Source organism: Streptomyces sp. NPDC059371 (assembly GCF_042751995.1).
In the GTDB taxonomy this organism is placed as follows: Bacteria; Actinomycetota; Actinomycetes; order Streptomycetales; family Streptomycetaceae; genus Streptomyces.
Genome location: NZ_JBHYXD010000001.1, coordinates 64,678 through 106,173, shown reverse-complemented (window position 1 = coordinate 106,173; position 41,496 = coordinate 64,678). Strand labels below are relative to the sequence as shown.

The following is a 41,496-nucleotide window of genomic DNA, read 5'->3' as shown; positions in this document are numbered from 1 at the left end:
CGCCACCCCGTGCCCGTCTCGGCCCACCACACCGCGCCAACAAACCAAACCCGCGCCGCGGGGGGCCGCACGCCCCCCCAGGGACCGGAGGAGAAGAAGACGTGCTGCCGCGTCAGGCGCCGACGACGAGTCGCGAGCGGGAAACAGGACCGCGCAGCGGTGTCGCCATGTCGACGAGCGCCCGCTCCAGGCCGTGCAGGTGCACAAGCGCCTGCTCGGCACCGGGGTGATGGCCCGGGACGCTGTGATGGGGCGCCGGAGCGCCTCCCGGGACGGCGCCGACCAGGGACTCCATCGCGGTCTCGACCCGTCGGCAGGCCGCGGTGAGGCGGGCGTCGTGCGAGGCGTCCGGGTCGGCGGCGACAGCGGCGAGACCTCGTACCTCGCGGGCGCAGTCGTCCAGCAGGGCGAGGATCGCGCGGGCCCGCTCCTTGCGCCGCCGCATCGGGTTGAGCGGATGCACCAGGGGCGCCAGAGCCATCCGTACGCGCCCCAGAAGCGCTTCGAGCTCCCCCGCGAGCGGTGCCGGGTCGGCCCGCTCGTCACCCGCGAGCCGCCGGGCCGCCGCCGAGGTGCAGCCGTGCACGGCGTGCAGGGCGCGCTCGATCCAGCGGTCGGTGACCGTGTGTGTGGTGATCGGCAGGACGACCGCCACCGCGAGCGCGGCACCGAGCGCGCCGACGCCGGTCTCGGCGAGCCGGAGGCCCAGCAGCCCCGGATGCAGGACACCGAGCAGCCCGTAGAGCAGGCCCGCCATGACGGTGACGAAGAACATCATCCAGCTGTACGAGGGAGCTGCCGTGTAGAAGATCCCGAAGACGCTGACCGCGACGAGGACGGCGGTGGGGGCGGGCGCACCGTGCAGCGGCACGGCGACCAGGAGCCCGGCCATGATGCCGATGAACGTGCCGATCACGCGCCGGAAGCCGCGGACCAGCGTCTCACCACGCGAGGCCGTGTTGACGAAGATCCACCACGCGGTGCCGACGGCCCAGTACCAGCGGTCGTGCGAGAGCAACTGGCCCGCGGTGAGCGCGAAGGCGCAGGCCGCGGTCGCCTGGAAGGCCTGACGGGTGGCGGGGCGGGCCAGCCCGCGTCCTTCCAGCGGCAGCGGTGCCGCGGGCAGGGGGCTGCGCCGCTCGATGCACCAGGCGCCGAACCGGACCGCCGAGGAGGCCGTCAGCGACAGGGCGACGGCCGCGTAGAGCTGCGGGAGCTGGCCGGGCACGGCGTGCAGGAACTGCGTCGTGAAGAACATCATGAACGCGAAGATGCCGAGCGCGTGTCCGCGCGGGCCGAAGCGGCGGGCGTACACCCCGGCGAAGACCACGGCGAGCCAGGTCGCGTCCCGCAGCATCGGCGCCCCGTGCAGGGTGGTCGCCGCCGCGAGGACCGGGAAGCCGGCCACGGGAAGCAGCGCGGTGGTGCCGGCCTGGCCGCGCACGGTCGGGTCGCCGACCGTGAACAGCGCGAGGAGCGCCGCGAGCCCGCCCGCGATCGAGGCGGGGAGCGAGAGTCCGGTCAGTCGGCACAGAGCGACCGCGAGGCCGATGCCGAGAACCGCCCGGAGCGAGACCCGCAGCCGGAACAGTCCCGGATCCGGCACCATGAACATCTTCTTCACCTTCGGCGGCCCGCCCCCACTTCGCAGTTCAACAGTGATCCGGCATGCGCTGCGCACATGCGAAAGGCGCCGCGGGTCCGGTACGGCTTCCTTGCCGTCCGGCGCTGCGCAGCGCCATCGATACGGACAAGGTACGCGGCAGCCCGGAACTGGCTCAACCGGCATGATTTCGGCTGGGCCATTGGTACAGTCAAAGGAGAATATTGTCGGCCGCGAGGAGGCCAACGGACCATGCCCGTGGACGAGCTCGACACCCGCATCCTGCGGTTGCTTCTGGAGCAGCCGCGCAGCAGCGTCCGTGAATACGCCCGTGTCCTCGGTGTCGCCCGGGGCACGCTCCAGGCCCGCCTCGACCGGCTTGAGCGGGACGGGGTGATCACCGGGACGGGCCCGTCGCTGTCCCCCGCCGCTCTCGGTCATCCCGTGCTCGCGTTCGTGCACATCGAGGTCACGCAGGGGCACCTGGACGACGTGGGCGACGCGCTCGCCGCCGTGCCGGAGATCATCGAGGCGTTCTCGATCACCGGCGGCGGCGATCTGATCACCCGGGTCGCGGCACGCGACAACGCCCACCTGGAGGATGTGATCCAGGCCCTGATCAGCCTGCCCGGAGTGGTCCGCACCCGGACCGAGGTGGCCCTGCGCGAACGGGTCCCGCACCGCCTGCTGCCCCTGGTGGAGTCGATCGGGCGGGCGACGCGGGGCTGAGCGCGACGCCGGGTCACCGGGCCCACGCGGCCTGAGCGGGGCCGGGTCACCGGACCGCTACCCGTCCGTGGGCCATTTCGGAAGTCCCGGCCGGAGCTCCGCCGGGTGCGCCAGAATGCCGGTCGGCGAGAGGTTCCGGTCGCCGAGGGCGGCCCGGACGTCGGCACCACCGGGAGGGTCCGGCGGTCGTTCCGGAAGGAGTACGCGTGCACCCCGACAAGGACGCACCCGCGGGCTCGGGGGCGCCGCCAGGTCCGTACGACACAGCCACGGGCCCGGGAGCGCCGGCGGGTCCGTACGACACAGCCACGGGCCCCGGAGCGCCGACCGGTCCGGACGGGCCGCTGCGCTCGGACGCGCGGCGCAATCGCGAGCGCATCCTGGCCGTGGCCCTCGCGGAACTGATCCGCTCCGCCGACACACCGCTGAGCGCGATAGCCAAGAAGGCGGGGGTCGGTCAGGGGACCTTCTACCGCAACTTCCACCACCGCGAGGCCCTCATCCTGGAGATCCACCGCCACGAGGTGCGGCAGGTGACCGACGCGGCGGCGCATCTGCTCGCCACCCGCCCGCCGGACCGGGCGTTGCGGGAGTGGACCGACCGTCTCGCACGGTTCGCGATGGCCAAGGCGGGTCTGACCGAGGCGCTGCGCACGACCACCACCACACCCCGGGGAGTTCTCACGAGGCTCGACCACGGGCCCCTGAGCTCGGCCGTCGCGCTCCTGCTGAGGACCAACGAGGAAGCGGGCACCATCCGGCCGGGGGTGACCCCCGACGACTTCCTGCTCGCCGTCGCCGGGCTCTGGCACCTCGACCGGCACGGAGACTGGCAGGCGCACGCCCGCCGCCTGCTGGACCTGGTGGCGGACGGCCTGCGTGTCGGCGCGCCGGGGCCTGACACGTCCGCGCGGGAGGACTGAGCCCGTGGCCGGCTCGTGCGCCGGGAGCGTCGCCGGCCACGAGCCGCCGGGCCGGCCTCGCGAAGGCGGTCGGGTCAGCGGCGGACCAGCCGGACGTGCGTCGCGGCCGGCGATCCGACCGTCTCGGCCACCCGGTAGCCGTCGATCGCGTCCCCCAGATTGTCGAGCAGGCGCTCTCCGCCGCCCAGGAGCCTCGGGACGACGGCCATGTGCAGTTCGTCGAGGAGTCCGGCGCGCAGGTACTGCCGCACGGTGGCCGCTCCGCCGCCGAGCCGGACGTCCTTGCCCGCCGCCGCCTCGAAAGCGCGGGCGAGGACCGTCTCGACGGGTTCGTCGGTGAAGTGGAACGTCGTTCCGCCCTCCATGACGACGGAGGGCCGCAGGTGGTGCGTGTGCACGAACACATCGTTGTGGTACGGGGGGTTGGGGCCCCACCAGCCCGTCCACGACTCGTCCTCCCACGGTCCGCGCTGAGGCCCGAACATGTTGCGGCCCATGATGGTGGCGCCGATGTTCTCCTCGCCGCGCCTCACGTACTCGACGTCGATTCCGTCCTTGCCGTCGGCCAGGTCGCGCATGGCGGCGAACATCCACTCGTGCATGGTCTCGAAGCCCTCGCCGAGCGGATGCCCGAGATTCTGGCGGGGACCGGCGGCGTAGCCGTCCACCGAGACGGTGATGTTGTGTACACGCAGCTTGGGCATGGCCGTGCTCCCTGGGTCGGTGGTGTCCCGCTCTCACCCGTACGTCGAACGGGACGCGCGCGGATCGACGGCTTCCCGGGAATTTGCCGGCCGCCCGGGACGCGGCCCCGCCGTCACCGGGCCGCCGATGGCGGCGGCAGGCGCAGTTCCGCGAGGTCCGGGGGGATGGGGGTGTCGGGGCGGAAGAACGGGGCGGCTTCGGCGTCGGCCGCTGTGGCCGGCGCGTCGGTGAGGCGGAAGCGGTCGCGCAGCCGTCCGTAGAAGTCGGTGGGGTGCAGGCGGATGAGACGCACCCGCCGTGGAGACCGGAAGACCCCGATCCAGTCGCCGGGGTCGAGCACTCCGCGCAACTGACCGTCGATGCTGACGGCGGCCTGGCCCGAGTGGGGCAGCACCCGCAGGGCGACGGGCTCGTCCGGCGCGGCGACGACGCTGCGGTTGAAGGTCATGTGCGGCGCGATCGGGGTGAAGACGACCGCGTCCATGTGCGGGGAGAGCACGGGACCGCCGGCGGCGAAGCTGTAGGCGGTCGATCCGGTGGGGGTGGCGACGGCGAAGGCGTCCGCCGAGTAGGAGGCCAGGCGCCGGCCGGCGAGGTAGACGCCGACGCTGACCTGGCGGTCCCGGGCCAGCTTCTCCACCACGACGTCGTTCAGGGCCGTGACGTCCAGCGCCACCCCCCAGCCGTCGCCCTCCGTCGTCTCGGCTCTGACCTGCGGCGGAGGCAGTGCCGGACCCCGCCCGTAGCAGAGCACGGCCTCCATTTCCCCAGGGATCTCAAGGACCCGCGAGGCACGCAGGGTCAGCGTCATCCGTTCCTCGACGGTGGCCTTGCCCTCGTGGACCGCCTGCAGTGCCCGGGTGACGTCGGCCGCGGGCACCTCGGTGAGGAAGCCGACCTTGCCGAGGTCGACGCCCAGCACGTTCGCACCGCTCTTGACGGCGATCCGGGCGCCGCGCAGGAAGGTGCCGTCGCCGCCGAGCGTGACGACGAGATCCGGATTGCCGGCCGCTTCGGCTTCCGCGCGTCCGCCGCGTCGCCGCTGGTCCTTGGCCCAGACATCGATCTCGGTGCACCGAAGGCCTCGCGCGTCGCACCAGTCGTGCACGGCGCGGGCCACATCGCGGGCCGCCGTCCGCCCCTGGTGGACGACCAGGCCGACGCGGTGCACGGACACGGCAACCTCCAGGTCCATATCCAGGTCCACATGGGGTACGACTCGATCCTTCCATGAATGGGACATTTCGGTACGGGGAGACGGGCCGTCCGGCCGCATCGGAGACCCTGTGGCGTCGCCGGACCGGAGAACCGGTGGCGCCGCCGGACCGGGAGATCCGGTTGGGGCGGACACCGCGACCGGCGTGCGGCGAGCGGGGTGCGGCGTATGGCGACCGGGGCGCGGCAACCGGGGTGCGGCGACCGGATGCCGGTCCCGCCACCGGCCTCTCCGGCCGCATGCACCACCGGCACCTCCGTCCATGTCACCGCTCGTGGCACCGCCCGCGCGATCCAGCGCAGAGGGCCGGGGCCGCCACCTCGTCGTTGCCTCAACTCCCCACACGAGGAGTCGACTTCGGCATGTCCCCTGCCACTAGCGCGACTTGCCGTCACGAGGGCCGCTCCGGCCCCCGAATCCCCCGGACGGATTCCAGCCGTGTCGGTGTCACCCGGGTACTGCAACTCGCTTCCGCTCAGCACGAGTTCGGATGCCGTCAGCGGCAGGGCAGCCCGCACGGAAGCCGTTCCGCGGGCCGAACAGTTTCGGACACTTGGGCATCCCGCGGAACGCTGAACGACTATCGTCTCGAATTGACGTCTCCTGAGCGACCGACAAGGCTCGGAGTTCCCGTCATGGCCGCTTTCATCCACATGACGAACCACTTCGACCGCCCCCATGAAAGGTTCCTTTCGTGATCAACAGCAATCACGGGACTGATTACGAGAGCCTTCTGCTCGACCGCAAAGGCCAGGCCGAAGCCTTCGACGCCATCGGCGACCGCTACGACGAGGCCTTCCCGCACAAGGAAGGCCAGGTCGCGGCGGGCGAGTGGCTGGTCGGATCACTGGCCGAGGGGGCGCGGGTCCTGGATCTCGGCTGCGGCACGGGGGTGCCGACCGCGCGCCAGATGGCGGACGCGGGGTTCGAGGTCGTTGGCGTCGACCTCTCCGGCGGCATGCTGAAGCTCGCGAGCGGTTACGTCCCCGACGCGACGTTCCATCAACTGGACCTCGCCGATCTGCGCCCGGGCGGTCCCCGCGACCTCGGCCGCTTCGACGGCGTCGCCGCCTTCTTCTCGCTGCTGATGCTGCCCCGCGCCGAGATTCCCCTCGCCCTGCGGACCGTCCGTCATCTGCTGGTGCCCGGCGGCCTGTTCGTCCTGTCGATGGTCGAGGCCGACGTGGACGACTTCGCGATCCCGTTCCTCGGGAACACGATCCGGGTCTCCGGCTATCTGCGGGAGGACCTGCACAAGATCATCGAGGAGGCGGGCTTCGAGGTCGTCAAGGAGACCTCGTACACGTACGCCCCCTCGGTGACCGATGTCCCGCCCGAGGAGCAGGTCTTCCTGTGCTGCCGGCGGTGTGACTGAGGAGGCGGAGTCCGAGCCGCGGACCGCGCCACCCACCCGACGGGACAGAAGCGTGACCGAACACCGCACCCCTCACGAGGGCACCACCCCGCCACAGGTCCTCCTGCCACCTGCGGCGGTGACGGACGGCCGCGTGCCGCAGACCGACCGCCTCCGGTATCTCGATGTGGCGACGCGGCGGATCGCCCGCGGGATGGATCTGGACGAGACGCTCCGGGAACTGCGGGAGGCGGCCGTACCGGCGTTCGCGGACGCGGTCTTCATCCACCTCGTCGATCCGCTGCCGGTGGGCACGGAGCGGTCGACGGGACCTGTCGTGCTCCGCCTGCACAGCTCCGAACGGACGTGGCCGGGAGCGCTTCACGCCGACACAGCCGCGTACCCCGACACAGCCCCGCACGACAACACCGCCGGGTACCCCGACACCGCCGCGTACCCCGACACAGCCCCGCTCGGCGACGGAGCCGCGTACAGCGACGCGGCCGAGTACGGCGGCATGGCCCCGGACGCCGGTACAGCCCCCTACGCCGGCCAAGCCCCGTACGCCGGGACACCGCCACCACCGCTCCCCGACATCGCCGAGCGTGTGGAACCGGTCGGCAGCGGCCGGCTCGCGGAGCTGCTGCGGGACGGGCGTCCCGCGTTCGGTGACGCGCCCGGCAACGCGCCCGCCGTCGCCGAACTGCTCGCGGCGGGAACCCTCCCGCCGGGCACGCTGCCGCCGGGCCACCGTCTGATCATCGCGCCGCTGCACGGCAGCCATCACGTGATGGGCACGGTCGTCCTGTTCCGCTGCGCCGACCGCCCGGTCTTCACCAGCGACGATCTGCTCGTCGCCTCGCAGCTCGCCACGCACACCGCGCTCGGGGTCCAGAAGGCGGTGATGTACGGCCACGAGGCCGCCGTGGCGGACACCCTCCAGCACACCATGCTCCCGTCGTCGCTGCCGGAACCCACCGGCATCCGGCTGGCCAGCCGCTATCTGCCGGCCTCCAAGACCGCCCAGGTCGGCGGCGACTGGTACGACGCGATCCCGCTGCCCGGCAACCGGATCGCACTGGTCGTCGGCGACGTCATGGGCCACTCGATGACCTCCGCCGCGATCATGGGCCAGCTCCGAACCATCGTGCAGACCCTCGCCGGTCTCGACCTGCCGCCGAACGAGGTCCTGCACCATCTCGACGAGCAGGCCCAGCGGCTGGGCAGCGACCACATCGCCACCTGCCTCTACGCGATCTACGACCCGATCTCGCACCGCCTGCTGATGGCGAACGCCGGCCACCCGCCCGCGGTACTGCTCCACGAGGACGGCCGGGCCGAGGTGCTCGGGGTCCCGCCCGGCGCTCCGATCGGCGTCGGCGGTGTCGTCTTCGAGTCGGTGGAGATGGCCGCGCCCCCCGGGGCGACCCTGGTGCTGTACACCGACGGACTCGTCGAGTCCCGCGACACCGACATCGGCAGCGGCGTCGAGGCACTGCGCGGCACCCTCCAGAACACCGCCCAGGGACTCGTCTCGCTGGAGGTGCTCTGCGACCACGTGCTCGGAACCCTGGGCCCGGGAACCCGGGACGACGACATCGCCTTGCTCACCGCCCGCTTCGACGGCTTCCCGCCGGACAGCGTCGGTTACTGGTTCCTGGCCCCGCACCCGATGACCGCGGGCCAGGCGCGCCGGCTGACCCGCAGGGCCCTGCGCCGCTGGGGTCTGGAGTCCCTGGTCGACCCGACGGAACTCATGGTCAGCGAGGTCGTCACGAACGCCGTGCGGTTCGCCTCCCGTCCCCTCTCGCTGCGACTGCTGCGCACCGACGTGCTGCGCTGCGAGGTGACCGACGACTCGCCCCAGGTGCCGAGGATGCGGCAGGCCGGTTCCGGGGACGAGAGCGGTCGGGGCCTCTTCCTGGTGAATCAACTAGCGCTGCGCTGGGGCGCGACACGCGTGAGCAGCGGCAAGGTCGTCTGGTTCGAGCAGAAGATCCCGGAGAAGTAGCGGTCACGAGGACGGCGCCGGCCGGCACCGGCTCCGTCGGCACCGCCGCGGCCCGCATTCGGATGATTCCTGGACGATCTCGAACGACGGTCCCGGCAGTTCCGGGGTACACATACCCGTCCGGGGTACGGTGGCGGTCCTAGCTCGCAGGAAGTGCTGACGCCCCTGATGACGGTACGCATGTTGCCCTGGGCCCGGCCCGCCGTTCCTCTCCTCACCGCGCACATAGGCCATGTCCCCACGGCCCTCCGCGTCCTCCGACGCCGCACGGCCGTGCGTGGACCGTCCCGAAACGCCTGACGCGCATCGAGAAGAGGACTCCCCGTGAACAGCATCAACCGTCGCACCGTCCTCGCCGGACTGGGAGCGGCAGGTACCGGCCTGCTCGCCGCCTGCGGCAAGGACGCCCCCACCACTCCCTCCCTCCTCAGCCCCAACGGAGCCCAGGTCGCGCGCATCGAGAAGAAGCGCGGCGCCACGGGCAGGGTGCGAAGCCTCAACGTGACCGCCGCGCCCGCCACCGTCGACCTGGGCGGCGGGGTGACGGCCAAGTCCTGGGCCTTCGGCGGACAGATCCCCGGCAAGGAGATCCGCATCTCCGCCGGCGACACGCTCGAAGCCGAGCTGTCCAACCAGTTGCCCGACCCCACCACGACGTCCATCCACTGGCACGGCATCTCGCTCCGTGGCGACATGGACGGCGTACCGCCGGTCACACAGAACCCGGTCCGGGCCGGATCCAACTTCACGTACCGTTTCGTCGCCGACAAACCCGGCACGTACTTCTTCCACCCGCACGTGGGCGTCCAGGTCGACCGCGCCCTGTACGCGCCGCTGATCGTCGAGGACCCCAGGGAGCCGCTGTCGTACGACGACGAGTGGGTCATCGTCCTCGACGACTGGCTGGACGGCGTGACCGGCACGCCCGACGACGTCTTCGCCGAGCTCAGCCATGGCATGTCCGGCATGAACATGAAGGGCAGCGGATCGAGGCGGCCGATGTCCTCACGGCACCCGTCGATGCCGCCGTCCCCGGCCGCCGGCGACGGCGCCTCGACGCGGTTCAGGCTCGGCAGCTCCGCCAGCCCTCTGCTCGGCCGTGACGCCGGAGACGTCAACTATCCGTACCACCTGATCAACGGACGCGTGGCGACCGACCCGGCCGTCTACAACGGCACCCCCGGCAGGCGGGTCCGCCTCAGGATCATCAACGCCGGCGCCGACACCGCGTACCGGGTGGCGCTCGGCGGCCACAAACTGACGATCACCCACACCGACGGCTTCCCCGTCGAGCACGAGGAGGTCGACGCCCTGCTGGTCGCCATGGGCGAGCGGTACGACGTGCTGGTCACCCTCGACGACGGCGTCTTCCCGCTCGTCGCGCTGGCCGAGGGCAAGGACGTCTCCGGCATGGCTCTCGTGCGGACCGGATCGGGAGGCCTGCCGGATCCGGCCGTGCGTCCGAGTCAACTGGACGGCCGCATGGTGACCGCCGGACAGTTGCGCGCGAGCGACGGCGCACGGCTGGAGGCGAAGGATCCCGACCAGGTCCTCCGCATCAAACTCACCGGCAGCATGGGCGCGTACGACTGGGCGATCAACGGCCACCGGTTCGACATGGCCGACCCGACCGCGAACCCGCTGCTGGTGCAGCAGGGCCAGCGGGTCCAACTCGACTTCGTCAACGCCACGGGCATGTGGCACCCGATGCACCTGCACGGCCACACCTACCAACTCGGCGTCGAAGGCGCGCGCAAGGACACGACCATCGTGCTGCCCAGGTCGAAGGTGTCCGTCGCCTTCGACGCCGACAACCCCGGGCAGTGGATGCTGCATTGCCACAACGCGTACCACAGTGAGGCCGGGATGATGGCACTCGTGGCCTACGGGGCCTGAGTCCACTGAGCGTCAGGGCCGGCCGCTCAGCCGAGGAAACTCAGTCGCACCTGGCGGCTCGGGTTGTCCCGGTTCGTGTCCACGAGGCACACCGACTGCCAAGTCCCCAGCTCCAGTGACCCGTCCACCACCGGCAGGGTCGCGTGCGGCGGGACGATGGCGGGAAGGACGTGGTCGCGGCCATGTCCGGGGCTGCCGTGACGGTGCTGCCAGCGGTCGTCCGCGGGAAGCAGGGAGTGCAGCGCGGTCAGGAGGTCGTCGTCACTGCCGGCGCCGGTCTCGATGATGGCGATCCCGGCGGTGGCGTGCGGGACGAAGACGTTCAGGAGGCCGTCGCGGCCCGCCGCGACCTCACGGAGGAACGCCTCGCAGTCGCGGGTGAGGTCGACGACCGTCTCCGAGGAGCCGGAGGAGATGTTCAGGACCTGCGTGGTGAAGGCATCGGACATGCCTCGATCCTCCCCCATCCGCGGGCTCCCGGCCTGTGGCGACGGCATCCGTCCGGCGGCTGTGGCGACGCCGTCCGGCGTCCGATCGTGGACGGCCGGCCGCCGGCGGCTTCCGGCACGGTGCGTTCGTCGGGTGGCTCACAGTGAGGCACCCGACGTGCCGGACGGGAAGATCCCGGACCCCGGTCCGGTTCGTAGAAGCGTGAACAACACCGGGGTGCATGCGCGCGAGGTCGATGTGGTCGTCGTCGGAGCCGGTCAGGCAGGTCTGGCCGCCGCCTACCACCTGCGGCGCACCGGCTTCGAGCCGGAGCGCGACTTCGTCGTGCTCGACCACGCGCCGCACCCGGGCGGGGCCTGGCAGTTCCGCTGGCCGTCACTGACGTACGGCAAGGTGCACGGGATGCACTCCCTGCCCGGCATGGACCTCAAGGACGCCGACCCGGACCGTCCGTCCTCCGAGGTGATCTCCGAGTACTTCGCCGCGTACGAGAGCACCTTCGGCCTGCCGGTGCACAGGCCGGTCGACGTCAGGTCGGTCCGGGAGGGGACCGGCGGGCGACTGCTCGTGGAAGCCCGCGACCGTACGTGGTCGGCGCGGGCGCTGATCAACGCGACGGGCACCTGGGACCGCCCGTTCTGGCCCCGCTATCCGGGCCAGGAGACCTTCCGTGGACGGCAGTTGCACACGGCTCAGTACCCGGGCCCCGAGTCGTTCGCCGGGCGGCGCGTGGTCGTCGTGGGCGGTGGCGCCTCCGGTACCCAGCATCTGATGGAGATCGCCTCACACGCGGCCGCGACCACCTGGGTCACCCGGCGTCCCCCGGTCTTCCGCGAGGGACCGTTCACCGAGGAGTTCGGGCGGGCTGCCGTCGCTCTCGTCGAGGAGCGGGTCCGGCAGGGGCTGCCGCCGAAGAGCGTGGTCTCGGTCACCGGGCTGCCGCTGAACGACGCGATCCGTCAGGCACTGGCCGACGGCGTGCTGGACCGGCGCCCGATGTTCGACCGGATCACCCCGGACGGCGTGGAGTGGGCGGACGGGGCGCGCGTGGACGCGGACGTCATCCTGTGGGCGACGGGGTTCCGGGCCGCCATCGACCATCTGGCACCGCTGCGACTGCGTGAACCGGGCGGCGGCATCCGGGTCGAGGGAACGCGCGCGGTCGCCGATCCGCGGATCCACCTGGTCGGTTACGGGCCCTCCGCGAGCACCATCGGCGCCAACCGGGCGGGCCGGGCGGCCGTACGGGACATCCGGCAGTTGCTGGCGGACGCGCCGGTGGCCGTGTGATGCCACGTACGCCTGTCAGTTCGTGGGAATGACCGTGGGAATGACCGTGGGACTGGCTGTGGAAGTGACCGTGGAACCGGCCGTGGACACGACCCTGGGACTGGCCGTGGGGGTCGCGGCGGATGCGACCGCGGGTGACTCGTCCGGCGTGATCGCCGGTGTGACCGCGGGAGAGGCCACGGGCGGGACCGCGGGAGACGCCGGGGACGCGACCGCGGGAGAGTCCGTCCGAGGGAGCGTGGACGAGGCCGTGGGGGACGCGCTCTTGTGGTGCAGCCGGTTGAACTCGGCCACGTTGCGCTGGTGTTCCTTGTAGTCGGCCGTGAAGCGCGTGTCGCCCGGCTTGACCGTGACGAAGTACAGCCAATCGCCCGCGGGCGGGTTGACCGCGGCGCGCATCGCCTCCTCGCCGGGGTTGGCGATGGGCGTGGGCGGCAGGCCCATGCGCCGGTACGAGTTGTACGGACTGTCGAGCCTGGTGTCCGCCTCGCTGGTGCTCAGGGTGGAGCGGTTCAGCGCGTAGTTGATGGTGGAGTCCATCTGCAGCGGCATGCCGCGTGCCAGGCGGTTGTAGACGACCCGGGCCACCTTGCCCATGTCCGCCTCGGTCGCCGCCTCCGCCTGCACGATGCTCGCGACGGTGACCGCCTGATAGACGTTCATCGCGTTGCGCTGCGCGCCCGCCGCGATCGGCGCCCCGTTGAACCGCTTGTTCGCGGTGTCGACCATGAACGTGAGCAGGGACTCGGGGGTCGCCTTCTCGCCGATCGGATAGGTCGCCGGGAAGAGATAGCCCTCGGGGTTGCCCCTGGCGTCGTTCGGAAGCTTGAGGCGGGCCTTCCCCAGGGACTTCTTTGTGGTTCCCACGGGGACCCGGAGAGCCTTGTCGACGGCCGCGTAGATCTGTCCGGAGCGCCAGCCCTCCGGAACGACGAGAGACGTCGGGCCGGCGTCGTCCCCCATGCTCAGCAGCGGCACCGCCACGGCGGTTGCCGCCACGACGGCGCCGGTCGCGATCAGGGCGACCCGGCCCCGGCGCGTCAGTCGGATCGTGCTCCGTGGCGGAGTGTTCGTCTGCATAACGGGCACGGTAACGCGCTAGTGCCCACAAACCCGGCATATCGTCATCTTGTCGGCTCCAGTTGGGCATCCCGGTGGACGAGAGCCGCGTAGCGCCCCTCTTCCGCCAGCAGTTCCTCGTGCGTGCCGCGCTCGACCGCGTGGCCCGACTCGAGGACGACGATCTGGTCGGCGCTCCGGATCGTGGACAGCCGGTGCGCGATCGTGAGCGTGGTGCGGTTGGCCGACAGGGCGTCGATGGCCTCCTGGACGGCATGCTCCGTACGGGTGTCCAGGGCGCTGGTCGCCTCGTCCAGGATGAGCACGGGAGGGTCGCGCAGGATCGTCCGGGCGATGGCGAGGCGTTGCTTCTCGCCGCCCGAGAACCGGTGGCCGCGTTCACCGACGACCGTGTCGTACCCGTCGGGCAGCGACGCTATGTGGTCGTGGATCTGGGCTGCCCGCGCCGCCGCGTGCAGTTCCTCTTCGGTGGCGTCCGGCTTGGCGAAGCGCAGGTTCTCGGCGACCGAGGCGTGGAAGAGGTACGTCTCCTGGGAGACGACGCCGACCGCGCGCGCGAGGGTGTCGAAGTCCAGGTCCCGGACGTCGACCCCGTCGAGGGTCACCCGTCCGCCCGTGACGTCGTACAGCCGGGGCACCAGATAGCTGAGCGTCGACTTGCCGGAGCCGGTCGGACCGACGACGGCGAGGCTGCCACCTGCCGGGACGGTGATGTCGATGCCGTCGAGGATCGGGGTGCCCTTGTCGTCGTAACGGAACTCGACGTCCTCCAAACGGATCTCGCCCTTGACCTGGTCGAGGTGGACCGGGTTCTCGGGCTCGGTGATGTCGATCGGCAGGTCCAGGTACTCGAAGATGCGCTGGAACAGCGCCAGCGACGTCTGGATCTGCACACCGGTGGACAGCAGGCTGACCGTCGGCCGGAACAGGCCCTGCTGGAGCGAGACGAAGGCGACGAGCGTGCCGATCGATATGGAGGGTCCGCCGAGCTGAAGGGCCACGCCCGCGGTCCAGTAGATGAAGGCGGGCATGCCGGCCATGACGATGCCGATGACGGACATCCGCCAGCGCCCCGCCATGTTCGACCTCACCTCGAGGTCGACGAGGCCTTCGGACTCCTCCGCGAAGGACTTCGTCAGCGAGTCGGCCCGGCCCATGGTGCGCCCGAGCAGGATGCCGCTGACGGACAGCGATTCGGTGACGGTGGCGGCCATCGCCGCCATCTGCTTCTGGCGCTGGGTGGTGATCCTCTTGCGTTCGTCGCCGACCCGGCGGCTGATCCACACGAAGGCCGGCAGCAGAAGCAGGGAGACGACGGTCAGGCGCCAGTCGAGGGCCACCATCGCGACGATCGTGGCGATCACGCTCGTGAGGTTGGAGACCAGCGAGGTGGCGGTGGACGTGACGGTCGCCTGCATGCCGCCGATGTCGTTGGCGATGCGGGACTGGACCTCGCCCGTGCGCGTCCTGGTGAAGAAGGCGAGCGACATGCGCTGGAGACGGCCGTAGACCGCCGTACGCAGGTCGTGCATCACACGCTGGCCGACGGTCGTGGAGATCAGTGTCTGCAGGACACCGAAGACACCGCTGAGGACGGCGCTCGCGATCATGCCGAGCGCGAGCAGGGTCAGCAGGCCCGTACGCCCTTGAGGGATCGCGGTGTCGAGGATCGCCTTCAGCAGGAAGGGCGTGGCGACGCCCACGAGGGAGGCGGCGCCGACCAGCAGGCCGACGATCGCGAGGCGGCCGCGGTAGGGCCGGAAGAGGCTCAGGATGCGGCGCACCTGCCGTGGCTCTTGCCTGTCGACAGGTGGCGGGCTCCAGGTGGACTGTTCGGGACGCAATGGACTCCTAGGGAGACGGGAGGACAGAGGTGCCGATGACGACAAGGACATCGACAAGGACCCGACGACTGACGGACCCCAGCTCATTGTTACCTATACTCACAATGAACGGCATCCTGATATTGTTCCCGCATGAGCACCCCCGATGCCGACGGCCTGCTCGCCGAGCAGTTGCTGCGTCTGACGCGACGCGTGCACCGCATCCAGAAACGCCATCTGGAGCAGCGCGAGCTGGGCATCACCCCTGCCCAGTCCCGGCTCCTGCGGACCCTCGCGCACTACGCCTCACCACCCCGTATGGCCGATCTCGCGGAGCGCCTCGAAGTGGTGCCGCGTGCCGTGACCACGCTGGTCGACGGCCTGGAGGCGAGCGGCAAGGTGCGCCGGGTGCCCGATCCCACCAACCGCCGGGTGATCCGTATCGAGGTCACGGACGAGGGGCGCAAGGCGCTGCGCGAGCTGCGCGCCGCGCGCCGCGGCGCCGCGGAGGAGATCCTGGCTCCATTGACGGACGAGCAGCGCGAGGTGCTCGGCGGGCTGCTGGACACCTTGGTGGACGGCATGCCGAGGATGGACCACCGGTGCTGAACGGGCTCGGGACGGTGCGTCGCCGCTGAGGCGACTCAGGGCGGAGCGGACGCTACCGGGCCGGACGCGCCCGACGCCGGGCGGCCGGGTACGAGGCCGGGTGGGCCGGGTACGAGGCCGGGCGGCCGGGTACGAGGCCAGGCGGGCTGGGTACGACAGGCACATCGCGCCGCCGTCGGTCAGCCGAGCATCTGAGGAGTGATCCGCCGTGCCTCTGCTGGAGCCCGACCCCGACACACTGCGTCCCGGCGCGCGCCCCGACGCCCCGGCGGCCGACCGGGTCCCGGAGGACCGGGCCGACGGCACTCCCGAGCCCCTGCGCGGCGACCTGATCGCCCTGCTCGGCGCCGACAAGGTGCTGACCGGGATCTCCGACCTCGTGCGCTACGCCTCCGACGCGAGCCCCTACCGCTTCGTGCCGCGGGTCGTCGTGGTCCCCGAGGACCTCGACGACGTCTCGGCGGTGCTCTCGTACGCCCACGGCAAGGGCCGCGAGGTGGTGTTCCGCGCGGCCGGGACCTCGCTCAACGGCCAGGCGCAGGGTGAGGACATCCTCGTCGACGTGCGCCGGCACTGGACGGGCGTCGAGGTCCTCGACGGCGGAGCGCGGGTCCGGATCGCGCCGGGCACGACCGTCGCCCGCGTGAACGCCGCGCTCGCCCGGCACGGGCGCGTGCTCGGCCCCGATCCGGCGAGCGCGGTCGCCTGCACGATCGGCGGCGTGGTCGCGAACAACGCCTCCGGTATGACGGCGGGCACCACCCGCAACGCGTACGTCACTCTGGCCTCGCTCATGTTCGTGCTGCCGTCCGGCACGGTCGTCGACACCGCGGAACCCGACGCCGACGAACGGCTGGCCCTGGCGGAACCGGACCTGTGCGCAGGACTCATGGAGCTCAAGACCGAGATCGAGGCGGACGCCGGGCTGGTCGACCGCATCCGCGCCAAGTACGCGATCAAGAACACCAACGGGTACCGCCTGGACGCGTTCCTCGACGGCTCGACGCCGGTCGGGATCCTGCGCGGTCTGATGGTCGGCTCGCAGGGCACCTTCGGCTTCATCTCGGAGGTCGTCTTCGACACCCTGCCGCTGGACCGCCGGGTCTCCGCGGCGCTGCTCTTCTTCGGCTCGCTGCCGGCCGCGGCCGCCGCCGTGCCCCTGTTCACCGCCGCCGGCGCCGCGGCCGTCGAGCTGATGGACGGCAACACCCTGCGTGCCTCGGTGGCCGTCGACGGCGTACCCGGGGACTGGGCCGGTCTGCCGGGTCCGACGACCGCGCTGCTCGTCGAGTTCCGAGCCCCGGACGAGGCGACACAGGAGACGTACGAGGAGCGGGCCCGCGCGGTCCTTGAGGGGCTTTCCCTGGTGTCGCCCGTGCCCTCGGTCACGAACTCCCTCACCCGTCACCAGCGGACCGTCGCCGGCTACTGGAAGGCGCGCAAGGCGTTCGTGACGGCGGTCGGCGGCGCGCGTCCGTCCGGTACGACGCTGATCACGGAGGACTTCGCGGTACCGCCCGAGCGGCTCGCCGAGGCCTGCGAGACGCTGCTGGAACTCCAGACCCGGCACGGCTTCGACGCCGCCGTCGCGGGCCACGCCGCCCACGGCAACCTGCACTTCCTGCTGGCCTTCGACGCCTCCCGGCCCGCCGACGTGGAACGTTACGCGGCCTTCATGGACGCGTTCTGCCGGCTCACGGTCGAACGCTTCGACGGCTCGCTCAAGGCCGAACACGCCACCGGACGCAACATCGCGCCCTTCCTGGAGCTCGAATGGGGACCCAGGGCGACGGAGTTGATGTGGCGCACGAAGCGGCTGATCGACCCGGACGGCGTGCTCGCCCCGCGCGTCGTGCTCGACCGCGATCCTCGTGCGCACGTACGGGGTCTCAAGACCATCCCGCGCATCGAGTCGATCGCCGACCCGTGCATCGAGTGCGGCTTCTGCGAACCGACCTGCCCCAGCCGGGACGTGACGACGACACCGCGCCAGCGGATCGTGCTGCGCCGCGAGTTGATGCGCCAGGCAGACGGCTCGCCCGTGGAGAAGGGGCTCCTGGAGGCGTACGGATACGACGCCGTGGACACCTGCGCGGGCGACTCCACCTGCAAACTGGCCTGCCCGGTCGGCATCGACACGGGCGCCCTGATGAAGACGTTCCGGCACGCCCGGCACACGCCGCGCGAGGAGAAGGCGGCCGCGCTGGCCGCGCGGCACTTCCGGGTCCTCGAGGCCTCCGCCCGGCTGGCCGTCGCCGCCGCGGACCGGATCGGCGACCGGCGGGTGAACGCCGTGACACGTGCGGTCCGCAGGGCCGTACGCCCCGATCTCGTGCCCGAGTGGCTGCCGCGCATGCCCGGAGCCGCCCCCTCCGCGCTGCCCCGCACCGCGCGCGTGGGTGCCGTCGCCGTCTACTACCCGGCCTGCGTCAACCGCATCTTCGGCGGCCCGGGAGACGTGTCCCTCGCGCGGGCCGTCGTCGTGGTCTCCGCACGCGCGGGAAAACCGGTCTGGATTCCGGACGATGTGCGCGGAACGTGCTGCGCGACGATCTGGCACTCCAAGGGGTACGACGCCGGCAACGCCGTGATGGCCAACCGCGTCGTCGAGGCGGCCTGGGGCTGGACCGCAGGCGGCAGACTGCCGCTCGTCGTGGACGCCTCGTCGTGCACACTCGGCATCGCGCGCGAGGTCGTACCGTATCTGACCCCGGACAACCGGGAGTTGCACGCCGAGCTTCGGGTCGTCGACTCAGTGGTGTGGGCGGCGGAGGAACTCCTCCCCCACCTCACCGTGCACCGCACCCTCGGCTCCGCGGTCCTCCACCCGACCTGTTCCATGCGGCACTTGGGCGACGAGGCCGAACTGCGCGCGGTGGCCGAGGCCTGCGCGGACGAGGTGGTGGTGCCCGACGACGCCGGGTGCTGCGCCTTCGCGGGCGACCGCGGCATGCTCCACAGGGAGCTCACCGAGTCGGCCACCCGCGAGGAGGCGGCGTACGTGACCTCACGCGACTTCGACGCGCATCTGTCGGCCAACCGCATGTGCGAGGTGGGCATGGATCACGCGACGGGCCGCTCCTACCACTCCGCCCTGCTGGCGCTGGAGCACGCGACCCGCCCCGGCGCCGGACCGGCCGACCGGTCTCCCTGAGCGGGCCGGCCCTCAGGCGTCGGCCGGGCTCAGCAGCGCACGCGATCCTGTGTGAGCGTCCCTTGCACGGTGACCAGGGAACGGTCGTAACAGCCGGCCGAACCATGGCTCCGATAGCGCTCGCTCGTCGTGGCGACCGCGTGACGCTGGTCGCGCGGCACACCGGTCGTGTAGGTCGCGTCGCCGGTGTAGGTGTCGTCGAGCCGTGACCGGGTGGTGGGCCTGGCGCCCGACTCCTCGGTCACGGTGGCCCGGTCGCCGAGCGTCAGCACGGTCCGCAGCCGGTCGTCGGCGCCGACGGTCGTCGTGCCGTCCATCGTGTACGTGCGCCGGGTGCGCGTCGTCGTAGCCGGTCCGCGTCCGTCGACGGTCACCACCTCGTCGTCGGTCCACGTCGCCTTGAGGCCGTCGGTGCTCTCCCCCTCGGTCCAGCGGTGGGTGGAGTTGTTGGCGAGTTCCCGGCTGACCGTCGTCAGCACCCGGCCGTGCGAGGTGTCGAGATACCCGGCGACCGTCAGCCGGTGCCCGCCCGTGGTATCGACGCGGTTCTCCGAACCGGGTGTGTACGTGGTCGAGTCGGCGAGACCGCCCGCCTCGGCCCGGACGAGCCCACCGCTCACATGGGCGCGCCCAGCGTCCTGTCGGACCAGCACGTTGACGGGCAGACTCCAGCCGGTCCGCCCCTCGGGAACGCCCACGACGGAGACGTCGATCCGGTGTGGGCGCCCGTCGTTGAGGAGTCCGGCGAACGGGGTCAGGTCGTACTCGACGGGTCTGACCTCGAAGGCCCGGGGCCCCGGAATCACGTACCAGAGGAAGGGGTTGGACCAGCCTCCGGTCCACACGGTCGGGAACGGCTCGGCGATTCCGGCGAGCCGGCCGTCGACCTTGATCTGCACCTCACGGTAGGGGCCGTCGCCGGCCTTGCAGGAGTACGGTGCCGCGTCCGGGACCGTCATGTACCAGACCTCCTCGCAGCCGCCGCCGGACCCGGTCGCGTACACCTCGGCGATCACGCGCTCACTGTTGCGCGGGGTCGTCAGGGTGCCGTCCTGGAGGGTCAGGACACGGTCGGGGGTCACGGCCGGCCTGCCCGCGTAGAACGTCAGCGTGGCCTTGACGTCGAGAACCCCGGTGTACGTGTCGTCGACGACGTTCCCGATGAGCATCTCGACGTCCTGGCTCCGCCGGAACGTGTCGCTGTAGCGCGTCACATCGGTCTCGACGGACCACTCGATCCCGTCGGGCGACGGCTCGGGCGTGGACGTACGGAGAATCTCCACCCCGCCGACGTGCAGATAGCCGAGACGGTCGAACTGACGCCCCTTGACCTTGCCTTCGAGCCGGAGCACGACCTCGCTCCAGCGGTCGCCGCAGCCCGACGGCGGGGTGTAGGTCCCGGTGTAGGGCGTGAAGTCGCGGAACCGCGCCTCGGCGAGCGTCACTTCGCAGGACTTCGCGGACGGCCTGCCGACGGGCGGGGCGGCGGTGACGGGGTCGTGCCAGTCGCTGCCGAACTCGGCGGGCACGTCGGCGGACCGGGCGACGGGCGCGGACGCGCTGTCCGCGGCGGACGCGCTGTCCGCGGCGGACGCGGTGGAGGCCTCGGTCGCTGTGGAGGCCGCGGACGTGCGATCCGTGACGGGCGCGGTGGCCGCCGGAGCCGGGCCGGCCCCTAGGAGGGTGCTCGCCGCTAACAGCAACCCGGCGAGCATGGACATGATGACCGGTCTCTTCATGTGCGGTGTTCTACGGGGCGGTCGAGCCGTCCGCAATGGCACACCAGCGCTCCCCGGCCAACGCACCCGGGTCCGCTAAGCCTTCAGATCCGCCTTGTCGCCCATCACCACCACGGGATGCTGCCGCGGGTCGAGTGTGCGCAGGAGGTACTCCATGCCCTCCTTGGGCAGACTCACGCACGCCGAAGTGCCGCTGCCGTGGTCCATGTGCAGCCAGATACCGCCGCCCTTGTCGTCGCCCCAGGGCCGGGTCGGATCGTCCGGCGGATTGCCCTCGATGCGGTTGTAGTCGATGGCGATGACGTAGTCGAAGTCGTGCCAGTACGCCTCGGGCCAGTCGTGCGGAGCCTGGTACGTCTCCGACTGCGCGTACGGCAACAGGGCACCCGGGTCGTCGAGCACGCCACCGGCGTCGCTGAGCGTGAACACACCGACGGGGCTGCGCTTGTCGTCCTCGTGATGGTCGGTGGTCCAGCCCTTCTTCCCGTTGTGCGCGGCCCAGACGCTCGTCTTCTCCCAGGCCGTACCGGACTTCGTGTACAGCACGGCCGTGGAGTCCGCGGAGTCCTTGCCCTCGCCGTACACCGCCAGGACCTGCCGCGAGTCGGAGGGGATCTGCCCCTGGAGCCGGTCTCCCACGTCGGGGATGCGCGTCGGGTCGACCGCGGGCGCACTCGTACGAGCGACCTCACCGCGGGGTCCCGAGTGGCCCTTCGCACCGCTGCCGCTGCCGCTGCCGCTTCCGCCCTCCGCGCCACCGCAGGCCGAGAGAGCGAGCACGACGGCCCCGCAGACCATGGCCGCGAGCCCCGTACGCATCGCACCGTTCTTTCGCATGTCGTCCATACTCGCATCACGTATCGGGCGAATCGCCCTTCTCTCTCGTACCGGCCAGTCGCTGCCACCTCGGTCCGGTTCCTTGCGACGGGACGTAAAACCGTTTGCTTTCGACCACGCTGCGACGCGAACCTGTCACGGTTTGCTGCCGGCCCCGGCCCGGCCGGCTGCCGACATCCGGAACACTCTCCATCGCCTGACACGAGCCACTGGGACGTCATGCAGATCCAAGACCTTCCGTATCCCGACCCGGGTGTGCCCGACGCGCGCTCAGGTCCCCGATTCCTGTGGTGGCTCGGGCGGAATCAACTCGGCGGACAGTTCAAGGCCCTGGCCTGGGGTCTGCTGCACTTCCTCGCCGTCTCCGCGCTGCCGTTCTGCGTCGGTCTGGCCGTCCAGTCCGTCATCGACCGCTCCGGCACCCGGCTCGCCCTGACCGGCGCGCTGATGGCCGTGTGCGGCGCGTGCATCGCCGTCGGCGAGCTCATGCTGCACCGCACCGCGGTCACCAACTGGATCACCGCGGCCGCGCGCGTCCAGCAACTGCTGGCCCGCCGGACCGCCCTGCTGGGCTCCGCCCTGACGCGGCGCGTCGCGGCGGGCGAGGTGGTCTCCGTCTCCACCGGCGACGTCGAGAAGATCGGCTGGTTCGTGGAGGGCGTGTCCCGGTTCTCGGCCGCCGCCGTGACGGTCGTGGTGGTCTGCGTGACCCTGGTCGTCTACCAGCCGGCCCTGGGCGTGATCGTCGCCGTGGGCGTACCCGTGCTGGCGTTGGCCGTACTGCCGCTGCTGCCCCGGGCCACCCGGCGTGCCGACTTCCAGCGGGAGAAGGCGGGCCGTGCCACCGAGCTGGCCTCCGACACCGTGGCGGGCTTGCGGGTGCTGCGCGGCATCGGCGGCGAGGAGCTCTTCCTCGACCGACCGTACGAGGAAGTCCTCGCGCAGGTCGGCCAGCATCCGCTCGCCGAGCATGGCACCGCGCAGCCGCACCTCCCGCACGAACACGGCCTGGACGACGAGCGCGACGACGAAGAGGGCGGCGGTGGCCTCCAGATGGAGGTCGCGCGCGTGGTCCGAGACGCGTTCGACCACCGAGCCCAGCAGATAGGGCCCGGCCATCGAGGCCACGACGGCCACGGTGTTGACGGCGACCAGGAGCAGGAAGGCTCCGCGGTGCCGTCGGAACAGTTCGCTCACGTAGGCGCGCACGGTCGCGGGCGCGCCGACGGGCAGCGTGTTCGCCGTCGTCGGAGCGGCCGGGTCGTACGCCGGTGGGGCCACGCCGATCATGCGGTCTCCTCGATCTCTTCCAGTACGCCGTCGAGAACGGCCTCGTCGTCCGCGGTCACCGTGCCGAGAGCGGTTTCGTCGTTCACGGTCACCGTGCCGAGGGCGGCCTCACCGTCAGAGGCCACCGCGACGAGTGCGGTCCGGTTCGCGGCCTCGGCGGCGGTCTCTTCCTCGGTCTCGCGGGTCACCACTGCCCGGTATCGCGGTTCGCTGTGCACCAGTTCGCGGTGCGCGCCGACCGCGACGACCTCGCCCTCGTGGACCAGGACGACCCGGTCCGCGTGGTCCAGGAGCAGCGGTGAGGAGGTGAAGACCACGGTCGTGCGTCCGGTGCGCAGGGAGTGCACTCCGTCGGCGATCCGGGCCTCGGTGTGCGAGTCCACCGCGGACGTCGGTTCGTCCAGCACGAGTACCTCCGGGTCCGTGATCAGGGACCGGGCCAGTGCGAGCCGTTGGCGCTGGCCCCCGGACAGGGAGCGCCCGCGTTCCGTGACGCGCGCGTCCATCGGATCCTCGGTGTCGAACGAGCCCTGGGTGAGCGCGTCCAGCACGTCGCCGCACTGGGCCGCCGACAGGGCGGCCTCGGCGCTCACGAGACCCGACGCCGGTACGTCGAGCAGCTCGCGCAGACTGCCCGACAGCAGCACCGGGTCCTTGTCCTGGACGAGGACGGCGGTGCGGGCGCATTCCAGGGGCAGCTCGTCCAGCGGTACGCCCCCGAGGACCGCCGAGGTGCTCCTCGGCCCGTCCTCGACGCGACCCCCGTCGCCCCGTTCTGAGGGGTGGCCGCCGAGCCGCTCGGCCAGCAGCCCCGCAGCGTCCGGGTCCCCGCACACCACGGCGGTGAAGCGGCCCGCGGGAGCGAGCAGACCGGTCACGGGGTCGTACAGGTCGCCGCGCGGTGCCTCTGCGGCGAGGGAGCCACCGCTGTCGATGGCCCGTTCCAGGGACAGCACCCGGGCCGCGCGCTTGGCCGACGGACGCGAGAAGGAATACGCCATGGCGATCTCCTCGAAATGCCGCAAAGGGTAGGTGAGCAGCATGACGGCGCTGTACACGGTCACCAGTTCACCGACCTCGATCCGGCCGTCCCGGGCCAGTTCGACACCGCGCCAGACGACGGCGATCAACAGCAGACCGGGCAGCAGCACCTGGATCGCCGAGATCACCGACCACATGCGCGCGCTGCGCACGGCGGCCCGGCGCACCTCCTGGGAGGCGCGGCGGTAGCGGTGGGTCTGCCTCCCGGCGTCCTGGAAAGGGCCGGGACGGGCGACCTGCTGTCCCGCATCACCACGGACATCGACCGGCTCGCCAACGCGATGCGCGAGGCCGTCCCGCAACTGGCCATCGGCGTGGTGTGGGCGGCACTGCTCCTCGGCGGACTCGCCGTGACCGCCCCCGTGCTCGCTCCCGCCGTCCTCGTGGCCGTTCCGGTGCTGGTGATCGGCTGCCGCTGGTACTTCAAACGGGCACCCGCCGCCTACCGCTCGGAGGCGGCCGGCTACGCCGCCGTCGCCGCCGTCCTCGCCGAGACGGTCGACGCCGGGCGCACCGTCGAGGCGCACCGCCTGGGCAGGAGCCGCATCGAGCTGTCGGACCGCCGCGTCCGGGAATGGACGGCGTGGGAGCGCTACACGCTCTGGCTGCGGTCGGTTCTCTTCCCGGTCGTCAACATCACGCATGTGACGGTGCTCTGCTCGGTCCTGATGATCGGCGGGTGGCTCGCCCTCCAGGGCTGGATCGGGGTGGGCCAGCTCACGACGGGCGCGCTGATCGCTCAGATGCTCGTCGACCCGGTGGGCCTGATCCTGCGCTGGTACGACGAGCTGCAGGTCGCCCAGGTCTCGCTGGCGCGGCTGGTCGGTGTCCGGGACATCGAGCCCGCCGCGGGCGACCCGGCCGTGAAGCCCGAGGGACGCGACGTCCACGCGGACCGGGTGCACTTCGGCTACCGCGCGGGGGTGGACGTGCTCCGGGAGGTCACCCTGGCGGTGCCGCCCGGCACCCGGCTCGCCCTGGTCGGCCCGTCCGGCGCGGGGAAATCCACCCTGGGAAGGCTGCTCGCCGGGATCTACGCGCCCCGGGACGGCCGCATCACCCTCGGCGGCGCCGAGCTGTCCCGGATGCCCGCGGAGGAGGTCCGGGCGCACGTTGCTCTGGTCAACCAGGAGCACCACGTCTTCGTGGGCTCCCTGCGCGACAACCTGCTGCTCGCCGTGCCCCACTCCCGGCAGCACCAGGACGAGGAGCAAGATCAGGAGCAGGCTCAGGGGCAGAAGCAGAAGCAGAGGCAGAGGCAGCAGGCTCCGGGCGAAGGCGCCGCCTCCATGGACGCCCGGCTCTGGGCGGCTCTCGGCGCGGTCGACGCGGCCGGCTGGGCGCGGGCGCTGGACGACGGTCTGGACACCGAGGTCGGCTCGGGCGGGTTCGCGCTCACTCCGGCCCAGGCCCAGCAGATCGCGCTGGCCCGGCTGGTCCTGGCCGACCCGCACACCCTGGTCCTGGACGAGGCGACCTCGCTCCTGGACCCGCGGGCGGCCCGCCATCTGGAACGCTCGCTGGCCCGCGTCCTCGAAGGCCGCACTGTCGTCGCCATCGCCCACCGTCTCCACACCGCTCATGACGCGGACGTCATCGCCGTCGTCGAGAACGGCCGCATCAGCGAGCTCGGCAGTCACGAGCAACTGGTCGCGGCGGACGGCGCGTACGCGGCGCTGTGGAGGTCCTGGCACGGGTGAGCGAGGTACCCGGCCGGGGCCCGTGGCGCTGCTGGTCGGCCCCTGTGGCGTTGCGCGGTGCCGAAGGGGGGTGGAAGGCTGGATGTGGGCACCCGCTCGGGGGACTCCTGGGAACCAACCGGTTCCCGGGGATCGACGCCTGTGTCCTCGGGTCCGCGCGCCCGCCGTCGAACACGGCGGCTCCGGTCCCGTCCGCACCCCCTGGAGGTACCTGTGGACAGCGCCGACGGATGGGGAGACGACGTCTACCAGCCCGACGGATCCGAGGTACAGGACGACGCGGGGCTGCTCGACGCCGAGGACACACTGGTCACGGACGGTGTGAGTGACCCCCTCGACCGCGGCTGGTCGCCGCCGGACCGGCCGTGGGCGGTGGAGCACGACGGGGTGACCGCCTCGGAGCGCCGTGCGGGCGAGACCCTGGACCAGCGCCTCGCCGACGAGCTGCCCGACGTCGCCGGATCCGACGGCGACGGCATCGGCGACTGCGAGGGCACCGATGGGGAGCCCATCGACAACGAGGTGGGTGCCCTCCGCTCGGGCCGTCTGGTGGCCCCGAACGAAGGCGCGCACGAGGACGAGGAGAGCGGGCTCATCGCCACGGACATCGGCATCGACGGTGCCGCGGCCTCGGCGGAGGAGGCCGCGATGCACATCGTCGACGAGGACGCCGTGTCCGGCTGACCGGTACGCCCCCCGCTTCTTTCCCAAGGAGTCGCCATGCAGAAGGACAAGCAGCCCGACTACCGCCCCGTGGTGTTCCGCGACCGTGCCGCCGGCTACGCGTTCCTCACGCGCTCCACCGCCACGAGCGACCGGACCATCGACTGGGACGACGGCGAGACCTACCCGGTCGTGGACGTCGAGATCTCCTCCGAGAGCCACCCCTTCTACACCGGCAAGGCCCGCACAGTGGACTCCGAGGGCCGCATCGCCCAGTTCGAGCGGCGCTTCGGAAGCGGAGAGCAAGGGTCCGGCGCAGACAAGGACGGCTGACCGAGCCGGGCGCCCTCTGCCGAGCCGAAGGCACCCGCACAGCCGCGAAGGAGCCGCACGCCGCTGACGCGGCCCAGGCGGCGCCGGACTCAGATGAAGTTCAGCGCGGCCGCGCAGCCCACGGCGCCCAGCAGCATGAACACCGGCGTCAGCACCTTGAGCTCGACCCAGCTGCCCGCGCGGAAGCGCATCACCTTGGGAGGACCTATCGGGTACCAGCGCTTGCGGCCGATCGGGATGGGCCACAGGATCGGGCAGCCCGACACCGTCAGCGCGTCCCCGATGTCGTGCACCAGGGCCCCGAGGATGACCGGCAGACCGAGCCAGAGGTACTCCTGGCCCGGCGCGGTGAACAGCCAGTCCGAGCCGTTGCCCGGCTTGTCCAGGGTCTGCGCGAGGATCCAGGAGGTCGTCGCGGCGAGCAGCCAGACCAGGACGTTGCTGCTCGAACCGCGGGCGGCTCGCCACAGCAGACCCTCGATGGCGAGCACCATGTGCACGAAGAGGATGCCGAGGACCGCCCAGCGACCACAGGTGATCGCCAGGACCGCCGTGCCCGATCCGACCGCCACCGCCCACACCCAGGTGTGGGTCAGCGTCCGGTGTCCGCCGCTGCGCCGGGGGTCGCCCGGCTTGCGGGTCCCCTTGTAGGCGGCGTAGGAGAGCTTGTCGACGATCTCGCACAGCCTTCGCGACACCGGTCCGAAGGCGTTCGAGATGGTGGCGGCGTGGTGGTCCAGATCCGGGGCGAGAGCTGCGCCGGCGCAGATCAGGGCGCCGACGAGCAGGACCGGCCAGGGCATGGCATGGCCGGCCGCGGCGGCCGCCGCTCCGACGCCGAGCCAGGCCGCGGCCCCCGACAGTGAGTGTGCTGGTCCCATCATGGCCGTTCCCCGCCCCATTTCTCTTGCAACGCTGTCCAGTTGCCCGTGCACGCTGACGCGTCACCGGCGCCACAGCGTAGCGGTCGTGATCTTCCCTCGAACATCCGATTCCCCCATCACGTGTATCGACAGGCAAGATGGGGGCGTGACCCTTATCGATCAGCTCCCGCAGACCACAGACCCCGACGCCCTCTACGAAGCCTTCGAGTCGTGGGCCGGGGAACGCGGTCTCACCCTCTACTCCCACCAGGAGGAGGCGCTGATCGAGGTTGTCTCGGGTGCGAACGTGATCGTCTCGACACCCACCGGCTCGGGAAAGAGCATGATCGCCGCGGGGGCGCACTTCGCCGCGCTCGCCCGGGACGAGGTCACCTTCTACACGGCGCCGATCAAGGCGCTCGTCTCGGAGAAGTTCTTCGAGCTGTGCAAGATGTTCGGCACCGAGAACGTCGGCATGCTCACCGGCGACGCCTCCGTGAACGCCGACGCCCCGGTCATCTGCTGCACCGCCGAGGTCCTCGCATCGATCGCCCTGCGGGACGGCAAGCACGCCGACGTCGGTCAGGTCGTCATGGACGAGTTCCACTTCTACGCCGAGGGCGACCGGGGCTGGGCCTGGCAGATCCCGATCCTGGAACTTCCGCAGGCGCAGTTCATCCTGATGTCGGCGACGCTCGGCGACGTCTCGATGTTCGAGAAGGACCTCACGCGCCGCACCGGCCGCCCGACGACGGTGGTCCGCTCGGCGACCCGGCCCGTCCCGCTCTCCTACGAGTACGTACTCACTCCACTGACGGAGACGCTCACCGAGCTGCTCGCCACGAAGCAGGCCCCGGTCTACATCGTGCACTTCACCCAGGCGCAGGCCGTGGAGCGGGCGCAGGCGCTGATGAGCATCAACATGTGCACGCGCGAGGAGAAGGACCAGATCGCCGAGCTCATCGGCAACTTCCGGTTCACGACCAAGTTCGGCCGCAACCTCTCCCGTTACGTACGCCACGGCATCGGTGTGCACCACGCCGGCATGCTGCCCAAGTACCGGCGTCTGGTGGAGAAGCTGGCCCAGGCCGGTCTCCTGAAGGTCATCTGCGGCACGGACACTCTGGGTGTGGGTGTCAACGTCCCCATCCGCACGGTGCTGTTCACCGCGCTGACGAAGTACGACGGGACCCGGGTGCGTACGCTGCGCGCCCGTGAGTTCCACCAGATCGCCGGCCGGGCCGGGCGCGCGGGCTTCGACACGGCGGGCTACGTCGTCGCCCAGGCGCCGGAGCACGTCATCGAGAACGAGAAGTCGCTCGCCAAGGCGGGCGACGACCCGAAGAAGCGCCGCAAGGTGGTGCGCAAGAAGGCTCCCGAGGGCTTCGTGGGCTGGACGGACAGCACCTTCGAGAAGCTGATCACCTCCGATCCCGAGCAGCTGACCTCGCGCTTCCGCGTGACGCACACCATGCTGCTCTCGGTGATCGCACGGCCCGGCAACGCCTTCGAGGCGATGCGGCATCTTCTCGAGGACAACCACGAGCCGCGCAAGCAGCAGTTGCGGCACATCCGCCGGGCCATCGCGATCTACCGTTCGCTCCTCGACGGCGGCATCGTGGAGAAGCTCGACGAGCCGGACCCGACGGGCCGCATCGTGCGGCTGACCGTCGATCTCCAGCAGGACTTCGCGCTCAACCAGCCTCTGTCGACGTTCGCGCTCGCCGCCTTCGACCTGCTGGACCCCGATTCCCCGTCGTACGCCCTGGACATGGTGTCCGTCGTGGAGTCCACGCTGGACGAACCGCGGCAGATCCTCGCGGCCCAGCAGAACAAGGCCCGTGGCGAGGCCGTGGCCGCGATGAAGTCCGACGGCATCGAGTACGAGGAGCGCATGGAGCGGCTCCAGGAGGTGACGTACCCCAAGCCTCTGGAGGAACTGCTCTTCCACGCGTACAACACCTACCGCCAGAGCCATCCGTGGGTCGGCGACCACCCGCTGTCGCCGAAGTCCGTCATCCGTGACATGTACGAACGAGCCATGTCCTTCACCGAGTTCGTCTCCTTCTACGAGCTCGCCCGCACCGAGGGCATCGTCCTGCGCTACCTGGCCAGCGCCTACAAGGCCCTCGAGCACACCGTCCCGGACGACCTCAAGTCCGAGGACCTGGAGGACCTGATCGCCTGGCTGGGCGAGCTGGTGCGCCAGGTCGACTCCAGCCTGCTCGACGAGTGGGAACAGCTCGCCAACCCCGAGGTGATGACGGCAGAGGAGGCCCAGGAGAGGGCCGACCAGGTCAAGCCGGTCACCGCGAACGCCCGGGCCTTCCGTGTCCTCGTGCGCAACGCGATGTTCCGCAGGGTCGAGCTGGCCGCTCTGGACAACGTCGGCGAACTCGGCGAGATGGACGGAGATTCCGGCTGGAACGCCGACGCGTGGGGCGAGGCGATGGACAAGTACTGGGACGAGTACGAGGACCTCGGCACCGGCCCCGACGCCCGTGGCCCCAAGCTGCTCTCGATCGTGGAGGAGCCGCAGAACGGTCTGTGGCGCGTCCGCCAGACCTTCGCCGACCCGAACGGCGACCACGACTGGGGCATCAGCGCGGAGGTCGACCTCACGGCCTCGGACGCCGAGGGCCGTGCCATCGTCAAGGTCACCGCCGTCGGACAGCTCTGAGTACAGGAGAACCCCACCGATGACGAACCCGGCCGAGAGGCTCGTCGACCTGCTCGACCTGGAGCAGATCGAGGTCAACATCTTCCGCGGCCGCAGCCCGCAGGAGTCGCTGCAGCGCGTCTTCGGCGGCCAGGTTGCGGGCCAGGCGCTGGTCGCCGCGGGCCGCACCACGGAGGGCGACCGGCCGGTGCACTCGTTGCACGCGTACTTCCTGCGTCCGGGCCGGCCGGGCGTCCCGATCGTGTACCAGGTCGAACGGGTGCGGGACGGGCGGTCGTTCACCACGCGCCGCGTCACCGCCGTGCAGCAGGGCCGCACGATCTTCAATCTGACCGCCTCCTTTCACAAGCCCGAGGAAGGGAGCTTCGAGCACCAGTTGCCGCCGGCCCGCGAGGTGCCGGACCCCGAGTCCCTGCCGACGGTGACGCAGGAGATCAAGGAGCATCTGGGCGCGCTGCCCGAAACGCTGGAACGCATGGCGCGGCGCCAGCCGTTCGACATCCGCTATGTGGACCGGCTGCGCTGGACACCCGAGGAGGTCAAGGGCGCCGAGCCCCGCAGTGCTGTGTGGATGCGTGCCGTCGGGCCGCTGGGCGACGACCCGCTCGTGCACACCTGCGCTCTCACCTACGCGAGCGACATGACTCTCCTGGACGCCGTCCGCATCCCGGTGGAACCGCTGTGGGGTCCGCGCGGTTTCGACATGGCTTCGCTGGACCACGCCATGTGGTTCCACCGGCCGTTCCGCGCGGACGAGTGGTTCCTGTACGACCAGGAGTCGCCGATCGCGACGGGTGGCCGAGGTCTGGCCCGCGGGCGCATCTACGACCTCGAAGGACGCCTGCTCGTCTCGGTCGTGCAGGAGGGACTGTTCAGAGCCCTGTAGGCGGACTCGTCCGGGCTCCTGCGACGCAGCCAAGCGAGCAGCCTCTGCGACCGTGCGGACTCCGGCCGTGTGAGCGGGGCGTCCGCGGCGGCCAAGTGGTGTCGTTCGGCGCGCGGGGAACCGGCGGGTGAGGTCCGGTCGGCCGGCGGTGGAGCCCCGGTCGGTCGACCCGCCGACGACGCGGGCGCCGGGATGGGCGCCGGGACGGTCGGGGCGTCCGATGTCGGGCGGGGCGCGGGACGGACTTCCCTGGCTTCCATGACGCTCTGCCCCAGGTCGGCCCTCAGCCAGCCGATCTCGTCCTGGTGGTCCGCCGTCGTGATGCGTTCGTTGATCCGGGCGCCGGGCGAGTCCGGCGCGGCCCGTGAAACAGGCGCGGGCATAAGACGGTTGAGATGCGCGCGCTCGTAGGGATCCTTGACGATCTCGGTCACGTGCACGGGGTCGAGCAGAGACGCCACCGCCGCGGCACGGGCCCAGGGATCCTCGGTCTGCCGCAGCAGGAACCCCAGGTGACGGCCACGCCAGTTGCGGGGACGAAGGTCGAGGCCTTCGCCCAACTGGTCCCGGAGGCCTTCCGGTGTGCGGCCGCTCAGCAGCGGCGCGATCTGCTCGTCCGCCGCGAACTGCCGTAGTTCCTCGGCGAGGTAGAGCCAGACGACGACCCGGTACCGGTTGAGATAGAACTTGACCGGCACGACCAGTCCCAGGCGGGCGAGGCGTGTGAACCGGGCGGTCGTCACACCGACGAGGGCGGCGCCCTCCGTCGTGCCGACGGCTTTGACCCGCCCGCGCAGCGTCTCCGGGAAGCCGGCTTCGGCTCGTACCCGGTCGATCTCCGCGCGTGCGATCCGGCGTCCCCCGCCTCCCTCGTCGGGAACCGAGCGCACACAGCCGAGTTGCAGGGCCAGGTCGAATTCACCTCGCCTGAGCTCCAGTTCCCGTGCGGCCCGGCTGAGCGGGACGGTGGCGGACTGCGTAATCGTGGTCGCGGACATGACGGTCTCCCCTGTGGTGTCGGAGGCTCGCGCCGGTGTGCGTTCGCCTCGGGAAAAACCGTATCCGGCTTGTCGGACATCGTGGCGAGCCTGTGGAAAACCTCAGCCACGGCGACATATCAGCAGGTCAGAAGTCTGAAGCAGGCTTGCCTTCCGGTTGCCGCGCGTCCACGCGAAGGTGTTCTCCGACGCGGTTCACCAGCAACGTCATCTCATAGGCGACCTGCCCGATGTCCGCCTCCGCCCCGCTGAGGACGGACAGACAACTGCCCGAGCCGGCCGCGGTGACGAAGAGAACCGCGTCGTCGAACTCGACCATCGTCTGGCGTACCTGCCCCGCGCCGAAATGGCGGCCGGAGCCCTTGGCCAGGCTGTGCAGTCCCGACGAGACCGCGGCGAGGTGTTCCGCGTCCTCGCGTCGGAGTCCTGTGCTCGCGCCCGTCACCAGCCCGTCGTTGGACAGCACCAGCGCATGCCGAACGTGCTCGACGCGCTGGGTGAGCTCGTCCAGCAACCAGCCGAGTCCCGTGTTCTGTTCCATGTTCCGGTCTCCCCGTGTGCTGCTCCCCCGGCCGGAGGATTCGACCAGCAAGCCTTCCCCACTCCCGCCGTCCCGGCAAGGCGCCTGGGCGGCATGGCAGAGAAGATGGCCGACGAGCGGGCACGAACGGTGGCACCGCGGGCAGGCCGTGCGATGGTGGCGTGGGGCCGGGCTGTGCCGAGGCGACGGCGGGCGCCCTCAGCCGACGGATTCGAGCAGTCGGGCGGTGTACACCCTCCCCGCGTACTCCACGAGCCGGATCAGCACCTCCTTCCCGGAGTCGCGGTCACGGGCGTCGCAAAGGACCACGGGCGTACCTCGGTCGAGGTCGAGGGCGCGGGAGACGTCCTGGGTCCCGTACGCGCGAGCGCCCGGGAAGCAGTTGACGGCCACGACGAAGGGAATCCGGCGGTGCTCGAAGTAGTCCACCGCGGGGAAACAGTCCTCGAGCCGTCGGGTGTCGGCGAGGACGACAGCGCCCAGAGCTCCCGTCGACAGTTCGTCCCACAGGAACCAGAACCGGTCTTGGCCAGGTGTTCCGAAGAGATAGAGCGAGAGCCCTGAACGGATGGTGATGCGTCCGAAGTCCATGGCCACTGTGGTGGTGATCTTCTGGGCCACGCCGTCGGTCTCGTCGACGGAACGACCGGCTTCGCTCAGCAGTTCCTCGGTACGCAGCGGCCGGATCTCGCTGACCGCGCCCACCAGGGTGGTCTTCCCGACGCCGAACCCGCCGGCGACCAATATCTTCAGCGCCATGGCGGTCGGGTCGCCACCCGTGGCGTCGGAGTTCTCGGAGACCATGGATCACTTCTCTCGGGAGTGCCGGCGACGGCCGGCATCGATGCGTCTGTACGGGCGAGCGAAGCCAGCATCATGACAACTACGGCCCGGCCGGACGGGGATTGGACCGCAGATTGCCCCTCGCGACCGGAACGCGCGCGTTCTGTGTCCAGGAGTGAGCGTGAACGGCCGTGACGCCGATCGATGTGGATCGCCTAGAGAGCCCTCAGCCCCTCGATCACCTCACGGAGGATTCGCTCGTCGGGCAGGTGCGCGGGCGGAACCGGTCGGTTGACGGTGACACAGCCACGTTCCAGGAGGTCGCCCAGCAGCACCCTGACCACGCCCACGGGAAGTCCGGTGCCCGCGGCCAGTTCGGCGACCGACTGGGTCTCGGCTCGGCACAGTTCGATCATCGTCCGGTGCTCCGGGCCGAGCCAGGTGTCCTCATCGGCCCCTGGCGCCGCCCCGTCGAGCGTGACCAGGGCGATCAGATCGAAGTGCGTCCCGGCCGGACCGGCTGTGGTGCGACCGCCCGTCACGGCGTAGGGCCGGACGAGCGGGCCCGCCTCCTGGTCGTACCACTGGCTGCCCGGCCATGCCGGGGTGTCCGGCGCGTCCTCGGTCATCTGTGCGGGCCGTCCCCGGTCATCCTGCCGCGGGCGGCTGTGCGCCGACCCGGGGCGGGGCGTGAAGATGCTCGCCGACACGCTTGACCAGACGCGCCATCTCGTACGCCACGAGGCCGATGTCCGCGGTGACCGTGGTCAGGACGGCGAGGCATGAGCCGTCCCCCGCGGCGGCCACGAACAGGAAGCCCTCGTCCATCTCCACCATCGTCTGGCGCACCCCGCCCGCGCCGAAGTGGCGGCCCGCTCCCTTGGCCAGGCTGTGGAATCCGGAGGCGACGGCCGCGAGGTGTTCGGCGTCCTCGCGCCGCAGGGCGGTGGACGCGCCCACCGCCAGTCCGTCGTTCGACAGCACCACGGCGTGCCGTACTTCGGTCACGCGCAGCACCATGTCGTCCAGCAGCCAGTCGAGTTCACCGGACCGCTGAACGCCGTCCGGGCTCGGATTCTGGATCATGAGGGGTCTCCTTCGCTGCTGTCAGTGCCCCCTGCGGGGCCCGGAGTTGCGCCGACGCCGGGTGACCGGCCGCCGCCTCGTGCCCAGCCGGCCCGGTACGCGGTCATGCGGGCCCGTACGACTTCGGGTGTGCGCTCGTCGTCCGACGGGGGCACGGGGGGTTCCACCGGCTCGTCGGAACGCAGTTCGCGCAGTTGGGGGGCCAGGTTCGCCTGGCGCACCCTGCGGGGAAGTCCGCCGGATCCTCCGGAGTCCTCCTCGGGTCGTTGCGGACGGAGGAGCGCGACGTCCGGCAGAGCGGTCTTCTTCGTACCGTTCGCCGGGGGCGGCGTCCCCGGCGATCCGTTCGTCCGCTCCCCGGAAGCTCTCGGTCGCGGGGGGACCAGTGCGGGCCGCTCCGTGACGGCTTCGACGGCGTCGGGCTCCGGAGCGACCGGCACGCGCGCGTACTCCCTTTCCGGCGTCGGCCCGTCCGTGTCGGCCTCACGGAGGGAACGTTCCATCGGACCGTCCTGCAGCAGTGCCGTGGGCAGCAGCACGACCGCGGTCGTCCCTCCGTAGGGAGAGGCCTGCAGATGCACCTTGATGCCGTGCCGGGCCGAGAGCCGGCTGATCACGAAGAGGCCCAGCCGGTCGCTGTCGTACAGGTCGAGGGCTTCGGACCGCTCGATACGGAGGTTGGCCTCCGCGATCCGGTCCTTGCCCATGCCCAGTCCCCGGTCCTCGATCTCGATCGCGTAGCCGTTCGCGACCGGTTCGCCGGTGATCCGCACCCGCGTGTGCGGGGGCGAGAACTGCGCGGCGTTCTCGACGAGTTCCGCCAGCAGGTGGGTGAGGTCGGCGACCGCTCCGCCGACGACGGCCGCCTCGGGGAGCTGCCGTACCTCCACGCGCGCGTAGTCCTCGACCTCGGAGACCGCCGCCCGGACCACGTTCGTGAGTGAGACGGGCCTGCGCCACGCCCGTCCGGGCGCGGCTCCGGAAAGGATGATGAGGCTCTCCGCGTGACGCCGCATCCTCGTGGTGAGGTGGTCGAGGCGGAACAGGTCGCTCAGCTCGTCGGGGTCTTCGGACCTGCGCTCCATGGCGTCCAGGAGGTTCAACTGACGGTGCACGAGGACCTGGCTGCGCCGGGCCAGGTTGACGAACACCCCGGAGATGCCTCCGGCCAGTTCCGCGCGTTCGACCGCGGCACTCAGAGCGGCCCTGTGCACGGTGTTCAGCGCCTGGGCGACCTGTCCGGTCTCGTCCTCGGAGGGCCGTCCCGGCGGTGCCTCGTCGTCGACGTCCACCGGCTCGCCCGCGCGCAGCCTGCGCATGGCTTCGGGGAGCTTCCGGTGGGCGATGTCCAGAGCGCCGTCGCGCAGCCCTACGAGTTCGACCACGAGGTCGCGTCCGATGCGTACGGAGATGATCAGCGAGGCGATGACGGCGGCGAGGCCGAAGAGGACCGCGGCGCCGGCGGGGGTGAGCAGGGCGTTCCCGAGCGGGTCGTTCGCGTCGTCCGCGGACACGCGACCCGCGTCGGCCTCGACCGTACGCATTCCGTCGCCGACGCGCTCGTGAGCGATGCTCCAGGCGGCCTCCGGCGCGGCGTCGAGCGCCTTGGGCCCGGGGCGCGAGAGGAGCACCTTGTCCTCGACGGCGCGCACGTCGTCGTACGCGCTCCCTTCCACGAGATCGTTCCAGGCGGTCCGTTCGGGCCCGTCGAGGTCCGGCGTCGCGGCGTCCGTGAGGGTGCGGCGCGTGTCCACGGCGCCCGTGAACAGTCGGAGCCGCTCACCGTCGAGGGTCCCGGCGAGCCGGGCCCCGCCGAGCACGGCGTCCTCCTGGGCGAGCGCCTCCCCCGCCCGGGAGAATTCGAGGAGGACACGTGCGTCCGTGCGCATGGCAGTGCCGGAGATGCCGGTGAGCGCGCCTTCGACGCCGAACGCCGTCGAAATGGTCCTGGTGTACTCGCCGTACGCCTCCTCCCATCCGGTACGGCGTTCCTGTACGCCGGCGCGCAGCGACGTCAGTCGCTCCGCGTCGGCGACGAAGGCGGCGAGGCGCCCGGTGACTCCGTCGGGCAGGTCCGCGCCGTCGGCGACGGTGTTGTGGTCTCCCAGGCGGAGCTTCGCCACGGCGCGGTCGGTGAGTCGTGAGAGGTCCTCGAAGTCGCCCGGCGAGACGGCGGCGGGGTCGGTCGCATATCGGACGGCCTCCGCCCGTTCGGCCTGGAGCGCGGCGACCGCGGCGTCGACAGGGGCGCGGACCGTGGAGTCCACACGCTGCGACTGCCGCAGCCGTGCGACGTCCTGCGCCGTGCTCACAGTGGCGTAGGCCCACAGAGCGAGCAAGGAGACGATGGGCACCATCAGCAGGCTGACGATCTTGGCCCGGACGGTTCGGGGCCGGATGCCCCACCGTCCCGCGCGCGTGAGCGCTTCGGGCGTTGGTCCGTCGAGGAGGTCACCGATGTCCCCCTCGTCCGCCGGTGGGCCCGCGTGCGCCCGACGGCCGCGCCGCGGGGGCGATGGCTGGGCGCCTGCTGTGGTGGTCCTGCGGGGTGTACGCATGGCCTCCTCGATCGGAGAGGGTCGGGTGTGCCGTCCGGGCCGCGCGGCTGCGGCACCGGCGTCAGCGGGGGACGCCCTCGACCGGCCGCCGGGCCGTCGCGGACGCTTCGGCTCGGCCGGACATCGGGGACAGCGCGACGAAGGCCGCTGTCAGGAAGAGGTAGGAACCGAGGCCGACGGCGAGCGGGAAGATGAACTGCATCGCCGTGGCGCCCGGCAGCGCGTCGCTCGAAGGGCTGACGCGTACGCTCACGGCCATCATCCCGGTGTAGTGCATGCTGCTCACCGCACCGCCCATGACGAGGGAGGCGATGGCGACGGCCACGGGAGACCTGATGGAGAGCGCGGCCCACAGGGCGGCGGTCGCCGTGATCACGCCGATCATGACGGAGAGGGCGACGAGCGCCGGGTCGTAGTGCACCTGGCCGTGCAGCCGCAGCGCCGCCATCCCCAGATAGTGCATGCTCGCGATGCCGAACCCGGCGGTGAGACCGCCGAGGACGAGTGCGCGGCGCCGGTCACGGCTGTAGGCGACGGCGAAGAGGCCCGCGCCGACGACGGTCATCGCGATCAGCAGGCTGAAGATCGTCAGAGGCACGTTGTAACGGATCTCCGTGCCCGTGACACCGAAGCCCAGCATCGCCACGAAGTGCATCGTCCAGATGCCCGTACCGAGCGCGGAGGCCGCCGTGAGCAGCCAGTTGCGGCGCGACCGGCCGGTGGCGTCGAGTCCGCGGACCGTACAGCGCAGCCCCAGTGCGGACCCTGTGCAGGCCATTGCGTACGACAGAGCGGGGGTCAGCCAGCCGAAGGCGGCGTGGTCCAGGTGTCCCATGGCCCCGGGACGCTAGTGCGCACTGGGGCGCACGACGGGGGCGCGTTTCGAAAGCTGATGCAAAGTGATGAAGAGGTGCGCCCGAGCGATCGCCTGGGGCTCGAACGTGTGCACCGCGCCGTCCTTCGTGTCGGTGAGAGATCATGCAGCACATGAGCGACGACCACACACACGTCCAGGAGTTCTTCGGTGCGCGCGCCGCCGGCTGGGACAGCCGTTTCCCCGACGACGGTCCCGCCTACGCGGACGCAGTGGTGCGCATGCGGCTCCGCGCGGGTGACCGCGTGCTCGACGCGGGCTGTGGCACAGGGCGTGCGCTGCCCCCGCTGCGAGCGGCCGTGGGCGGCACCGGGGTGGTCGTCGGAGCCGATCTGACTCCGGCCATGCTGGAGGCCGCCGTCCGGGCCGGACGGAACCGGGAGGGGCGGCTGCTGCTGGCAGATGTCACCGCGCTGCCGCTGCGTGACGATTCGCTGGACGCCGTGTTCGCCGCCGGCCTCGTCGCGCATCTGCCGAACCCGGCTGAGAATCTCGTCGAGTTGGCCCGGGTGGTACGGCCCGGTGGCACACTCGCTCTCTTCCACCCGATCGGCCGGGCCGCGCTCGCGGCCCGACAGGGCCGTCAGATCACTCCGGACGACCTGCGCGCGAAGCACAACCTGGGGCCCCTGCTGGCCGGTTCGGGCTGGGACATGACCTCGTACGTGGACGAGGACGCCCGCTTCCTCGCGCTGGCCGTACGCCGGGGATGACCGTCGGCCCTTCGCCGGGGACGACCGTCGGCCTTTGCCGGCGTGAGCACCGGCCGGACCCGGCGAACGACTGTCAGACCGTGCCTGCGACGGCCGCCGCGAACGCGTCGGGGTTGTCGAACATGATGTTGTGTCCGGCACCCGGCACGTTCACGACACGCACCCCTGCCGCTTCCAGGCCGTCGACGTCCGGGAGTTCGCCACTGAGCTCGCCCTGAAGGTACAGGCGCTCCATCGTCAGATCCACGAGCATCTGACGCATCGTCGGGGTGGTGCCCCGGGCGAGTCCTGTCGCCGAGCGGTGCAGGGCGCGTGGATCGGCGAGACGCATGGTCGCGGCCCAGAGCCGGCCGACCATTTCGAGCACGCGCGCGTGACCGCCCTTGTCGACGTAGTCGTCCTCCTCGTACGAGGCGATGCCGCTGCTGCCCGCGGTGACCGGAGGCCGCGGATCGAGGTTGGCCTCCACGAGGACGAGCCGTGAGACGAGCTCGGGGCGGCGATGCGCGAGCACGACGGCCACCGATCCGCCCATGCTGTGTCCGACGAGTTCCGCCCCGGCGACATGGGCGGCGTCCAGGGCTGCCCCCAGGGCCGTGGCGTGGTCCTCCAAGGTGTAGCCGAAGCCGGCGGGCCGGTCGCTGATGCCGTGGCCGGGCAGGTCGACGAACAGGGTGCGGCGGCCCGCCAGTTCGGGCCGGGCCGCGATGTGGGCGTTGTAGACCGTCGAGGCCGAGCCCAGGCCGTGCACGTACACGCGCGCGGGGCCACCACCCGCCGCCTCCGTCCAGCGGATCATGCTCCCCCTGCCGTCGAACTCCGCCTGCCGCACAGCGCTCTCCCCCTGTCGCCGTTCCTTCGTTTTCCACAACTCGAGGAGCATACATCGGTTCCGATGTATTGATGAAGCGATGTACAGCGTCGGTGCGACAGAATGAGGACATGCTGGAGCTGGCCATCCTTGGATTTCTGTTCGACGCCCCGTTGCACGGCTACGAGCTGCGCAAGCGCATCACCGCGCTGACGGGGCATGTGAAGCCGGTTGCGGAGAGCACGCTGTATCCCGCGATCAAGCGGCTGGAGAACGCGCAGCTCCTGGAACGGGCCACACAGCCCGGCTCCGTCGCCGCCCCTCGGCACGTCCTGACCCTCACCGAGGAGGGCGGGCGCGAACTGCGCCGCAGGCTCGCGGAACCGGCGCGGCGGGACATCACCGACGAGAACCGGTGGTTCACGGTGCTCGCCTTCCTCCGACATCTGCCGGACCCCGAGGCGCAGGCCGCCGTGCTGCGCCGCAGGCTGGCCTTCCTGGAGGAGCCCGCGAGCTTCTTCTACGACGGCGACCGGCCGCTCCGGGCCGAGGAGCTGGACGACCCCTTCCGGCGCGGCATCCTGACCATCGCGCGGGCGACCAGCCAGGCCGAGCTGGCCTGGCTGCGGACCACCCTCGGCTCACTCGACGCGGCGCGCCGCTGACACGAGATCCGGTTTCACCGGGCCGCCCCTCTTCTGCCACCACAGCTCCATCTCTACGTTGGGTAGCGGCAACCGCACGATCAGCGATGACGCAGGGGATGGTGACCGGATGACCGGCATACTCGGCAGGCTCCGCTCGATCGGGCGCAGGACCACGGCCGGGCGGCCCGAGAGGGGCGCGCGGGAGACGGCCGGCAAAGAGAGAAAGCGCACATACAACCTGTTCGAGGCCGCCGCGGTGTACGTGGCCGCGTGCGCGGAGGACGACCAGGATCAGATCGACGAGGCAGCCGCCTGGGTGTCGCCGGAGGCCCTGTCGTTCGGGGTCAACGAGCTGGCCTGCCGGGCTGTTGTCGCCCTCGCCCGCGAACGCGACGAGTCACCGCAGGCGGTCGCCCGCACCCTGCTCGGACTGCCCGCGGCCTGACCGGGCGGACCCGCGAGGGCGTTTCGCCCCTGTCCAGCCGGATAGCTGCAGCTCCGCACGGGTTTCGGGACCGTGACAAGCGCCTTCCCGTCGCTTAGGGTGCGCCGACAGATGGAGCGATCGGGAGGCTGGAATGGCCGGGACGGACGAAGACGCCGTCGCCACCGGGGACGACGACGCGCTGTATGTGCTGACGGCGGTATTGCTGACGCCGGCGAAATTCCCCAGCGTGCTCGGTGACGACTACCCGGAGGCCTGCGCGACGCTCGACCTCGCGCCTCTCGCGGAGGGGTACGGGCTGGTGCTCGGCCAGGACGGGGAGGGCGCGCGCTGGACCGTCGTCATCGACGACGTCTCCCTGGTCGCCGTCGCCATCGCGTCCTGGGACTGCGGGATGGAACACGAGCTCTCGCCGGACGAGCGGACGGTCGTCGCCGCGCTGCCGGGCTGGCCTCTCGAGGTAGCGGTATCGGCCCCCGGGGTGCCGGCTCCGCACGATCCGTCGGCCGAGCTCACGGAGCGGCCTCCGCTCAGCCCGCCGGACACCACCGAATGGGGACCGGCCCAGCGACGCCTCGGCGCGGACGAGATCGCGCTGCGGTGGGCCCAGTGGCGCGAGCAGATCGACGACAGCGAGTTCGCGCCGTCGGAGGGTGCCGACGGCTCCCCCGGCGACGCCGAGGACGCTCAGGAGTCGCAGGACTCCCAGGGCGACGGTGAGGATGAGGGCAAGGGCGTGAACCGCGCCGGGATCCGCCGCGTTCTCGCCGAGGCACGCTCGTACGTGGACACCCCGCCCCCGCTGGGCCGTGTCCGCTCGTCCTTCGCCACCGGTGACGCCCGCACGCTGCGCGCCGACGGTCCCGGCTGGTCGCTGGTCGCCAGGACCGACGACATCGCGTTCGTCCTGCTAGACGAGGAACCCGGCGAGGTCCTGCCCATCGGTCGCGGACCGGAGCTGCCCGGCCTCCTGGAGGCTCTGGACAAGATGGCGGTCCGCCCGAGCTGAGCGACCGTGCCACGTGGAGTCCCCGTGACACGGCTCTCGACCGGCCCCGCGCGTTCGTCACGCCGGCCCCGGGCGGGGTCCGGCGCGCGGTGGGGGGGGGGGCCCCCGCGGGCGGGCTGCGCGCGGGGGGGGCGCGCCGCCCGGGGGGCGGGCAGG

General features: G+C 71.3%; 32 protein-coding genes and 5 pseudogenes. 18 read left to right on the top strand and 19 right to left on the bottom strand.

The annotated features are described in order from the left end of the window. Nucleotides 1–112 precede the first annotated feature (112 nt). Nucleotides 113–1,615 (bottom strand): FUSC family protein, encoded by a 1,503-nt coding sequence (locus ACFXGX_RS00490; protein ID WP_384783063.1) that lies wholly within the window; start codon nt 1,613–1,615, stop codon nt 113–115. 240 nt (nt 1,616–1,855) lie between these two features. Here ACFXGX_RS00490 and ACFXGX_RS00485 point away from each other — a divergent pair, with 240 nt between their 5' ends. Next, entirely contained in the window at nt 1,856–2,332 is a 477-nt protein-coding gene (locus ACFXGX_RS00485; RefSeq protein ID WP_384783060.1) for an Lrp/AsnC family transcriptional regulator, read from the top strand. Between the two features lie 344 nt (nt 2,333–2,676). Beyond that, entirely contained in the window at nt 2,677–3,255 is a 579-nt protein-coding gene (locus ACFXGX_RS00480; protein ID WP_384783341.1) for a TetR/AcrR family transcriptional regulator, read from the top strand. Between the two features lie 74 nt (nt 3,256–3,329). On the opposite strand, the gene ACFXGX_RS00475 is transcribed toward ACFXGX_RS00480, so the two are convergent. Next, on the bottom strand, nt 3,330–3,959 hold the full coding sequence (locus ACFXGX_RS00475) for a dihydrofolate reductase family protein (RefSeq protein WP_384783057.1): 630 nt from the start codon (nt 3,957–3,959) through the stop codon (nt 3,330–3,332). 113 nt (nt 3,960–4,072) lie between these two features. Beyond that, nucleotides 4,073–5,137, bottom strand: coding sequence for an NAD(+)/NADH kinase (locus tag ACFXGX_RS00470; protein WP_384783339.1), 1,065 nt, complete (start codon nt 5,135–5,137; stop codon nt 4,073–4,075). A 733-nt stretch (nt 5,138–5,870) separates the two neighbouring features. Here ACFXGX_RS00470 and ACFXGX_RS00465 point away from each other — a divergent pair. The 3 genes from ACFXGX_RS00465 (at nt 5,871) to ACFXGX_RS00455 (ending at nt 10,437) form a co-directional block, all read left to right on the top strand. Continuing rightward, complete coding sequence (locus ACFXGX_RS00465) at nt 5,871–6,551, top strand: class I SAM-dependent DNA methyltransferase (protein WP_384783055.1); 681 nt, start codon at nt 5,871–5,873, stop codon at nt 6,549–6,551. 193 nt (nt 6,552–6,744) lie between these two features. Further along, the gene (locus tag ACFXGX_RS00460) at nt 6,745–8,541 is read left to right on the top strand and encodes a SpoIIE family protein phosphatase (RefSeq protein WP_384783337.1); all 1,797 of its coding nucleotides are present in this window, start codon (nt 6,745–6,747) and stop codon (nt 8,539–8,541) included. 324 nt (nt 8,542–8,865) lie between these two features. After that, nucleotides 8,866–10,437, top strand: a complete 1,572-nt coding sequence (locus tag ACFXGX_RS00455) for a multicopper oxidase family protein (RefSeq protein WP_384783052.1) — start codon at nt 8,866–8,868, stop codon at nt 10,435–10,437. 26 nt (nt 10,438–10,463) lie between these two features. Here the strand turns inward: ACFXGX_RS00455 and ACFXGX_RS00450 are convergent, their stop codons facing one another. Beyond that, complete coding sequence (locus tag ACFXGX_RS00450; RefSeq protein ID WP_384783049.1) at nt 10,464–10,886, bottom strand: secondary thiamine-phosphate synthase enzyme YjbQ; 423 nt, start codon at nt 10,884–10,886, stop codon at nt 10,464–10,466. Nucleotides 10,887–11,088: 202 nt separating this feature from the next. On the opposite strand from ACFXGX_RS00450, the gene ACFXGX_RS00445 reads away from it, so the two are divergent. Beyond that, nucleotides 11,089–12,177, top strand: a complete 1,089-nt coding sequence (locus ACFXGX_RS00445) for an NAD(P)-binding domain-containing protein (protein ID WP_384783046.1) — start codon at nt 11,089–11,091, stop codon at nt 12,175–12,177. Between the two features lie 240 nt (nt 12,178–12,417). Here ACFXGX_RS00445 and mltG read toward each other — a convergent pair. Together mltG and ACFXGX_RS00435 are read right to left on the bottom strand one after the other, a co-directional pair. Then, nucleotides 12,418–13,257, bottom strand: a pseudogene (gene mltG / locus ACFXGX_RS00440) (endolytic transglycosylase MltG); the annotation flags it as partial. 44 nt (nt 13,258–13,301) lie between these two features. Continuing rightward, complete coding sequence (locus ACFXGX_RS00435) at nt 13,302–15,152, bottom strand: ABC transporter ATP-binding protein (RefSeq protein ID WP_384783043.1); 1,851 nt, start codon at nt 15,150–15,152, stop codon at nt 13,302–13,304. A gap of 81 nt (nt 15,153–15,233) precedes the next feature. Here ACFXGX_RS00435 and ACFXGX_RS00430 point away from each other — a divergent pair, with 81 nt between their 5' ends. After that, nucleotides 15,234–15,689 carry a MarR family winged helix-turn-helix transcriptional regulator gene (locus ACFXGX_RS00430; protein WP_384783040.1) on the top strand — a complete coding sequence of 152 codons (456 nt, stop codon included), beginning with the start codon at nt 15,234–15,236 and terminating at the stop codon, nt 15,687–15,689. 208 nt (nt 15,690–15,897) lie between these two features. Beyond that, nucleotides 15,898–18,843: an FAD-binding and (Fe-S)-binding domain-containing protein gene (locus ACFXGX_RS00425; protein ID WP_384783037.1), complete on the top strand. Its 2,946-nt coding sequence runs from the start codon at nt 15,898–15,900 to the stop codon at nt 18,841–18,843. Nucleotides 18,844–18,872: 29 nt separating this feature from the next. Here the strand turns inward: ACFXGX_RS00425 and ACFXGX_RS00420 are convergent, their stop codons facing one another. Together ACFXGX_RS00420 and ACFXGX_RS00415 are read right to left on the bottom strand one after the other, a co-directional pair. Beyond that, nucleotides 18,873–20,582 (bottom strand): peptide-N4-asparagine amidase, encoded by a 1,710-nt coding sequence (locus ACFXGX_RS00420; RefSeq protein WP_384783034.1) that lies wholly within the window; start codon nt 20,580–20,582, stop codon nt 18,873–18,875. 75 nt (nt 20,583–20,657) lie between these two features. Further along, nucleotides 20,658–21,419: a L,D-transpeptidase family protein gene (locus tag ACFXGX_RS00415; protein ID WP_384783031.1), complete on the bottom strand. Its 762-nt coding sequence runs from the start codon at nt 21,417–21,419 to the stop codon at nt 20,658–20,660. 219 nt (nt 21,420–21,638) lie between these two features. Between ACFXGX_RS00415 and ACFXGX_RS00410 the strand changes: the two are divergent. Further along, nucleotides 21,639–22,280 (top strand): annotated as a pseudogene (locus ACFXGX_RS00410) (ABC transporter transmembrane domain-containing protein); the annotation flags it as partial. 54 nt (nt 22,281–22,334) lie between these two features. On the opposite strand, the pseudogene ACFXGX_RS00405 reads toward ACFXGX_RS00410, so the two are convergent. Both ACFXGX_RS00405 and ACFXGX_RS00400 read right to left on the bottom strand, forming a co-directional pair. Then, nucleotides 22,335–22,709, bottom strand: a pseudogene (locus ACFXGX_RS00405) (ABC transporter ATP-binding protein); the annotation flags it as partial. Further along, nucleotides 22,706–23,941 (bottom strand): annotated as a pseudogene (locus tag ACFXGX_RS00400) (ATP-binding cassette domain-containing protein); the annotation flags it as partial. The pseudogenes ACFXGX_RS00405 and ACFXGX_RS00400, both read right to left, overlap by 4 nt. Here ACFXGX_RS00400 and ACFXGX_RS00395 point away from each other — a divergent pair. The 3 genes and pseudogenes from ACFXGX_RS00395 to ACFXGX_RS00385 form a co-directional block, all read left to right on the top strand. Beyond that, a pseudogene (locus tag ACFXGX_RS00395) lies at nt 23,939–25,450 on the top strand (ABC transporter ATP-binding protein); the annotation flags it as partial. The pseudogenes ACFXGX_RS00400 and ACFXGX_RS00395 overlap by 3 nt on opposite strands. Nucleotides 25,451–25,663: 213 nt before the next feature. Continuing rightward, on the top strand, nt 25,664–26,134 hold the full coding sequence (locus tag ACFXGX_RS00390) for a DUF5709 domain-containing protein (protein ID WP_384783028.1): 471 nt from the start codon (nt 25,664–25,666) through the stop codon (nt 26,132–26,134). Between the two features lie 36 nt (nt 26,135–26,170). Continuing rightward, nucleotides 26,171–26,446 carry a type B 50S ribosomal protein L31 gene (locus ACFXGX_RS00385; RefSeq protein ID WP_384783025.1) on the top strand — a complete coding sequence of 92 codons (276 nt, stop codon included), beginning with the start codon at nt 26,171–26,173 and terminating at the stop codon, nt 26,444–26,446. 89 nt (nt 26,447–26,535) lie between these two features. Here ACFXGX_RS00385 and ACFXGX_RS00380 read toward each other — a convergent pair whose 3' ends face one another. Next, nucleotides 26,536–27,330 carry a metal-dependent hydrolase gene (locus ACFXGX_RS00380; protein WP_384783022.1) on the bottom strand — a complete coding sequence of 265 codons (795 nt, stop codon included), beginning with the start codon at nt 27,328–27,330 and terminating at the stop codon, nt 26,536–26,538. Between the two features lie 145 nt (nt 27,331–27,475). Between ACFXGX_RS00380 and ACFXGX_RS00375 the strand changes: the two genes are divergently transcribed. Beyond that, nucleotides 27,476–29,989, top strand: a complete 2,514-nt coding sequence (locus ACFXGX_RS00375) for a DEAD/DEAH box helicase (RefSeq protein ID WP_384783019.1) — start codon at nt 27,476–27,478, stop codon at nt 29,987–29,989. A gap of 19 nt (nt 29,990–30,008) precedes the next feature. Continuing rightward, nucleotides 30,009–30,875 carry an acyl-CoA thioesterase II gene (locus tag ACFXGX_RS00370; protein WP_355770234.1) on the top strand — a complete coding sequence of 289 codons (867 nt, stop codon included), beginning with the start codon at nt 30,009–30,011 and terminating at the stop codon, nt 30,873–30,875. Here ACFXGX_RS00370 and ACFXGX_RS00365 read toward each other — a convergent pair. The 7 genes from ACFXGX_RS00365 to ACFXGX_RS00335 form a co-directional block, all read right to left on the bottom strand. Continuing rightward, nucleotides 30,812–31,873: a DUF6397 family protein gene (locus ACFXGX_RS00365; RefSeq protein WP_384783015.1), complete on the bottom strand. Its 1,062-nt coding sequence runs from the start codon at nt 31,871–31,873 to the stop codon at nt 30,812–30,814. The genes ACFXGX_RS00370 and ACFXGX_RS00365 overlap by 64 nt on opposite strands. A gap of 127 nt (nt 31,874–32,000) precedes the next feature. Further along, the gene (locus ACFXGX_RS00360; RefSeq protein WP_384783012.1) at nt 32,001–32,414 is read right to left on the bottom strand and encodes a roadblock/LC7 domain-containing protein; all 414 of its coding nucleotides are present in this window, start codon (nt 32,412–32,414) and stop codon (nt 32,001–32,003) included. Nucleotides 32,415–32,612: 198 nt separating this feature from the next. After that, on the bottom strand, nt 32,613–33,218 hold the full coding sequence (locus ACFXGX_RS00355; protein WP_384783009.1) for an ATP/GTP-binding protein: 606 nt from the start codon (nt 33,216–33,218) through the stop codon (nt 32,613–32,615). Nucleotides 33,219–33,412: 194 nt separating this feature from the next. Continuing rightward, entirely contained in the window at nt 33,413–33,826 is a 414-nt protein-coding gene (locus ACFXGX_RS00350) for a DUF742 domain-containing protein (protein ID WP_384783006.1), read from the bottom strand. A 19-nt stretch (nt 33,827–33,845) separates the two neighbouring features. Next, nucleotides 33,846–34,283 (bottom strand): roadblock/LC7 domain-containing protein, encoded by a 438-nt coding sequence (locus ACFXGX_RS00345; protein ID WP_384783003.1) that lies wholly within the window; start codon nt 34,281–34,283, stop codon nt 33,846–33,848. Next, nucleotides 34,280–36,841: a nitrate- and nitrite sensing domain-containing protein gene (locus ACFXGX_RS00340; protein WP_384783000.1), complete on the bottom strand. Its 2,562-nt coding sequence runs from the start codon at nt 36,839–36,841 to the stop codon at nt 34,280–34,282. Before ACFXGX_RS00340 ends, ACFXGX_RS00345 begins: the two co-directional genes overlap by 4 nt. A gap of 61 nt (nt 36,842–36,902) precedes the next feature. Continuing rightward, the gene (locus ACFXGX_RS00335; RefSeq protein ID WP_384782997.1) at nt 36,903–37,676 is read right to left on the bottom strand and encodes an MHYT domain-containing protein; all 774 of its coding nucleotides are present in this window, start codon (nt 37,674–37,676) and stop codon (nt 36,903–36,905) included. Nucleotides 37,677–37,828: 152 nt separating this feature from the next. On the opposite strand from ACFXGX_RS00335, the gene ACFXGX_RS00330 reads away from it, so the two are divergent. Then, nucleotides 37,829–38,428 carry a class I SAM-dependent methyltransferase gene (locus ACFXGX_RS00330; protein WP_384782994.1) on the top strand — a complete coding sequence of 200 codons (600 nt, stop codon included), beginning with the start codon at nt 37,829–37,831 and terminating at the stop codon, nt 38,426–38,428. 73 nt (nt 38,429–38,501) lie between these two features. Here the strand turns inward: ACFXGX_RS00330 and ACFXGX_RS00325 are convergent, their stop codons facing one another. Beyond that, nucleotides 38,502–39,260, bottom strand: coding sequence for an alpha/beta fold hydrolase (locus ACFXGX_RS00325; protein ID WP_384782991.1), 759 nt, complete (start codon nt 39,258–39,260; stop codon nt 38,502–38,504). Between the two features lie 110 nt (nt 39,261–39,370). Here ACFXGX_RS00325 and ACFXGX_RS00320 point away from each other — a divergent pair, with 110 nt between their 5' ends. The 3 genes from ACFXGX_RS00320 (at nt 39,371) to ACFXGX_RS00310 (ending at nt 41,340) form a co-directional block, all read left to right on the top strand. Next, nucleotides 39,371–39,904 (top strand): PadR family transcriptional regulator, encoded by a 534-nt coding sequence (locus ACFXGX_RS00320; protein ID WP_384782988.1) that lies wholly within the window; start codon nt 39,371–39,373, stop codon nt 39,902–39,904. A 109-nt stretch (nt 39,905–40,013) separates the two neighbouring features. Further along, nucleotides 40,014–40,331, top strand: a complete 318-nt coding sequence (locus tag ACFXGX_RS00315; protein WP_384782985.1) for a hypothetical protein — start codon at nt 40,014–40,016, stop codon at nt 40,329–40,331. A gap of 133 nt (nt 40,332–40,464) precedes the next feature. After that, complete coding sequence (locus tag ACFXGX_RS00310; protein ID WP_384782982.1) at nt 40,465–41,340, top strand: hypothetical protein; 876 nt, start codon at nt 40,465–40,467, stop codon at nt 41,338–41,340. The last annotated feature ends 156 nt before the right edge of the window (nt 41,341–41,496 follow it).

Excerpts from the sequence above, each read along its gene's own strand:
- ACFXGX_RS00490 (WP_384783063.1), bottom strand. The coding sequence starts at position 1,615 with ATGTTCATGGTGCCGGATCCGGGACTGTTCCGGCTGCGGGTCTCGCTC.
- ACFXGX_RS00485 (WP_384783060.1), top strand. The coding sequence starts at position 1,856 with ATGCCCGTGGACGAGCTCGACACCCGCATCCTGCGGTTGCTTCTGGAG.
- ACFXGX_RS00475 (WP_384783057.1), bottom strand. The coding sequence starts at position 3,959 with ATGCCCAAGCTGCGTGTACACAACATCACCGTCTCGGTGGACGGCTAC.
- ACFXGX_RS00460 (WP_384783337.1), top strand. The coding sequence starts at position 6,745 with ATGGATCTGGACGAGACGCTCCGGGAACTGCGGGAGGCGGCCGTACCG.
- ACFXGX_RS00450 (WP_384783049.1), bottom strand. The coding sequence starts at position 10,886 with ATGTCCGATGCCTTCACCACGCAGGTCCTGAACATCTCCTCCGGCTCC.
- ACFXGX_RS00435 (WP_384783043.1), bottom strand. The coding sequence starts at position 15,152 with ATGTCCTTGTCGTCATCGGCACCTCTGTCCTCCCGTCTCCCTAGGAGT.
- ACFXGX_RS00430 (WP_384783040.1), top strand. The coding sequence starts at position 15,234 with ATGAGCACCCCCGATGCCGACGGCCTGCTCGCCGAGCAGTTGCTGCGT.
- ACFXGX_RS00420 (WP_384783034.1), bottom strand. The coding sequence starts at position 20,582 with ATGAAGAGACCGGTCATCATGTCCATGCTCGCCGGGTTGCTGTTAGCG.
- ACFXGX_RS00415 (WP_384783031.1), bottom strand. The coding sequence starts at position 21,419 with ATGCGAAAGAACGGTGCGATGCGTACGGGGCTCGCGGCCATGGTCTGC.
- ACFXGX_RS00385 (WP_384783025.1), top strand. The coding sequence starts at position 26,171 with ATGCAGAAGGACAAGCAGCCCGACTACCGCCCCGTGGTGTTCCGCGAC.
- ACFXGX_RS00380 (WP_384783022.1), bottom strand. The coding sequence starts at position 27,330 with ATGATGGGACCAGCACACTCACTGTCGGGGGCCGCGGCCTGGCTCGGC.
- ACFXGX_RS00370 (WP_355770234.1), top strand. The coding sequence starts at position 30,009 with ATGACGAACCCGGCCGAGAGGCTCGTCGACCTGCTCGACCTGGAGCAG.
- ACFXGX_RS00365 (WP_384783015.1), bottom strand. The coding sequence starts at position 31,873 with ATGTCCGCGACCACGATTACGCAGTCCGCCACCGTCCCGCTCAGCCGG.
- ACFXGX_RS00360 (WP_384783012.1), bottom strand. The coding sequence starts at position 32,414 with ATGGAACAGAACACGGGACTCGGCTGGTTGCTGGACGAGCTCACCCAG.
- ACFXGX_RS00355 (WP_384783009.1), bottom strand. The coding sequence starts at position 33,218 with ATGGTCTCCGAGAACTCCGACGCCACGGGTGGCGACCCGACCGCCATG.
- ACFXGX_RS00350 (WP_384783006.1), bottom strand. The coding sequence starts at position 33,826 with ATGACCGAGGACGCGCCGGACACCCCGGCATGGCCGGGCAGCCAGTGG.
- ACFXGX_RS00345 (WP_384783003.1), bottom strand. The coding sequence starts at position 34,283 with ATGATCCAGAATCCGAGCCCGGACGGCGTTCAGCGGTCCGGTGAACTC.
- ACFXGX_RS00340 (WP_384783000.1), bottom strand. The coding sequence starts at position 36,841 with ATGCGTACACCCCGCAGGACCACCACAGCAGGCGCCCAGCCATCGCCC.
- ACFXGX_RS00335 (WP_384782997.1), bottom strand. The coding sequence starts at position 37,676 with ATGGGACACCTGGACCACGCCGCCTTCGGCTGGCTGACCCCCGCTCTG.
- ACFXGX_RS00330 (WP_384782994.1), top strand. The coding sequence starts at position 37,829 with ATGAGCGACGACCACACACACGTCCAGGAGTTCTTCGGTGCGCGCGCC.
- ACFXGX_RS00320 (WP_384782988.1), top strand. The coding sequence starts at position 39,371 with ATGCTGGAGCTGGCCATCCTTGGATTTCTGTTCGACGCCCCGTTGCAC.
- ACFXGX_RS00315 (WP_384782985.1), top strand. The coding sequence starts at position 40,014 with ATGACCGGCATACTCGGCAGGCTCCGCTCGATCGGGCGCAGGACCACG.
- ACFXGX_RS00310 (WP_384782982.1), top strand. The coding sequence starts at position 40,465 with ATGGCCGGGACGGACGAAGACGCCGTCGCCACCGGGGACGACGACGCG.